Raw genomic sequence first — 49,070 nt, 5'->3', positions numbered from 1 at the left:
AACCTGTTACTGTTTTCGGTTCAGTTAAGAACCGGTCGCTCACTCAAAGCTGACAGGAATATGAATTGCTTCATAAACCTGACTTACTTTAGTGTGAGACTCTTGATACTTTCGCTATCTGATCCGAGGATCAGCTCGCTTCCATCAAGCGCCCACACTTATCGGCTGTTAATTTTTAAAGAGCGTTTCTGCGAGGAACTTCGTGTTTCTCAGCAGCGCTGCGTTTTCAGCAGCAGAGAAGCGAGATTATGAACCGTGTTTCGCATTTCGTCAACAACTTTTTTTACTACATCGTTGCGACTGCGGGGCTCAACTTCCAGGCCAGTGGCGCGCTCCAGACTCCAGCACACCGCCAACCTTGCTTCCCTCTCCCGCGCCGCGTTTCCGTTAGCGCGAAAGAGGCGTGATTGTAGGGAGCTCCCGGCATTCGCGCAAGGGGTTTGAAGCAACTTTTTTACAAAAGCTGCAATTCGGCCGACCGGCCATGCGTCGGCACGAGACCGCTTACGGTGCAAAGAACGGACTAGAATGTGAGGTTCTTCGCCTCTTTCTATATACGTCTTTAATATGCGCCAGCGAATCGCCAAACGCCTCCCCCCCGATGCCGACAAACTGGTCGGTCTGTCGCTTGCGCTCTTCGCCTCGGGCAGCCGCATCGAGGATCGCTTCTGGGAAGCGAAGCTCGACGCGCTGCTCGCCAAGATTGTCCGCAACGGCAACCAGACCACGCTCGACGCAGCACTCGACCATCTTCAGCAGAATCATCCCGACGCCTATGGCGCGCTCGCCGACATGGCCGAGACGCACAGCGAGTCGATGGTGATCGAGCACGACGGCCAACCGTTCGACGCGCTGCTGGTCGCCGTCCCGGTTCTCGCATGGACGCGCTACATGATTCCGTCGGGCCCGCTCAAGGGGGACGTTGCCGACGCGCTGCGAACGCACCTGCAGGCTCACGTCCTGGCGAACGGTACCCTCGTCGGGCTTGCTCCGTTCCTCTACAGCATCGACCAGTTGCCGCGGCACCACGTCGAAACGTACCGGCTGGCCCAGCAGCTCGCGCATGCGGCGATCAGCCAGCACACGCCCAAGCTCAGCTTCGGCGACCTGCCGGAAACCTCGCCGATCCTGGCCGACCCGCGCTTCCTGCTCGCCGTCGTCGCTGCGCCCGCCGGCGCACCGCTGTTCCGCTGGCAGGAAGAAGAAGGCGGCAGCCGGATCGAACGTGGCCAGTGCCTCGAGCAATGGACCGCCCAGGGCGGCCCGAACCTGTCGATCGCCCTGCCCGGCTGCGAGTTCGAGTGCCTGCTTCCGGACGCGTACTATTCGGCCTGCCGGGATGCGGACGAACGCGTGCGTCCGCACACGGTCAGAACCGCCATTCGTTATCTTTTCGACACACTTGGTGCGGCACCGCAAGAGCTGCGCGCGGTGGTCGCCGGCTTCGGCGAACGCCGTATCGACGAGTATCGCGTCGGCTTCACGCGACGCGCCAGCAACGACGTAATCTACGGCGTCGTATGGCCGCTCTACGGCCGTGAAAACGGCGACGTGTCGATCGACAGCGCGACGCTCGAAGGCGAAGCACCGATCGAAGGGCCGCTCGAAGAAATCGTGAGCCTGCTGAAGGAATGCGGTGTAACCGACGTCCGGCGGCACGCGGGCCGCTTCGAGCCCGAATACTGCGACGACTGCGGCGTGCCGCTCTACGCCGATCCGCTCGGCGAAATCGTCCACGCGGAAATGCCGGAAGACGCATCACCCGCCCAGCCGCACTTCCACTGACCCGCAGCACAGCAGGCCCTGACGGCCTGCCCGCCTGAAGCCGCTCACGGTTCCCGCCGGAGCGGCTTTTTACTTGTCCGCCCTCCCGCCGCCCAAAATTTCATACTTTTCCTAAGCCTTTCAGCCAAGCAGACATCGTGTAAGGTCTTTGTCATCATCAGACCCAAGGCATGCCAGACGGCAGATCAATGGCTCACATTATGGAGGTTGAATATGCGGTTCCTGATGCTCAATTCAGACGCCGAACGGCGTGACGGACTGAAGGCCCTGTTGCGACAGATCGACCGTCACGCCAGCATCAACGATGCGCCCGACAGTTTTCAGGCGCGCAGGCTGCTGCGCAACCAGCGTTTCGACCTCCTCGTGATCGACTGGCTCGATGTCGGCCGGCTCAGCGAGCTTCAGGCGCTCTGCAGCGCGTGCTCGCCGACACCCGTCGCCGTCCTGGTCGACGAGACATCGCCGGAAGCCATCCAGCGCTTCTTCAACTATGGTGTTGCCGGCGTGATCCCGCACTCCACGCGACCGCACCTGATCGTGCGTGCACTCGAGATCGTGCTGCTGGGAGGGCACTACATCCCGCCGATCGCGCTCCGTCTGCTGCCTTCCACCGCCGCGGCGCGCTACGATGCCCATTTCCAGACGCTCGCCGGATCGCTTCCCCGCCGCCCGCCGAGCGGTCTCTTGTCGCCGCGGCAAGCGCAGATCATGCGCTTCGTCCACATGGGCAGCACGAACAAGATGATCGCCCGCACGCTCGGCATCAGCGAAGGTACCGTCAAGATCCACCTCGCCAGCATCTTCCAGCAGCTTGGTGCCGCCAATCGCGCCGCCGCGGTCGCGATCTACAACGGCTGGCTGTCGCCCCATCTCGAGGTGCTGCTGGCGAACCGCAGTCGCCCGCGCAAGCCGCCCACCGGCGAACACGGCCCGGTTCCGCTGCGCCCGCAACGGCATGACCGGCCATACCCGTTGCCAGCCTCGATCGATGGCGCACAAGACCTGCCGATCGCCGCCGAGCCGCCAGCGCGGTTCCGGCGCGAACGCTAGGCAAACAGTCTCGATATTGCGACGGTCGGTATGTGCGGATTCCCACCTTTGATGCTCAACGAGTAATATGGACGCATGGGTTTTCTTTTCACACCGCTTCCGCTCTGGGTTGGCATCGGTGGCTGGATCGCCGCCGTGGCCCTGCTCGCGCTCGCGATCTGGAATCGTCCCTTCGTGCGCCTGCAGGACGCCACGCTCCAGCACGTGTGGCTCGCGCTCGTGACCGCCATTGCAGTCCTCTGGGCCTCGAATGCCTGGCTCGAAGATGGCATCGTCATGCATCTGCTTGGCGCGACGCTGCTCGTCACACTGTTCGACTGGACACTCGCACTGATCGCGATGGGCGCCATCACGGCGGTTGCCGCGATCATCTTCGACGCGCCTTGGCAGGGTATTGGCCTGACCTATCTGATCTACGGCGCGCTGCCGGTCGCCGTGTCGGCGTTGCTGCAGCGCGCCGCGCTCGCATGGTTGCCACACAATCTCGCGTCGTTCATCACGGGCCAGGGATTCCTGTCGCCGGCCATCGCGATCATCGCGGTCGCCGCTGCCGCGGCCGGGGTCCAGCTCGCACTCGCGGATGGCGTGCCCGTCGTGATTCCGGCCGGCTATCTGCTGAACACTGCGCTGCTCGCACTCGGCGAAGCGTGGTTCACCGGCATGGCGACGGCACTCATCGCCGTCTATCGCCCCGCATGGGTCACGACCTTCGACGTCCGGCGCTATCGCCTCGGCGGCCCGCGCGCCTGAATGACCTGACCCACTGGCAGCGGCACCGTCATCACGTACCGGCGGTACCTCGTGCAGCGCGGCAGAATGCGACATCTACTGCCGCACAACTTTTTTACGCTAAGATTGAACTCCGGTTCTTCATCGGACATCTATACGTGCCCGATGTCTCATTCGCTCCTCACCAATAACCAGATGGACAGCTCTCCTGCGTCGCTCCGGATTTTCCGGGCGCTCGGCAAGCTGGCAGCCTGTATTGCGGGCCTGTCGCTTGCGCTTCCGACACCGGCCTTCGCCGACCTGCTCGACCAGCGCTCCGAACTGATCAACAAATTCGTCAACGAAATGCATGCCGATCCGCTCGCCGCCGATTGTGCGGCGCACGGCAGCTTCATCGCCAGTACGTCGTCGGCGTTCGACCGCGTCGACTTCGCGCCGAACGCATTCGACAGCGGCAACGCGACGATCACGCCCTGGAACGACTCGTTCGATCAAGGCAAGCAGCGCGTGAAGGTCGACAATATCGTCACGGTCGACGGACTCGGCATCCACAGCGACGGCAGTGACCCGACGCCACTGAAATTCCGATGCGGCTACGTCGGTCAGCAAATGCTCGCGTTCAGCTGGAACGACCCGGTTCCGCCGCTGAAGCCGCGCGTCGAGCGCTCCTCATCCTCGGCGAAGAAATTCAAGGGCAAGTCGCACCGCGGCAAGGTCAAGGCATCGAGCCGCACCGGCAGCAAGAAGGCCGTCGCAACGAAAAAGTCGAGCGGTCAGAAGAAGGTCGTGAAGAAGAAAGCCGCGAAGAAGTCCTGATACGGCGTCGCGACATCGACTGACGCAAAAAAGCCGGGGCATCTCAAGATGCCCCGGCTTTTTTCATACGGCGACGCGACGCTTACGCGAACGTGTCGACGTGCACCAGGATCGCCGCCAGCATCGCTGCGCCAAGCGCCGCACTGCGCTCGCCGTTCCAGCCGACTCGCTCGTCGGGCAGGTTCGCGTTGTCCTTGAACGGCATCTCGAGCGTCAGCGACAGGCAGCCGAACTGGTGGCCGATGTACTTCGACGCGAGCTTGAGCGCGTCCTCCTTGTATTTGCTCGCCGCATAGCCGTGCTCAGTCTGGAAGTCGGGGCTCGCGACCTTGAACGCGTCGATGAATGCGGTCTGCTCCTTGCCCTGCTGCTCGGTAAAGCTCGGCAACATCTCCGACCCGGCAACGAACACATACGGCAGATCCTCGTCGCCGTGAATGTCGAAGAACATGTCGCAGCCGATCGCATGGATCGCATCGCGCACCGCCAGCACCTCGGGGCTGCGCTCGGCATCGGGCGCCATCCACTCGCGGTTCAGGTTCGCGCCTGCCGCATTGGTGCGCAGGTTGCCATGCACGCTGCCGTCCGGATTCATGTTCGGGACGATGTGGAACGTCACGCGATCGTACAGCTTGCGCGCGACCGGATCACCGGCCCAGTCGCCCCAACCGGCCAGCCGCTTGACGAGGCCTTCGACGAACCACTCGGCCATCGACTCGCCGGGATGCTGGCGCGCGATGATCCACACCTTCTTCTTCGGCGTGCCGTCGGTTTCCGGCGTACCGAGCGTCAGCAGCGACAACGGACGGCCTTCGACCGTGCGGCCGAGTTCGACGACGCTCGCCTGCGGCAACTGTTGAACCGCACCGAGAAATGCCGCGTGACGCTCTTCCGAGTACGGTTCGAAATACGCGTAGTAGATGCTGTCAAATTCCGGCGTATGGTCGATCGTCATCGTCTTGCCGTCGAACGTCGTCGGCACGCGGAACCAGTCGACCCGGTCATAGCTCGCCACCGCGCTGTAATTGCGCCAGCCCGACGGATACGCACATTCGGCAGCATTCTCGAACGTCATCACGCAGCGCTCGCCGCGTGCGCCCGTCAAGCGGTAGTAAAACCATTGCGCGAATTCCGACTGGTTGTCGCCACGCACGCGCAGCCGAATCGCATCGGGACTGTCGCACGACACGACGTCGATTGCGCCTGCGTCGAAATTGCTGGTGATCGAAAGGGCCATCTGTCTCTCCTTGGGCGACCGGAACAGGCGGTGTAACGCCTGCCCGGCCTCATGCATGCGCCGGCCGTCTCGTGAACGGCCGACAGGGTCACTCGCCGACTCGCCGGCGATATACGTAAGTCGAATCGTTCGACGCAGCCGCATCGAACGCATAGCCTTCCGTCGCGAAATCCTTCAGCGCCTTCGGGTCGGTAATACGGTTCTCGACGATAAAACGCGCCATCAGGCCGCGCGCCCGCTTCGCATGGAAGCTGATGATCTTGTAGCGGCCGCCCTTCCAGTCCTCGAACACCGGCGTGATGACGGGTGCGGCCAGCAGTTTCGGCTTGACCGACTTGAAGTATTCGGTCGACGCGCAGTTGACCAGCACGCGCGCCGCGCCGCTGCGCGTTTCGAGCTGTTCGTTCAGCGCCCGCGTGATGCGATCGCCCCAGAACGCATACAGATCCTTGCCGCGCGCGTTCACGAAGCGCGTACCCATCTCGAGCCGGTACGGCTGCAGCAGATCGAGCGGACGCAACAGCCCGTACAGGCCCGACAGCACGCGCACGTGCTGCTGCGCATAGTCGAGATCGGCGGACGACAGCGATTTGGCGTCGAATCCTTCATATACATCGCCGTTGAACGCGAGCACGGCCTGCTTCGCGTTGGCCGGCGTAAAAGTCGGCGACCAGTCCGCGTAGCGCTGGAAATTCAGGCGTGCGAGCGGATCGGAGATATCCATCAGCGTCGCGATGTCCTGCGGCGAAAGCTTGCGCAGGCCGTCGATCAGTTCCGACGCGTCGTCGACGAATGCAGGCTTCGTGTAAGACTGGACGTGCGCGGGCGTATCGTAGTCGAGGGATTTGGCTGGAGAGAGAACGATTATCATATAGGCTCGCTGGCACGCCGTGCCTTGCGGTCAGACGAAAACCACCGATTGTAACGAATGACCCGCTCTCTCGCCCCGCATGCCGCACATCGCGTCGTGCTCGACTCGAACGTCTGGATCGACATCCTCGTATTCGACGACCCCGCTACGCGCCCGATCCGGGCCGCGCTCGAACGCGGCACGCTGGCCGCCGTGATCGACGGCCGCTGCCTGACCGAACTCGAGTATGTGCTCGACTATCCGCAGTTCCAGTCGCGCGCTGTCGACAAGGCAGCCGCGCTCGCGACCGTCGCCCGCCTGGCGAGCCTCGTCGAGCCGCCGGCCATCGACGCCGACGCGCCGCCATTGCCGAAGTGCAAGGACCGCGACGACCAGAAGTTTCTTGAACTCGCCCGCGCCGCCCAGGCCGAGTGGCTCGTGTCGAAAGACCGCGCGCTGCTGAAGCTCGCGAAGCGTACCGCACGCGACTTCGGCTTCCGGATCGCGCAGCCCGCACCCTTTGCCGAGGCTTGCGCGCTCGACGCCACGCCGGCCTGACGCACGCACCACCACCCGCTTTCGACCGTATCGATGAACGCTCCTTCAGACATGCCAACGACTCCCGTTTTCCCCTCGCGCCTGCCGAACGTCGGCACGACGATCTTCACGGTCATGAGCGCGCTTGCCGCCGAAAAAGGCGCGGTGAACCTCGGCCAGGGCTTTCCGGATTTCGACTGCGATCCGCGCATCGTCGATGCGGTTGCCGCCGCGATGCGCAACGGGCACAACCAGTATCCGCCGATGGCCGGGGTCGCGCCGCTGCGCGATGCGATCGCGGACAAGATCGCCCAGGTCTATGGCCGGCGCTACGATCCGGCGACCGAAATCACCGTGACGGCCGGCGCGACGCAGGCGCTGCTGACCGCGATCATGTGCACGGTGCATCCGGGTGATGAAGTGATCGTCGTAGAACCGACCTACGACAGCTACCTGCCGTCGATCGAACTCGCGGGCGGCAAGCCCGTGTTCGTCACGCTGGAAGCGCCCGACTACGCGATTCCGTTCGACCGTCTGGCGGCCGCCATCACGCCGAAAACGCGCATGATCCTGATCAACACGCCGCATAACCCGACGGGTACCGTGTGGCGCGAGGCGGACATGCGCAAGCTCGAGGAGATCGTGCGCGGCACCAACGTGCTGATCCTGTCCGACGAGGTCTACGAACACATGGTCTATGACGGCGCGCGCCACGAGAGCGTCGCGCGCTATCCGGAACTCGCCGCGCGCAGCTTCATCGTGTCGAGCTTCGGCAAGACCTATCACGTGACGGGCTGGAAGGTCGGCTATGTCGCAGCGCCTGCCACGCTGACCGCGGAATTCCGCAAGGTCCATCAGTTCAACGTGTTCACGGTGAACACGCCGATGCAGATCGGGCTCGCCGATTACCTGCGCGACCCGGCGCCGTACCTGACGCTTGCCGACTTCTATCAGAAGAAGCGTGACTTCTTCCGGGCCGGCCTCGAGCGCACGCGCTTCAAGCTGCTGCCCTGCACCGGCACGTACTTCCAGTGCGTCGATTATTCGGCGATCAGCGACCTGCCGGAAGCGGAATTCTCGAAGTGGCTCACGTCGGAGATCGGCGTGGCCGCCATCCCGGTGTCGGCGTTCTATCACGAGCCGCACGAATCGGGCGTCGTCCGATTCTGCTTCGCGAAGCAGGAAAGCACGCTCGCGTCCGCGCTCGAACGGCTCGCCCGCCTGTAAGTCCCGCATGGGCGGCGTCGCGCCGCCCCGCCGGCCCCGCGCTTTACGAACGTGCGCCGTTCGTCGCTTCGATATAGGCCTTCCGATCGGCCGCCACGCGCTGTGCAGCAGGCCGCTCGCCGACCTGCTTCGCGTGAGCCTTCCAGTCGATGCCCGCATCGAGCAGGAAGTCACGTCCGAACACGGCCTTCGTCGCCATTCCGATGACCGGCAGATGGATCGATGCGGCGATGTCCGCCAGGCTGAACGACTCGCCGAGCACATACGGCGAAAACTGCGTCATCTGCTTGAACGCATCGATCGCGCGTGGCAGGCGCTTCTCGACATGCGCCTTCATCCCGTCGCTGACCTTGCCGCCGAAAAACGCTTCCGTATAGACCTCGCGCGCCATCCATTCGAGATACAGTTCGAGCGTTTCGACCAGTTCGCGCACCTTCGCAGCCGCGAACGGGCTCGCCGGGAAAATGCCCTTCTTGGGATAGCGTGCCGCCAGGTACTCGACGATCACCTGCGACTCGAACAGCGCGCCTTCCTCCGTTTTCAGGAACGGAATCTTGCCGAGCGGCGAATCGGCGAGCTGGGCCGGATCGCTGATCGGCAAACCGCACACCGACTCCTCGAACGGAATGTCGTGTTCGAGCAGGACGAACTTCACCTTGTTGTAATAGTTGGACAACGGAATACCGCACAGCTGTAGCATCGGAGTCTCCTTCGTTGCTGGAACGCGGCCGCAACGGTGCCGGCCGCATCGGGATTCGTCGCGCTGAAAAGCACGTTCGTGCTAGTCTAAAGCAAGTTTTGCGTCCGTCACGACAACAATACATCTGCTGCGGCGTCGTTCGCATCCGCGCGTGCCATGCGCCCGCCGCCGTAGCCCCGCCATCCGATGGAGACACGCCGCATGAGTGCTGAACTGCTGGCCTCGCGTCCGCCCGAGAGCGAATCGACGCTCGTCCTCACGCTATCCAATCCCGGCGCACGCAACGCGCTGCATCCCGACATGTACGCGGCCGGCATCGAAGCGCTCGCCACCGCCGAACGCGATCCCGGGATTCGCGCAGTCGTGCTCACCGGCGCCGATCGCTTCTTCTGCGCCGGCGGCAACCTGAACCGGCTGCTCGACAACCGTTCGAAGGATCCGTCCTACCAGGCCGACAGCATCGATCAGCTCGCCGCATGGGTAACGGCGATCCACGCTTCGACGAAGCCGGTAATCGCGGCGGTCGAAGGCGCCGCGGCCGGCGCGGGCTTCTCGCTCGCGCTCGCGTGCGACCTGATCGTCGCCGCGCACGATGCGAAGTTCGTGATGTCGTACGCGCGTGTCGGCCTGACGCCCGACGGAGGCGGTTCGTGGTTCATCGCGCGCGCACTGCCGCGTGCGATCGCGGCCGAGATCCTGTTCGAAGGCAAGCCTGTCGCAGCCGAACGTCTGCACACGCTCGGTGTCGTCAACCGGCTCGCCGTGCCCGGCGCGGCACTGACCGACGCGCTCGCGTGGGCCGATGCGCTCGCCGGCATCTCGCCGAACGCACTCACGCGCATCAAGTCGCTGCTCGACGACGCAACGATGCAGCCGCTCGACGCGCATCTCGGCACCGAGCGCGATCATTTCGTCGCATCGCTGCATCATGCGGACGGGCTCGAAGGCATCACCGCATTTCTCGAGAAACGCCAGCCCCGCTACAAACGCTGAGCCGTCGCGCCCGCTTTCGAATGGACGCGTCGCCACCGCATCGACTCGATGCTGCACGGCGACGCCCCCAATCTCGACGACTCGGAACGACACGCAATCGCCCCCGACACCATGCAACTCGACGCGCGCGCACGACTGCGCATACGCATCGGCACGCACGGTTCCGTCGCCAGCAGCCCGCATCGATCCATGCTCTAATGACCGCCTGTCGCGGCGCTGCGGGCGCCGTTTTCGCGCATGCAACAAAGGAGTTCACGATGATCGACGTCTATAGCTGGGCGACCCCGAACGGCCACAAGGTGCACATCATGCTCGAGGAAACGGGCCTCGCCTATCGTGCCCATCCAGTCGATATCGGCGCGGGCGACCAGTTCAAGCCGGACTTCCTGAAGATCAGCCCGAACAACAAGATCCCCGCGATCGTCGATCCGGACGGCCCCGGCGGCCAGCCGATCTCACTGTTTGAGTCGGGCGCGATCCTGATCTACCTCGCGGAGAAGACCGGCAAGTTCCTGCCGACCGATCCGGCCGCGCGCTATGCGACGCTCGAATGGCTGATGTTCCAGATGGGCGGTGTCGGCCCGATGCTCGGGCAGGCGCACCACTTCCGCCTGTATGCGCCGGAGAAGATCGAGTATGCGGTCAACCGCTACACGAACGAAGCGAAGCGGCTGTACAACGTGATGGACAAACGGCTCGGCGAATCCGAGTATCTCGCGGGCGACGAGTACACGATCGCGGACATTGCGACGTTCCCGTGGACGCGCTCGTGGCAGAACCAGGGCATCGTGCTCGACGAATTGCCGAACGTGAAGCGCTGGCACGAGGCGATCGCCGCGCGACCGGCCGTTCAGCGCGGCGTCGAAGTGCTCGCATCGATGCGCAAGGCACTGCAGGACGACAAGGCACGCGAGGTGCTGTTCGGTGCGACGCAATACGCGAAGCACTGACACGCATGTGACGGACGGAGCGGCATCCGTGGATGCCACTCCTCGCTTCAGAAGTAATGCAGCGTGATGAATTCCGCCGCGCAAACCGGCAGTGGCGCGTCGGGACGCTCGACCTGCATCGTCACCGACCACGTCACCTGCACACCGCCTTTTGCGGCCTCGGCGGTTTCCTTTACCGCAAACAGCGCGCGCACACGTGCGCCGACCGGCACCGGCTTCAGGAACCGCACGCGGTTCAGTCCGTAGTTCACGCCCATCTTCTGCTCGAAACGCATCGCGTCGGCCATCAACGCCGGAATCAGCGACAGCGTCAGGAACCCGTGCGCGATCGGGCCGCCGAACGGCGACTCGCGCCGCGCGCGTTCGGGATCGACGTGAATCCATTGACGATCGCCGGTCGCATCGGCAAAGCCATCGACACGACGCTGGTCGATCGCCATCCAGCCGCTCGCGAGCGGCTCTGCGCCGACATGCGCCTGCAGCGCCTGTGCCGATGCGATCAGCGGCAAGGTCACGTCGGTCATGCTTGCTTGCCTCCCGGATGGCGCAGCCCGAAGATCACCTTGGTATGCACGGTGATCACCGTTTCGCCGGCACCGTTCACGCCGACCCACTCCGTCGACACGATGCCGCGGTCGGGCTTGCTCTCCGACACGCGCTTGTCGTGGACCTTCTGATACATCGTGATCGTATCGCCGGCGCGCACCGGCTTGAGCCAGCGGATCGAATCGATACCCGGCGAGCCCATGCTCGTCGAGTCCGACCCGAGCTTCTTGATGAGCAGGCTCATGAACACCGAACACGTATGCCAGCCGCTCGCAACGAGCCCGCCGAAATGCGATGCTTTCCCGGCTTCTTCGTCGAGGTGGAACGGCTGCGGGTCGTAGCGTTGCGCGAACGTCTTGATGTCGTCCGGTTCGAACGTGTAACGGCCCACTTCGGTGGTGCTGCCCACCACCAGGTCTTCGTAACTGATACCCACTGGGTGTCTCCTTGTCTGGCGCGCTCGCGCGTCGCCGTCACGCTGCGTCGGCCTGCGCGAAATCGGGCAGCGCCGCGATGCGGGCAAGATGATGATCGGTGTCGCCGAGCGTCGTCTCGATGATCGTCAGCCGCTTGAACAGGTGCGCAGCGGCGACCTCGTTGGTCACGCCCATGCCGCCGTGCAGTTGAACGGCCTGCTGGCCCACGAAGCGCGCGGCGGCGCCGACGCGCGCTTTCGCGGCCGACACGGCCTTGCGCCGCGCATCGGCATCGCCGCTCGCATAGCGCACGGCTGCCAGGTAGGTCAGCGAACGCGCCTGCTCGGCATGGATCAGCATGTCGACCATCCGGTGCTGCAGCGCCTGGAAACGCGCGATCGGCACGCCGAACTGCTCGCGCGTCTTCGTGTATTCGACCGTCGCGCGATTCAGTTCGTCGAGCGTACCGACCGCTTCCGCACACAGCAGGAACGTCGCGTAATCGGCAACCTGCTCGAGGGCCGCCGCATCGCGCGCACCGCCCGTCAGCAGTCGCGCCGGCGTTTCGTTGAGCTCGATCGTCGCGGCACGCTGTCCGTCGATCGTCCGGTAGTCGACCACCTTCGCATTCGCGGCATCCCGTTCAACGACGAAGAGGCCAATGCCACCGCCGTCGACGCGCGCGGGCACGATCCACGCATCCGCCTGTGCGCCATGCTGAACGACCGACTTCGTGCCGGTCAGCCGGACCGTGCCGCCCTGCTCGCGCGCATGGGTATCGAGTTCGAACAGGTCGTAGCGCGCATGCGGTTCGTGGAACGCGACTGCCACGCGCTTCTGCCCCTGCGCGACTGCCTCCAGCAGCGCGGCGTCCTCACCGGCGCCGGAGCCGGCGATGCGCAAGGCCTCGACGCCCACCGCCGTTGCCCAGTACGGCTCGATCACGAGCGCGCGGCCGAGCTCCTGCATCACGACCAGCATGTCGACCGGGCCACCGCCGAAACCGCCCTGTGCGTCCGGCACGGGCAGCGCGGCCAGCCCCAGCTCGGCGAACGCGCTCCATTGCGTGTCCGACACGCCCGCGTCACTGCGCACGATCGCCTGGCGTGCTTCGAAACCGTACTGCTCGCCGAGATAACGGCGCAGCGCGTCGGCAAACTGCTGCTGCTCATCGGTAAAGCTGAAATCCATGGTTGTCTCCGTTCCCTGATCACAGCCCCAGAATCATCTGCGCGATGATGTTCTTCTGGATCTCGTTCGAACCGCCGTAGATCGACGTCTTCCGGTAATTGAAGTAGTACGCGGCAAGCGGTGCCGCATCGTCGTCGCCCGCAATGCTGTGCTCGCGCTGGCCGTCGAGGAACGGTACGTCGAACGGTGCGGCGAGCGGGCCGATCGCATCGACCATCAGCTCGGTGAGCGCCTGCTGCACTTCCGTGCCCTTGATCTTCAGCATCGACGCCTCGGGGCCCGGCCCCTTGCCGCTCGTCTCTCGGCTGACGACGCGCAGCACCGTCACTTCAAGCGCCATCAGCTCGACCTCGAGCGCCGCGACCTTCGCGGCGAACACGGGATCGGCGAGCAACGGCTTGCCGTTCTTGCGCTGGTTCGACGCCACGCGCTTCAGGAACGCGAGCTCGCGCTTCGACGCGCCGACGCGCGCGATACCGGTGCGCTCATGGCCAAGCAGGTATTTCGCGTAGGTCCAGCCGCGATTCTCGTCGCCGACGAGATTCTCGACCGGCACCTTCACATCCTCGAAGAACACCTCGTTGACCTCGTGGTCCTCGTCGAGCATGACGATCGGGCGCACCGTGATGCCGGGTGTCTTCATGTCGATCAACAGGAACGAGATCCCCTCCTGTTTCTTCGCGGCCGGATCGGTGCGCACGAGGCAGAACATCATGTCGGCGTACTGGCCGAGCGTCGTCCAGGTCTTCTGGCCATTGACGATGTAGTGGTCGCCATGGCGCTCGGCGCGCGTGCGCAACGATGCGAGATCGGATCCCGAACCCGGCTCCGAGTAGCCCTGGCACCACCAGTCCGAGCCATCGAGAATGCGCGGCAGATAATGACGTTTCTGCGCTTCGCTGCCGTATTTCATCAACACCGGCGCGACCATCGATACGCCGAACGGCAGCACGGTCGGCGCGCCGATCCGTGCGCACTCCTCATCCCAGATGTGCCGCTGCGTCGCGTTCCAGCCCGGGCCGCCATATTCGACCGGCCAGGCGGGCGCGGACCAGCCGCGCTGGCCGAGAATCCGGTGCCAGCTCGCGAAATCCTCGCGGTCGAGTCGTTTGTGATCGAGTACTTTGGCGCGCAGTGCGTGAGGCAAGTTGGCCTCAAGCCAGGCGCGAACGTCGACGCGGAACGCGTCGTCCGAGGGGGAATAATCCAGATCCATGCGCAGTGTCTCCTGTCCGCAGCCATCCGGCCCGACGAAGACTCACTGCATACGTTATTGCAGCGGTTCTTTCAGCGCGGCAGGAATCGGCAGCGGCATCACGTCGATGCCTTCTTCGGCCAAGGATTGCGCATCTTCGGGCGTCGTGACGCCACGAATGCTGCGTGCCGGCGCCTCGTTGTAATGGATGCGCCGCGCTTCCTCAGCGAAGCGCTCGCCCACATTCTCGGTTTTCTCCAGCACCTCGCGCAGCGCACGCATCACCTGCGCCTGCAGTGCACGCGGATCGGCCGGCTGCGCCTGCGTCGCGCCCGACAGGTTCAGGCGCGGCGCCGACGGCAGACGGTTGACCTCGGTCGTTCCGCACACCGGGCATTCGACCAGCTTGCGGGACAACTGCGCTTCGAATTCATCGGCGGAAGCGAACCAGCCTTCGAACCGATGACCGTGCGGGCACTGTAAATCGAGGACCTTCATGCTGAATCAGGGCGTGTGACGAGTGTAGCGCAAAAAGCCGTTTTGTGAACGGTCGTGCTAAAAATTGGACGCGCGACGCGGAGGCGTCGCGTCATCGGATTGTAACGCGGCGCCCCACCCGCCGCTGACGCCGCACTCAGGGCGTCAGGACCGGCCCGAGCGGCCACGTGCCGGACAGCACCTTGTCGAGCCACATCGTGCCGATGATCGTCTTCACGTCGGAGATCTGGCCCGTGCGCACCCATTCCTGCAGATCGGCTTGCGTCGCGGTGAAGGTTTCGAGGAATTCGCCTTCATCGAGCTTGCGCTCGCCGGCCGTCAGCCCGCGCGCCAGGTACAGGTCGATGAATTCGGTCGAATAGGAAATGATCGGGTGAATCCGGGCCAGGAATACGTACTCGCGTGCGGTGTAACCCGTTTCCTCGCGCAGTTCGCGCACCGCGCATGCGAGCGCGCCTTCGTTCGGATCCAGCTTGCCGGCCGGGAATTCGGCCATCACCTTGCCGATCGGGTAGCGATACTGGCTTTCCATCAGCACGCGGCCGTCGTCGAACAGCGGGATCACCATCACCGCGCCCGGATGCTGGACGTATTCGCGCGTGGCCTGCTTGCCGTCCGGCAGACGGACGGTATCGCGCTTGAGCTTGAGGAACGCGCCTTCGAAGATCGCCTCGCTTTCGAGGCAGGTTTCGGTCAGTGCGGCGTCGTGATTGGGTAGTTCGGCCATCGGCGGCTCCAAAATTGAGCGCGACGGCCGAAGCCGTCAGCGTCGTTTGACGAGATACTGGAACGTGAAGCCGGGAAACGCGAACACGACGAACAAACTGAACGTGATCGCGTAGAACTGCCAGCCCTGTTCGAAGCGGTTGCCGGCGCGCGACTCGAGCCAGAAGCCGAGCGCGCCAACGATGAAGTACAGCACGATCAGCTCGCCGATCCGTACCCACCCGCTCTTCTTCGACGCACCGAACGGCACGACGGCGAAGAGGCGTTGGTTCAGGAACGGCAGGTTGGCGCAGACGAGCGCCAACAGCACGATAAACCAGCCGGCTGCCGACATTACAGCGGCAACGTGTGACGAATTGCCTGCAGGCAAGCCGTCAGCAGCGGGCTCGGGATCAGGCCGAGCACGACGACCGCGAGGCCGTTCAGCACGAGGATCGTGCGCTTGCAGAAATCGCCCGAGATCGGCGTCACATCCTGCGGTGCATCGAAGTACATCAGCTTCACGATGCGCAGGTAGTAGAACGCGCCGAACAGCGACGTGATCACGGCCAGCACGGCCAGCCACGTGAGGCCCGCGTTGACGGTCGCCTCGAGCACGGCGAGCTTCGCGTAGAAGCCGACGGTCGGCGGGATACCTGCCAGCGAGAACATCATGACCATCATCACGAACGCGAACACCGGGCTGCGCTTGTTGAGGCCCTTGAAGTCGTCGATCGTTTCGGCTTCGAAATCGCGGCGCGCAAGCAGCATCACCACGCCGAACGAGCCGAGCGTCGTGATCAGGTAGACGATCGCGTAGAACATCGCCGAGCTGTATGCATTCGCCGGTGCCGCCGCGTCGCCCTTCACGATACCCGCGAGCAGGCCGAGCAGCACGAAGCCCATGTTCGAGATCGCCGAGTACGCGAGCATCCGCTTGATGTTGCGCTGGACGATACCGGTGATGTTACCGACGATCAGCGACAGCGCAGCGAGGATCACGAGCGCGGTTTGCCAGTTCTGTGCGAGCGGCAGCAGGCCCATCACCAGGAAACGCAGACCCCACGCGAACGCGGCAACCTTCGGGCCGCCGCCGACGAACAGCGTCATCGCGGTCGGTGCGCCTTGATAGACGTCCGGCACCCACATGTGGAACGGCACGGCGCCGAGCTTGAACGCGATACCGGCGACGATGAAGACCACGCCGAACATCAGCACGGCTGCGTCGGTGTTGCCGCCGACCGCCTTGTACACCTCGCCCAGCTCGAGCGAGCCGGTCGCGCCGTAGAGCATCGAGATGCCGTACAGCACGAAGCCCGACGCGAGCGCGCCCAGCACGTAGTACTTCATCGCGGCTTCGCTCGACTGTGCAGCGTCGCGGCGCAGCGCGATGACGGCGTACAGCGACAGCGACATCAGTTCGAGACCGAGGTACAGCGTCAGGAAGTTGTTGCCCGACACCATGACCAGCTGACCGAGCAGCGAGAACATGCCGAGCAGGAACACGTCGCCGCGGAACATGTCGCGATCTTCGAGGTACTTGCGCGAATAGACGAGCGAGACCGCGAAACCGAACGACACGACCGCCTTCATCATGCTCGCGAACGAGTCGACGACGATCATCTTCGAGAAGAAGTAGTACTGCTGCGGGTCGAGTGCCTGCACCGCGAACCACACGCCGGCAACGACCGACGATACGACCGCGATCAGATAAGTCAGACGGCGGCCGGAAGCACCGGTAAAGGTGTCGTTCAGCCATGCGACGACGATGGCGGCCATCACCAGCGCGTCAGGCAACAGGACATTCATAGGAGCGTTCATGATCTTGAGTTCCTCCGCTCGCGATTACTGGGCCAGCGGCAGCTTCGACTGCGCGACATGGGAGAGGAGGTTTTCCACGGAAACGTGCATCACGTCGGTGAAAGGCTTCGGATACAGGCCCATCAGCATCGTGAACGCGGCGAGCACGGCCAGCATCACGAATTCGCGACGGCCGATGTCCTTCAGCTTGGCAACGTGATCGTTCGCAACCGCGCCGAAGTACACGCGCTTGTACATCCACAGCGTGTAAGCAGCACCGAGGATCAGCGTGAATGCCGCACCGAATGCGATCCAGAAGTTGTACTGGACGGCAGCGAGAATCACCATGAACTCGCCGACGAAACCCGACGTGCCCGGCAGGCCGCAGTTGGCCATCGAGAACAGCATCGCGAAGGCCGCGAACTTCGGCATCACGTTGACGACACCACCGTAATCGGCGATCTGGCGCGAGTGCACGCGGTCGTACAGCACGCCGATGCAGAGGAACATCGCGCCCGACACGAAGCCGTGCGAGATCATCTGGATGATCGCGCCTTCGACGCCGAGCTGGTTGAAGATGAAGAAGCCGAGCGTGACGAAGCCCATGTGCGCGATCGACGAATACGCGACCAGCTTCTTCATGTCGGACTGCACCATCGCGACGAGGCCGATGTAGATCACCGCGATCAGCGACAGCGTGATCACGACGGGTGCCAGGAAGTGGCTCGCGTCAGGCGTGATCGGCAGCGAGAAGCGCAGGAAACCGTATGCGCCGAGCTTCAGCATGATCGCAGCCAGCACGACCGAGCCGCCCGTCGGCGCTTCCACGTGCGCATCCGGCAGCCAGGTGTGGACCGGCCACATCGGCACCTTCACTGCGAATGCGAGGAAGAAGGCAATGAACAACAGTATCTGCGGCGTCATCGCGATCTTCGCGTTCTGCCACGTCGCGAGGTCGAACGAATGCGTTTCCGTGTACAGATAGATCAGTGCGACCAGCATCAGCAGCGAGCCGGCCAGCGTGTACAGGAAGAACTTGAATGCTGCATACACGCGGTTCGGGCCGCCCCACACGCCGATGATGATGTACATCGGGATCAGGGTCGCTTCGAAGAACACGTAGAACAGCAGGCCGTCGGCCGCCGAGAAGACGCCGATCATGATCCCGGACAGGATCAGGAACGCCGCGAGGTACTGCGCGACGTTCTCGGTGATCACTTCCCATGCGGCGATCACGACGATCACCGTGATCAGCGCGGTCAGCACGACGAACCACATCGAGATGCCGTCGACGCCGAGGTGATACGCGATGTCGAAGCGTTCGATCCAGGTCGAGTTCTCGACGAACTGCAGCGCAGCCGTGCTCGAATCGAAGCCCGTGATCAACGGGATCGTGACCGCCAGGCCGAGCAGCGAACCGATCAGCGCAATCCAGCGGGCCGTCCCCGGATTTTTATCGTTACCCACCGCGAGCACGAGGAGGCCGAAAACGATCGGCAGCCAGATCGCGGTACTGAGAATCGGAAAAGCGTGCATTAAGTTGTCCCCCGCCTTATTTGCCGCCGAGCGTTACAAACAGGGTCAGGAGCCCCAGCATGCCGATGATCATGGCGAACGCGTAGTGATAGATGTAACCGGATTGGAGGAAGCGGATCACGCTGGCGAACCAGCCAATGAACCGGGCGCTGCCGTTGACGAGGCCGTCGATCACCACGACGTCACCCTCCTTCCACAGGCCGCGGCCGATCGCCACCGAACCGCGGGCGAACACCACTTCGTTGATCTTGTCCATGTAGTACTTGTTGTCCAGCAGCGTGTAGATCGGGCCGAACGCGCGGCGGATCGACGCCGGCAGTTCCGGACGCTTCAGGTACAGGAACCACGCGACAACGACACCGGCGAGTGCGAGCCAGACCGGCAGGCCCGACACCGAGTGCAGACCCATGCCCACCCAGCCGTGGAACTCTTCGGCCATCTCGGCCAGTGCCGGATGGTTTTCGCCGATGAAGATCACCTTGTCGAATGCAACGCCGTGCTGGAAGAAGTCACCGAACAGCATCGGGCTGATCGCGAACGCACCGATGATGACCGACGGGATCGCCAGCAGGACCAGCGGCACCCACACGACCCACGGGGTCTCGTGCGGCTCGTGCGCGTGGTCGTCATGACCGTGGCCATGGCCGTGATCGTCGTGGCCGTGTGCAGCCGCCATGCCCATCGGCGATTCCGGATGCTTCGGCTTGCGGAAGCGCTCTTCACCGTGGAACACCAGGAAGTACATGCGGAACGAGTACAGCGCCGTGACGAACACGCTCGCGACCACCGCGAAGTATGCGAAGCCCGAACCCGGCAGGTGCGACAGCTTCACTGCGTCGATGATCGAGTCCTTCGAGTAGAAGCCCGAGAAGAACGGCGTGCCGATCAGCGCGAGCGAACCGACGAGCGACGTGATCCACGTGATCGGCATGTACTTGCGCAGGCCGCCCATGTTGCGCATGTCCTGGTCGTGGTGCATGCCCATGATGACCGAGCCGGCGCCGAGGAACAGCAGCGCCTTGAAGAACGCGTGCGTCATCAGGTGGAACACGGCAACCGGGTAAGCGGACACGCCGAGCGCGACGGTCATGTAGCCGAGCTGCGACAGCGTCGAGTACGCGACCACGCGCTTGATGTCGTTCTGGACGATGCCGAGGAAGCCCATGAAGAGCGCCGTGATCGCGCCGATCACCGTGATGAACGACAGCGCGGTATCCGACAGTTCGAACAGCGGCGACATGCGCGACACCATGAAGATGCCGGCGGTCACCATCGTCGCCGCGTGAATCAGCGCGGAGATCGGGGTCGGGCCTTCCATCGAGTCCGGCAGCCACACGTGCAGCGGGAACTGTGCCGACTTACCCATCGCGCCGATGAACAGGCAGATACAGGCCACGGTCAGCAGGCCCCAGTCGGTGCCCGGGAAGTGCAGGCTCGCGAGTTCCGCGCGCTTCGCAAACACTTCGCCGTAGTTCATCGAACCCGCGAATGCGAGCAGCAGGCCGATGCCGAGCAGGAAGCCGAAGTCGCCCACGCGGTTCACGAGGAACGCCTTCATGTTCGCGTAGATCGCGCTCTCACGCGTGAAGTAGAAGCCGATCAGCAGGTACGACACCAGACCCACCGCTTCCCAGCCGAAGAACAGCTGCAGGAAGTTGTTGCTCATCACGAGCATCAGCATCGAGAACGTGAACAGCGAGATGTACGAGAAGAAGCGCTGGTAGCCGTCCTCTTCCGCCATGTAGCCGATCGTGTACACGTGCACCATCAGCGAGACGAAGGTCACGACGACCATCATCATCGCGGTCAGCGAATCGACGAGGAAGCCGACTTCGAGCTTCAGCGAACCGACGTTCATCCATTCGTAGACGGTCGCGTTGAAGCTTGCGCCGCCCATCACGTCGAAGAAGACTTTCGCCGACAGGAGGAACGCGATCATTACGCCGAGGATCGTGATCCGGTGTGCGCCCTTGCGCCCGACTGCGTTCCCGAACAGCCCCGCAATCAGCGAGCCGGCCAGCGGAGCGAGCGGAATCGCCAGCAGCAGGTTTTCATTGAGTGTCGTTGACATAACAGCGTTGCCTGAAATTAACCTTTGAGCTGATCGAGATCCTCGACATTGATCGTGTCGAGCTTACGGAACAGGGTCACCAGAATCGCGAGGCCGATCGCGGCTTCCGCTGCGGCGACCGTCAGCACGAAGAACACGAAAATCTGGCCGTGCACATCGCCGAGGTAATGCGAAAACGCGACGAAGTTGGTGTTCACCGCCAGCAGCATCAGTTCGATCGACATCAGGATGATGATGACGTTGCGGCGGTTCAGGAAAATCCCGACGATCGCGATCGCAAAAAGGATCGCGCCGAGTACGAGGTAGTGAGCCAGAGTCAGCATGGTTTTCTTTTCCTCCGCTTAGCCGTTGGTGCTCGAACCGGCTTCGCTCTGCGCCGTTTCCGGCTGCGGCTTTTCCGCTTCCATCTTCACGAGGCGCACGCGGTCGTTGCGGCGCACCTTGACCTGATCCGACACGCGCTGGCGCTTGCTGTCCTTGCCCTTGCGCTCGGTCAGCCCGATTGCGGCAATGATCGCGACCAGCAGCACGAGGCCGGCGATTTCAAACGCGAAGATGTAGTCGGTGTAGATCACCTTGCCGATCAGTCGCGTGTTCGACCACTTGGCCATCTCGCCCGTCGCCATCGCGTGCACCGTCTGCGTGTCGCCGTAGCCGCGCCACAGGATCAGCGCGGTTTCGATCACGATGATCGCGCCGACCACGGTCGCCATCGGGACGAAGCGTTTGAAGTCGCGACGCAGGTAGTCGATGTTGATGTCCAGCATCATCACGACGAACAGGAACAGCACCATCACGGCGCCCACGTAGACCAGCACCAGCAGGATCGCGAGGAACTCCGCTTCCAGCAGCATCCAGATCGCGGCGGCGTTGAAGAACGCCAGCACAAGGAAAAGCGCAGACGCCACCGGGTTGCGCGAAGTGATCACCTTCAGCCCTGATACCACCAGGAGCAGCGCGAAGATGTAGAACAGTACGGTCGTGAATTCCATGATTACCGGTTCATCGTTAGGCCATAGTCAGGCGCGGCTTGCGGGACGCTCTTGCGAGCCGCACCCGTCGCGGCGGCTCGGCCCGTGCTTCGGGCCGGCACTGCAAACACAATCAACGATACGGCGCGTCGGCAGCCTTCGCCGCTGCGATGTCCTTCTCGTAGCGATCGCCCACTGCGAGCAGCATTTCCTTCGTGAAATACAGGTCGCCGCGCTTTTCGCCGTGGTACTCGAGAATCTGCGTCTCGACGATCGAATCGACCGGGCAGCTCTCTTCGCAGAAACCGCAGAAGATGCACTTCGTCAGGTCGATGTCGTAGCGCGTCGTGCGGCGCGTGTTGTCCGCGCGCGTTTCCGATTCGATCGTGATCGCCATCGCGGGGCACACGGCCTCGCACAGCTTGCACGCGATGCAGCGCTCTTCGCCGTTTTCGTAGCGGCGCAGTGCATGCAGCCCGCGGAAACGCGGCGAAATCGGCGTCTTTTCTTCCGGGAACTGCACGGTGACCTTGCGCTTGAACGTGTAACGGCCGGTCAGCGCGAGCCCCTGCAGCAGCTCGGTCAGGAAGAAGGTCTTAAAGAAGTGTTGGATTGCGCTCATGATTTCGTCCGATTACTTCACCCAGATGTTGAGCGGCGACATCATCCAGAAGCCGACCACGACCACCCAGACCACCGTGACGGGCAGGAACACCTTCCAGCCCAAGCGCATGATCTGGTCGTAACGGAAACGCGGGAACGTCGCGCGAACCCAGATGAACACCGACAGCAGCGCGAATATCTTCAGCACCAGCCAGAAGATGCCCGGAATGAACGACAGGAATTCGAACGGTGCATCCCAGCCGCCGAGGAACAGCGTCGCAGTCAGCGCCGAGATCACGATCATGTTGATGTACTCGGCGAGGAAGAACAGCGCGAACGCCATACCCGAGTAATCGATCATGTGACCCGCGACGATTTCCGACTCCCCTTCCACCACGTCGAACGGGTGGCGGTTCGTTTCGGCGATGCCCGAGATGAAGTACACGACGAACGCCGGCAGCAGCGGCAGCCAGTTCCACGACAGGAAGTTCACGCCGTGGCCAGCGAAGAAGCCGTGTTGCTGCGAGCCGACGATTTCCGACATGTTCAGGCTGCCGGCCGTCATCAGCACGAGCACCAGCGCGAAGCCCATCGAGATTTCGTACGAGACCATCTGCGCCGCGGCGCGCATCGCACCGAGAAATGCGTACTTCGAGTTCGACGCCCAGCCGGCGAGAATCACCGCGTACACGCCGATCGACGAGATCGCCATCGCGTACAGCAGGCCCGCGTTGATGTCCGCGAGCACGGCCTTGGCCTGGAACGGGATCACCGCCCACACGGCGAACGCCGGCACGACGGTCATCACCGGCGCGATCAGGTACAGCCAGCGGCTGGCGGCGCTCGGCTGAATGACTTCCTTCAGCAGCAGCTTCAGCACGTCGGCGATCGGCTGCAGCAGGCCGCCAGGGCCGACGCGGTTCGGGCCGAGACGCACGTGCATCCAGCCGATCAGCTTGCGTTCCCACAGAATCAGGTACGCGACGCACAGCAGGATGACGACGGAGACGACGAGGATGCGCACGACTGCCCACACCGTCGGCCACGCGAAGCCGAGAAGCTGGGACCCGCCCGCGTTGATCGTATCGAACAAGCTCATTTACGCCTTCTCCACCACCAGTTCACCGGACAGGCTACCGAGCGCTGCGCCGGCAGGCGTCGCCGCCGACACGCGAACGACGGTCTCCGCAAGATTCGCGTCGCGCACGGCCGGCAACTGCACCGCACGCTCGCCCTGGCGCACGCGCACCGCGTCGCCTTCCTTCAAGCCCAGCTTGTCGAACAGCGCGGCCGGCAGGGCTGCGGCATTCGCCGCCTTCGCTGCGGCCGTCAGGTGCAGTGCACCTGCGCGGCGCACGAGTGCGTCGGCGTGATAGATCGGCACATCGGCCAGGCGCTCGAACCCGCCGTTCGCGGCATTCGCCGCGACGCGCACCGGTGCGACCGACGTCTGGTTCGACAGGCGGCCCGCGACGCCGGCGTCGCCGAGCGCTGCGAGACGCACTTCTTCCGAGGTCTCGTATTCGAAGTTCGGCAGGCCGAGCAGGCTGCCGAGCACGCGCAGCACCTTCCAGCCCGGACGCGTGTCGCCGAGCGGGCGCACGACGCCGTTGAAGCTCTGCACGGTGCCTTCCGCATTCACGTACGTGCCGGCCGTTTCCGTGAACGGCGCGACCGGCAGCAGCACGTCGGCGTAGTCGAGGCCGTGCTTGAACGGCGACATCACGACGACCATCTCAGCCTGGTTCAGTGCCGCAAGCGCCTGCGCCGGATCGGCGGTGTCGAATTCCGGTTCGACGTTCAGCAGCACGTAGCCCTTGCGCGGCTGCGCGAACGCTTCGCGTGCGTTCAGGCCACCTTCGCCCGGCAGTGCGCCGACGACGTGCGCACCGACCGTGTTCGCCGCTTCCGTCAGGAAGCCGAACGTGGCGCCGGTGTTGTCGGCGATCCACTTGGCGACCGCGTGCAGCTTGGCGAATTCCGGATGGCGGACCGCGACGTTGCCGAGCAGCACTGCGCGGCGTTCGCCGTTCGCGAGCGACTGGGCGACAGCCTGTGCAGCCGGCGATGCCGTGACGCCCGCGAGCGTGTCGGGCAGCGCGACGCCGCGCAGTTGCGCGACGGCCGCGGCGATACCGGCCAGCTCGTCGAGCCATGCGGACGGCGCAGCAACGATGCGTTGCGCGGTCGGGATCAGTGCGTCGTCACCGGTTGCGTGCAGGAAGTGCAGCTTCGCGCCGTTCTTCGCGGCCTGACGCAGGCGGGCGGCGAACAGCGGGTGGTCGCGGCGCAGGAACGAACCGACGACGAACGCGGCGTCCACGTTCGACAGGTCGGCGATCGGCATGCCGAGCCACGGCGCGCCCTGGACCGGCGCCGAGAAATCCTGCTGGCGCAGACGGAAGTCGACGTTCGGCGTCTTCAGTTCGTTGGCGAGCTGCTTCACGAGGAACAGCTCTTCAGCGGTGCTGTGCGCGCTCGCGAGCATCGCCAGCGCGTTCGCGCCGTGATCCGCAGCGATGCCCTTCAGGCCCTTCGCGACGTATTCGAGTGCGGTCTGCCAGTCGGTTTCGATCCACTGGCCGCCCTGCTTCAGCATCGGCTTCGTCAGGCGCTCTTCGCTGTTGAGGCCTTCATACGAGAAGCGATCCTTGTCCGAGATCCAGCATTCGTTGACGGATTCGTTCTCGAACGGCAGCACGCGCATCACGCGGTTGTTCTTCACTTGCACGACGAGGTTCGCACCGACGGAATCGTGCGGGCTCACCGACTTGCGGCGCGACAGTTCCCACGTCCGGGCGCTGTAGCGGAACGGCTTGCTGGTCAGCGCGCCGACCGGGCACAGGTCGATCATGTTGCCCGACATTTCGGAATCGACCGTCTTGCCGACGAACGTCGTGATTTCCGAGTGCTCGCCGCGGCCCAGCATGCCGAACTCCATCACGCCGGCGATTTCCTGACCGAAGCGGACGCAGCGCGTGCAGTGGATGCAGCGCGACATTTCTTCCATCGAGATCAGCGGGCCCACGTTCTTGTGGAACACCACGCGCTTCTCTTCCGCGTAGCGCGACGACGACTTGCCGTAACCGACCGCCAGATCCTGCAGCTGGCATTCGCCGCCCTGATCGCAGATCGGGCAGTCGAGCGGGTGGTTGATGAGGAGGAATTCCATCACCGACTGCTGCGCCTTCACGGCCTTGTCGGATTGCGTATGGACGATCATGCCGGCCGACACGGGGGTCGCACAGGCAGGCACGGCCTTCGGCATCTTCTCGACTTCGACGAGACACATCCGGCAGTTGGCCGCAACCGACAGTTTCTTGTGATAGCAGAAGTGAGGAATGTACTTATCCGCCTTGTGCGCAGCCTGGATCACCATGCTGCCTTCGGGCACCTCGACCTTCTTGCCGTCTATTTCAAGTTCAACCATGATGGTGAATGGTCCTTAACCTATTTCCGCCCGTTCGCGCCTTCGCCCGACCGTGCGCTCAAATTCCGCAACCGGGTACGCTTCAGGCTGCCGCTGCGTGCGCGTGGCCGCCGACCATGCAGTGCTTGTGCTCGACGTGGTACGCGAATTCGTCCCAGTAGTGCTTGAGCATCCCGCGTACCGGCATCGCCGCCGCATCGCCGAGTGCACAGATCGTGCGGCCCATGATGTTCTCGGCAACCGAGTTCAGCAGGTCCAGATCTTCCTGGCGCCCTTCGCCGTGCTCGATACGATTCACGACGCGATACAGCCAGCCGGTGCCTTCACGGCACGGCGTGCACTGGCCGCACGATTCCTCGTAGTAGAAGTACGACAGGCGCAGCAGCGAGCGCACCATGCAGCGCGTCTCGTCCATCACGATCACCGCGCCGGAACCGAGCATCGAGCCCGCCTTCGCGATCGAATCGTAGTCGAGATCCGTCTGCATCATGATGTCGCCCGGGATCACCGGTGCCGACGAACCGCCCGGAATCACGGCCTTGATCTTCTTGCCGCCGCGCATCCCGCCGGCGAGCTCCATCAGCGTCGCGAACGGCGTGCCGAGCGGCACTTCGTAGTTGCCCGGACGCTCGACGTCGCCCGACACCGAGAAAATCTTCGTGCCGCCGTTGTTCGGCTTGCCGATCTCGAGGTAATTCTGCGGCCCGATGGACAGCAGGAACGGCACCGCGGCGAACGTTTCGGTGTTGTTGATCGTGGTGGGCTTGCCGTACACGCCGAAGCTCGCCGGGAACGGCGGCTTGAAGCGCGGCTGGCCCTTCTTGCCCTCGAGCGACTCGAGCAGTGCCGTTTCTTCGCCGCAGATGTACGCGCCGTAACCGTGGTGCGCGTGCAGCTGGAACGAGAATTCCGAGCCCATGATGTTGTCGCCGAGGAACCCGGCAGCGCGCGCTTCATCGAGCGCGGCTTCGAAGCGTCGATACACTTCGAAGATTTCGCCGTGGATGTAGTTGTAGCCGACGGTGATGCCCATCGCGTACGCGCCGATGGCCATGCCTTCGATCAGCGCATGCGGGTTCCAGCGCAGGATGTCGCGATCCTTGAACGTGCCCGGTTCGCCTTCGTCCGAGTTGCAGACGAGGTACTTCTGCCCCGGGAACTGGCGCGGCATGAAGCTCCACTTCAGGCCGGTCGGGAAGCCCGCACCGCCCCGGCCACGCAGGCCCGACGCCTTGACGTCGGCGATCACCTGCTCGGGCGAAATCTTTTCTTCGAGAATGCGGCGCAGCTGCTTGTAGCCGCCGCGCGCGACGTAATCTTCGAGATGCCAGTTCTCGCCGTTCAGACCAGCGAGGATCAGCGGTTTGATGTGACGGTCGTGGAGGGACGTCATTTCGAGAGCTCCTCAAGCAGCTGGTCGATCTTCTCGCGGCTCATGAAGCTGCACATTCTGTGGTTGTTCACCAGCAGCACCGGTGCATCGCCGCACGAGCCCATGCATTCGCCTTCCTTCAGCGTGAACTTGCCGTCGGGCGTGGTCTCGCCGAAGCCGATGCCCAGCTTCTGTTTCAGGTAGTCGGCAGTCGCTTCCGCGCCGCCGTACGGGCCAAGCTGGCACGGCAGGTTCGTACAGAGCGTGATCTTGTGCTTGCCGACCGGGTTGAGCTCGTACATCGTGTAGAACGTCGCGACTTCCTGCACGGCAACGGCCGGCATGCCGAGATAGTCCGCAACGAACTGCATCAGTTCGGGCGACAGCCAGCCGTGCTCTTCCTGAGCAACGGCCAACGCCGACATCACGGCGGACTGTTTCTGATCGGCGGGATACTTCGTCAACGCTCGATCGATTTCCTTCAGGCCTTCAGCTGAGATCATTTTCAGACACGACTCTTTCAATTCCTACCGAACGAACAACCTGCCGCACACTGGGGTACATGGACGGCAGACCTGGCGCTCACTGTTGACAGCTTGCGAAGCCGCGCCGGTTCAGCGCGCATCGCGTGTGACTTGCTGCTCGCCGCCCGCTCGCGCGGGCGGCGCTAACCATTAGCGATCGATTTCGCCGAACACGATGTCCTGCGTACCGATGATCGTGACGGCATCGGCGATCATGTGACCGCGTGCCATTTCGTCGAGCGACGCCAGGTGCGCGAAACCCGGTGCGCGAATCTTGAGGCGATACGGCTTGTTGGCACCATCCGACACGAGGTAGATGCCGAACTCACCCTTCGGATGCTCGACCGCCGCGTACGCTTCGCCTTCCGGCACATGGAAACCTTCGGTGAAGAGCTTGAAGTGGTGAATCAAGTCTTCCATGTTGGTCTTCATGCCGACGCGCGACGGCGGGGCAACCTTGTGATTGTCCGTCATCACCGGGCCCTGATTCTTGCGGAGCCACTCAATACACTGTTTCGCGATACGGATCGACTGGCGCATTTCTTCGACGCGCACCAGATAGCGGTCGTAGCAATCGCCGTTCACGCCGACCGGCACATCGAAATCCATGCGATCGTACACTTCGTACGGCTGCTTCTTGCGCAGATCCCAGGCAATGCCCGAGCCGCGCAGCATCGGGCCCGTCAGGCCCATCTGCAGCGCACGTTCCGGGCTGACCACGCCGATCCCGACCAGACGCTGCTTCCAGATCCGGTTGTCGGTGAGCAGCGTTTCGTATTCGTCGACGCACTTCGGGAAGCGCGTGAAGAAGTCGTCGATGAAGTCGAGCACCGAGCCGCTGCGCGCTTCGTTCATCTTCGCGAGCGCCTTCTCGTTACGGATCTTCGACGCCTTGTATTGCGGCATTGCGTCAGGCAGGTCGCGATAGACGCCGCCCGGACGGTAGTACGCCGCGTGCATCCGGGCACCGGACACCGCTTCGTACACGTCCATCAGGTCTTCGCGTTCGCGGAATGCGTACAGGAACACGGCCATCGCGCCGACGTCGAGTGCGTGCGCGCCGATCCACATCAGGTGGTTCAGCACGCGCGTGATCTCGTCGAACAGCACGCGGATGTACTGCGCGCGCTCAGGCACTTCGATGCCGAGCAGCTTTTCGATCGCGAGCACGTAGCCGTGCTCGTTGACCATCATCGACACGTAGTCGAGACGGTCCATGTACGGCACGGACTGGATGAACGTTTTGGATTCCGCGAGCTTTTCGGTCGCGCGGTGCAGCAGGCCGATGTGCGGATCGGCACGCTGGATGACTTCGCCGTCGAGCTCGAGCACGAGGCGCAGCACGCCGTGCGCTGCCGGGTGCTGCGGGCCGAAGTTGAGCGTGTAGTTCTTGATTTCTGCCATGACGCCCCCTTAATGTTTCAGACCGCCATAGCGATCCTCGCGGATCACGCGCGGCGTGATTTCGCGCGGCTCGATCGTCACCGGCTGGTACACGACCCGCTTCTCTTCCGGGTCGTAACGCATTTCGACGTAGCCCGACACCGGGAAGTCCTTGCGGAACGGGTGGCCGATGAAGCCGTAGTCGGTGAGGATGCGGCGCAGGTCGGGGTGGCCTTCGAACACGATGCCGTACAGGTCGAACGCTTCGCGCTCGTACCAGTTCGCGGAGGTCCAGATGTCGACCAGCGATGCCACGATCGGCAGGTCGTCGTCCGGCGCGAATGCGCGCAGGCGCAGGCGCCAGTTGTTCGTGACCGACAGCAGGTGCGACACGGCCGCGAAACGCGGGCCGTCGTAAGCGCCGTCGCCGAAGGTCTGGTAGTCGACGCCGCACAGGTCGATCAGTTGCTCGAAACGGAGCTTCGGATCGTCGCGCAGCATCTTTGCGACTTCGAGGTAATCGCTCGCCTTCACGACGAGCGTCAGTTCACCGATCGCTTCGGTGAGGCTCACCACGCGCGCGCCGAGCGCGGCTTCGAGGTTTGCCTTGAGGGTCTCGATTTTGCTTGCCATATTGAGGGGACGCTCGGGGCTTTATTGACGGGCGATGGTATTGGTGCGACGGATCTTCGCCTGAAGCTGGATCACGCCATAGACCAGCGCCTCGGCTGTGGGCGGACAGCCCGGCACGTAGACGTCGACCGGCACGATCCGGTCGCAGCCGCGGACCACCGAGTACGAGTAGTGGTAGTAGCCACCGCCGTTCGCGCACGACCCCATCGAGATCACCCAGCGCGGCTCGGCCATCTGGTCGTACACGCGACGGAGCGCGGGCGCCATCTTGTTGCAGAGCGTGCCGGCGACGATCATCACGTCCGACTGACGCGGACTCGGGCGAAACACGACGCCGAACCGGTCCAGGTCGTAACGGGCCGCGCCCGCATGCATCATTTCGACGGCGCAACACGCGAGTCCGAACGTCATCGGCCACAGCGAGCCAGTACGCGTCCAGTTGATCAGCTTGTCAGCCGTCGTGGTGACAAACCCTTCCTTCAAGACCCCTTCGATACTCATTTGCTTTCCACTCCAGACGAGCGACCGAGCGTGGCCGCCCATGCAAACCGGCGATTAACCCATCACTCCCAGTCGAGGCCGCCTTTCTTCCAGATATAGGCAAAGCCCAGCAGGAATTCGAGCAGAAAAATCATCATTGCGATGAAACCCGGCCAGCCGATATCCCGGAGCGCGACGCCCCACGGAAACAGGAATGCGGTTTCGAGATCGAAGATGATGAACAGGATGGCGACGAGGTAGTACCGGACGTCGAATTTCATCCGGGCGTCTTCAAAGGCTTCGAAGCCGCACTCGTACGGTGCGTTCTTCTCGACGTCCGGCTTGTTGGGACCAAGGAGCTTGCCGATGCTGACCAGCGCTATACCTAAACCAGTGCCCACTAGGAGGAACAACAAGACGGGGTAATAGGCTGCGAGGTTCAAGGCAATCCTCTATCGGTTGGTTCTGAGCGTCCGGAGAATACCACTTCCGGCGGAAGGAATCATTTCGGAGTGCATGCAATCGCAAGACAACCGCAAGCACACCCCAGAAATGAAAAATGCCAGCCACTAGAAGCGGCTGGCATTGAGTAACTTTGGTGCCGACGGCGAGACTCGAACTCGCACAGCTTTCGCCACTACCCCCTCAAGATAGCGTGTCTACCAATTTCACCACGTCGGCACTGCATGCAACCGGGGTTGTAACTACTTGTTTCCCGCGAATCGCTTCAAGAATTAAATTCTAACCTGACTTCCAGAATTGTTCAACGCACAAACGCAAAAATTTTAACTTTTTATTTCGGGACGTCCTGGCCCGGCGCGCTTGCAGCCGAACCCGCGGCAGCGGATGCCGCGACAGCCGGTGCCGATGCTGCAGGCGCCGATGCCGGTGCGGTCGCAACCCCACCCAGCACGCCTGCCGACGGCGTCGACTTGTACGAACCGAGGTACGTCAGCGTGAGCGTCGCAACGAAGAAGATCGTCGCGAGAATGCCCGTTGTGCGCGACAGGAAGTTCGCCGAGCCCGTTGCACCGAACAGGCTGCCCGACGCGCCGCTGCCGAACGCAGCGCCCATGTCGGCACCCTTGCCGTGCTGCAGCAGCACGAGACCAATCACACCGAGTGCAGACAGCACCTGCACCACAATAATCAGCGTCTTGAATAACAGCATCACACCCACCCGAATGGATCAGGCGACCGGACCGACCGGCCGCCATCATGGTTCAATTCGATCGCAGACCGCTCAGCGCGCGGCCCGGCAGATCGCCAGGAAATCTTCCGCCTTCAGCGACGCGCCGCCGATCAGGCCACCGTCGATGTCCGGCTGCGCGAACAGCTCTTCCGCGTTGTCCGGCTTCACGCTGCCGCCGTACAGCACGGACACGTCCGCCGCGCCCTTTGCCGCGAGACGCGCACGCAGGAACGCGTGCACGTCCTGTGCCTGCGCCGACGTCGCGCTCTTGCCCGTGCCGATCGCCCAGACCGGCTCGTATGCGACGACGATGCGCTCAGCCTCGTCGGCCGTCAGCACGGCCAGCACCGCGTCGAGCTGCGCACCGACCACCTGCTCGGTCGCACCCGACTCGCGCTCGTCGAGCGTCTCGCCGACGCACACGACAGGCGTGAGCCCCGCCGCAAGCGCGCGCTGCGTCTTCGCCGCGACCGTCTCGTTGCGCTCGCCGTGATACGCGCGGCGCTCCGAGTGCCCGACGATCGCATAGCGTGCGCCGAACTCCGCGACCATCGCGGCCGCCACTTCACCGGTGAACGCGCCCTGCTCGTGCGCCGACACGTCCTGCGCACCCCAGGCGACACGGCCACCGTCGAGCTGCGCCTGAACCTGCGCGAGATACGGGAACGGCACGCACACGCCGACCGACGTTTCGGCCGCCACCGCGCCCGCGCCCTGCACCACTTCGTTCAGCAACGCCTGGTTGCCGGCCAGCCGGCCGTGCATCTTCCAGTTGCCGATCACACGCTTAGTTCTCTGTTTCGACATCGTGTCTGTCTCGTCACCGCTTGGTCATTAACGCGCCGGAAACCGGCCGTCAGGTTTGATCTGGCGAAGCAAACCGGCGATTTTACTGCGCGCGGCTTGAACCGGTCAAACCGCGCATGTCAAGCCCGGCCGCATGGGCCGTCAGGCGTTCGTACCCCAATCGAGCACGATCTTGCCGGTGTGCTCGCTGCTTTCCATCAGCGCGTGCGCCTGCGCGGCGTCCGCGGCCGGCAATACGCGATAGATCACCGGCTTGATACGGCCATCGGCGAGCAGCGGCCACACGCGCGACTTCAGTTGCGCGGCGATCTGCGCCTTGAACTCGACCGGACGCGGGCGCAGCGTCGAACCCGTGATCGTCAGCCGGCGACGCAGGATCTCGCCCAGGTTGACGTCGGCCTTCGCGCCGCCGAGCAGCGCGATCAGCACGAGACGGCCGCCATCCGCGAGCGCGGACAGCTCGCGCGGCACGTACGAGCCCGCCACCATGTCGAGGATCACGTCGACGCCGCGATCGTGCGTCAGCGACTTCACGACCTCGACGAAGTCTTCCGTCTTGTAGTTGATCGCGCGTTCGGCGCCGAGCGCCTCGCATGCGCGGCACTTGTCGGCTGTACCGGCCGTCGCGAACACGCGAAAGCCGAGCGCATGCGCGATCTGGATCGCCGTCACGCCGATGCCGCTCGAACCGCCCTGCACGAGCAGCGTTTCCTGCTCGCCGCCCTCGCCCGCGCCGAGCTGCGCACGGTCGAACACGTTGCTCCATACGGTGAAAAACGTTTCGGGCAGCGACGCGGCCTCGATATCGGTCAGTCCGTCGGGCACCGGCAGGCACTGCAGCAGCGGTGCGACCGCATACTCCGCATAGCCACCGCCCGCGAGCAGCGCGCACACGCGGTCGCCCAGCTTCAGGCCGAACGGGTTCTGCGCGGCGTCGGACAGGTCGCCACCAACGATCTCGCCCGCGACCTCGAGGCCAGGCAGATCCGACGCACCCGGCGGCGGCGCATAGGCGCCCTTGCGCTGGAACACGTCAGGCCGGTTCACACCGGAAGCCGCCACCTTGATCAGCACTTCGCCGCGCTTCGGTTCGGGGCGCGGGCGCTCCGCAAGCTTCAGCACGTCGGGGGCACCGAATTCGGTGATTTCGATGGCTTTCATGGTGATGGTCGCTCCAGGATCAGGATCGGAATCGGATGGCGCGCCCGCTTGCGGCACGGGCGCCTGACCGGCGCTGCTGCGCCGCACAACGATGCTACAGAAAAAACGGCCGGCACGCTTTCGCACTGCCGGCCGTTGGTCCGCCTGTCCGCTTACTGCTGCGGCGGCGTGTCCGACTGCGACGCCGCCGCTGCTTCATTCAGCAGCGCCTTCGCCGACAGACGCACACGACCCTTTTCGTCCGTCTGGATGACCTTGACCTTCACTTGCTGGCCTTCCTTCAGGTAGTCGTTGATGTCCTTCACACGCTCGTTGACGATTTCCGAGATGTGCAGCAGGCCATCCTTGCCCGGCAGCAGGTTCACGATCGCGCCGAAATCGAGCAGCTTCAGAACCGTGCCTTCGTACACCTGGCCGACTTCGATTTCTGCCGTGATGTTCTCGATGCGCTTCTTCGCTTCGGCCATGCCGTCGCTGTTCGTGCTCGCGATCGTCACGACGCCGTCGTCGGAGATGTCGATGGTCGTGCCGGTTTCTTCCGTCAGCGCGCGGATCACCGAACCGCCCTTGCCGATCACGTCGCGGATCTTTTCCGGGTTGATCTTGATCGTGATCATGCGCGGCGCGAATTCCGACAGTTGCGTGTTCGCACCCGAGACCGCCGACGTCATCTTGCCGAGGATGTGCATGCGGCCTTCCTTCGCTTGCGCGAGCGCGACCTGCATGATTTCCTTCGTGATGCCCTGGATCTTGATGTCCATCTGCAGTGCCGTCACGCCTTGCTCCGTGCCGGCCACCTTGAAGTCCATGTCGCCGAGGTGATCTTCGTCGCCGAGGATGTCGGTCAGCACCGCGAACTTGTTGCCTTCGAGGATCAGGCCCATCGCGATACCCGCGACGTGTGCCTTCATCGGCACGCCGGCGTCCATCAGCGCGAGGCAGCCGCCGCACACCGATGCCATCGACGACGAACCGTTCGATTCGGTGATTTCCGACACGACGCGGATCGAGTAGCCGAATTCGTCGGCGCTCGGCAGGCACTTGACCAGCGCGCGCTTCGCGAGGCGGCCGTGGCCGATTTCGCGGCGCTTCGGCGAGCCGACGCGGCCCGTTTCGCCGGTCGCGAACGGGGGCATGTTGTAGTGGAGCATGAAGCGCTCGCGGTACTCGCCTTCGAGCGCGTCGATGATCTGCTCGTCACCCTTCGTGCCGAGCGTCGCGACGACCAGCGCCTGCGTCTCGCCACGCGTGAACAGCGCCGAGCCGTGGGTACGCGGCAGCACGCCGGTGCGGATCTCGATCGGGCGCACGGTGCGCGTGTCGCGGCCGTCGATACGCGGCTCGCCGTTCAGGATCTGCGAACGGACGATCTTGGCTTCGATGTCGAACAGCACGTTGCCGACCGTTGCCTTGTCGGCTGCGACCGTACCCGCTGCCAGCGCATCTTCCTCGAGCTTCGCCGAGGTTGCTGCGTAGACTTCCTTCAGCTTCGTCGAACGTGCCTGCTTGTCGCGGAGCTGGTAAGCAGCGAGCAGTTCGTTCTGTGCCAGCTCGGTCACGCGCGCGATCAGCGCTTCGTTCTTCGGTGCCGGCTGCCAGTCCCACTCGGGCTTGCCGCCTTCGCGCACCAGTTCGTGGATCGCGTCGATCGCGACCTGCATTTGCTCGTGACCGAACACCACGGCGCCCAGCATCACGTCTTCCGACAGTTGATCGGCTTCCGATTCAACCATCAGCACCGCACGTTCCGTACCGGCGACGACGAGGTCGAGGCTCGATGCCTTGATCTGGTCACGCGTCGGGTTCAGCACGTACGCGTTGTCGATGTAGGCCACGCGAGCGGCACCGACCGGGCCGTTGAACGGCAGGCCCGACACGGCGAGCGCAGCCGATGCGCCGATCAGCGCGGGGATGTCCGCCGGGATTTCCGGGTTCACGGACAGCACGTGGATCACGACCTGGACTTCGTTGTAGAAGCCTTCCGGGAACAGCGGGCGCAGCGGACGGTCGATCAGGCGCGACGTCAGCGTCTCATGCTCCGACGGACGGCCTTCGCGGCGGAAGAAGCCGCCCGGGATCTTGCCGGCCGAGTAGGTCTTCTCGAGGTAGTCGACGGTCAGCGGGAAGAAATCCTGGCCCGGCTTCGCCGACTTCGCGCCGACGACGGTTGCCAGCACGACGGTGTCTTCGACGTCGACGATCACCGCACCGCTCGCCTGGCGAGCGACTTCACCGGTTTCGAGGCGCACCTTGTGCTGGCCCCACTGGAATTCCTTCACGACCTTGTTGAACATGGACATGGTTGCTCCTTTGAATTCATGCATTTCATTCGCCGCGCCGGCCATCCAGCACGGCGGCGTCCCGACCGAATCACCCGGAGCAAGGTGTGTTTTTTATGCCATTCCAGCGCGGCGCTCATGCAGCGACGCGCTGGAATGACACAAATCCTGCCCCGGTATCAGTCGTTGCGGCAGCCCCGCACGAACGTGCCGGACAGCCTGCGATGCGTGTGACGCTACGCACCGCGCAAAAACAAAATGCCTGTATCAGCGGACTGACACAGGCATCTTGCTGGCGGCAATCGCCTCGATTACTTACGCAGACCCAGCTTCTCGATCAGTGCGCGGTAACGGTCGGCATCCTTGCCCTTGAGGTAGTCGAGCAGCTTGCGGCGGCGGCTCACCATGCGCAGCAGGCCGCGGCGGCTGTGGTGATCCTTCGCGTGGGTCTTGAAGTGACCCGTCAGTTCGACGATACGTGCGGTCAGCAGAGCGACCTGGACTTCGGGCGACCCCGTGTCGTTGGTAGCGCGGGCGAACTGAGCAACAACTTCCGACTTCTTGATATCTGCAACAGACATGTGATTTCCTTTCTAACTGAACAGGCGGACACGGAAGAATGGCCGTGCCGTGACTTACAACCGGCGCGCATTGTAGCACAACTCCGCGCCGTTCTTACCGCCCCCTGTCACGGGCGCGTCATCGAGCACGTGGACGGCATCTCCGTGCGTAGCGCCGGCACCGCGAGCACCGTCCGGAAGCCGTAGCCCGAACCCTCGTTGTCGAAGCGCACGCCCGGCGTGCCGACCTTGTCCATCTCCATCACGTAAAGGGGCTGGATCAACTGGTGATCCTGCGCGCGCATCCGCGACGCGTGGAAGCCATCGTCGAACGACAGGCCTTCGAGCGCGCGCGCAACCGCGACGGGGTCGGCCGACCCCGCGCGGTTCATCGCGGCAGCCAGCATCTCGACCATCAGGCTCATCCGGCGCACCGGATAGTCGTCCTGGGCGGCCGGAAAACGGTTCCGGAACGCGCGGTAGAACGCATCGGATTTCGCGCCGCCTGCGTTCGGGTGCCAGTCCGCCACGGCCACGACCCGCCCGACACCGGCGTCGCCGAGTGCCGCCGGCGCGCCGAGGCTGTTGCCGTAGAACGTATAGAACTTCGCATTGAGCCCCTGCTCGCGCGCCGCCTTCACGAGCAGCGTGAGATCGTTGCCCCAGTTGCCGGTCACGACGGCGTCGGCGCCGCTCGCGCGGATCTTCGCGATGTACGGCGAGAAATCCTTGATCCGGCCGATCGGGTGGAATTCGTCGCCGGCGATCGTCACGTCCGGGCGCCGCGCGGCCAGCGCCTGCCGTGCGAGCGCGCTGACGTCGTGGCCGAAACTGTAGTCCTGGTTCAGCAGGTAGACCTTGCGCAGCGCGCGGTCGCGCGCCATCACGTCCGCGAGCGCGGCCATCCGCATGCCCGCGTGCGCATCGAAGCGGAAATGCCAGAAACTGCAGCGCGCGCCGGTCAGCGCCGGATCGTCGGCTGAATAGTTGAGGAACAGCATCCGGTTGTCCGGATCGCGCGCGTTCAGCTTGTCGAGCGCCACGACGAGCGCGGCCGCGACGGCCGAGCTGTTGCCCTGCGTGACGAACCCGATGTGGCGGTCCGCGGCCGCGCGCAACTGCACGAGCGCCTCCTCGGGGCTGCCCTTGCTGTCGAGCACGACCAGTTCGAGCGGATGCGCACCGTCACGCAGCTTCACGCCGCCGGCCGCGTTGACCTGCTCGACGCCGAAGCGCAGGTTGCGCTCGACTGCCGCACCCGCGTTCGCGAACGGGCCTGACATCCCTTCGATCAACGCGATCCGCACCGGCTCGCCGCCGGCAAACGCGGACGACACCAGCATCCACCCCGCGCTCAACGCGAGCGCGCACCGCTTCCACCCCTGCATCGGCCACCTGCCCTTCAATCTGCCCGAGAAGCGCGGATCATAGGCCGGCGCCCGTGCCGCCCGCAAGCGCGACGGCGCCGGCGATCCGCACCGATTTTTTCCGCACGATGCGCGGCCGTGCGCCGTCCGTGATAAAACGGGAATTGTTTCCGTGTTCGGGAGAATCCCATGCGCATTCGCATTACCGCGCGCGTGCCGGTGCTGCTTGCCAGCGCTGCCGCGCTGCTGGCCGGTTGCGCGCAACCGTGGCAGCAATACCAGGCCGGCCAGGACGAGTCGGCGATCGTCGCGCGCATGGGCCCGCCGCGCGAGATCTACGACCTGCCCGGCGGCGGCAAGCGCCTGATGTGGCCGACCCAGCCGATGGGCGAAGTCACCGTCGCGGCCGACGTCGACGCGGCCCACAAGATCGTCAACGTACGCCAGGTCCTGCAGCCGAGCGAGTTCTATCGCGCGGAGATCGGCAAGTGGACGAAGACCGACGTCCTCGTCAACTTCGGACGCCCCGTCGAGACGTCCTACTTCCCGCTGATGAAGCGCGAGGTGTGGACCTATCGGTATCTCGAGGACAACGTCTGGTACATGATGTACAGCTTCTACTTCGATCCGCAGGGCATCCTGCGCATCACGCAGAAAACGCCCGACCCGCTGCACGACCCCGACCGCCGCAACCTGTTCTGACCGATTACGCATCGGCGCGCAATTTTCAACATGGCCATTCACGAATCATTGCGTGAATGGCCATTTCGTTTTTTCCGCTCTTCTATTTAATTCGGCAAATACGACGGAAATCTTTTCCGATCGATGACAAGCCGATGGCAATACGCTGACATCCCCGTCATGCGGGCCTTTGCGCGGAAACAGGCACACGCCGTGCATGTCATGCGGCGAAATGGTGCACGCAATGCACTACGCCAAATCAATTTGAAACAAATTGTTTCAGCACCCCCGAAGTGCTAGGGCATACCCCTAATATCAGTCGAAACCAAACCTTTCAATTTAGAAAGAATGCCATTGCGTCATTTCTGCCGATATTCGTTTGCCTTTATCACAAAGGAGTCCTCATGAATCGCCCCAAGAGCATGCTGGTTGCCAACATCGCCTGGGCCCGCGAAACGCGCGAATACACGCCCGGCTTCTTCGACGCGCTCGCGCGCGGCCAGAACCCGCGCGTGCTGTGGATCGGCTGCGCCGACAGCCGCGTGCCGGCCGAAACCATCACGCACTGCGCACCCGGCGAGCTGTTCGTCCATCGCAACATCGCGAACCTGTTCCATCCCGACGACGACAATTCCGCCAGCGTGCTCGAGTACGCGGTGCGCGTGCTGCAGGTCGACCACGTGATCGTGTGCGGGCACTACGGATGCGGCGGCGTACGCGCGTCGCTGCTGCCGCCGCCGTCCGACCTGCCGCACGTCGCACGCCGTATCGCACCGCTCTGCGCGCTCGCGCGGCGCCATCGCGACACGCTGGACGGGCTCGACGACACGGCCGCCGCCGACCGCCTCGCCGAACTCAACGTGCTTGAACAGGTGCGGCTGCTGCGCACGTCCCCGATCGTGCAGGGCCGCGAACGGCCGCCGCTCGTGCATGGCTGGATCTTTTCGCTCGCCGACGGCCGCCTGCTGGAGCTCGATTCCGGCTACACGACTCAGCCCGTCGACGTCGAACCGGCGCAGGTCGCGACGGCCGACGCGCTCGGCTGACCCACCCCGCCCCCAACGCCCATGAAATCGCCCCAACCATGAAACTGAACGAGCGCCTGTCCACCCTGCCGCGCGACATCGTCGCCGGCGTCGTCGTTTTCCTCGTCGCGCTGCCGCTGTGCCTCGGCATCGCCAATGCATCCGGCGTCGAACCGTTCGCCGGGCTCGTGTCCGGCATCGTCGGCGGGATCGTCGTCGCACTGCTGAGCGGCTCGTCGCTGTCCGTCAGCGGGCCGGCCGCCGGCCTCGTCGTGATCGTCGTCGAAGGGATCGCCCAACTCGGCAGCTTTTCCGCGTTCCTGCTCGCGGTCCTGCTGTCCGGCGTACTGCAGTTCGGGTTCGGCATGCTGCGCGCCGGCCGCTTCGCCGCCTATGTGCCGTCGCCCGTCATCAAGGGCATGCTCGCCGCAATCGGCCTGCTGCTGATCTTGAAGCAGGTTCCGTTCGCGTTCGGTATCGGCGGCTCGACCGCGCAATCGTTTGCGAGCTGGCCAGGCCTGCCGGTCGCGTGGGCCGCCACGGCCATCGCGCTCGCCTCGCTCGCGCTACTGGTCGCGTGGGACACGCCCGCGCTACGCCGCTTCGCGCTGGTGCGCTCGGTGCCGGCCCCGCTCGCGGTGGTCGTGCTGGGTATCGGCGCCACGCTGGTGCTGAGCGTCGTCGCACCGTCGGTCGCGCCGGGCGCCGCCCATCGCGTGACGCTGCCCGAACTCGGATCGTTCGCGGCCTTCGCGGCGTCGCTCAAGCATGCGGAGCTCGGGCCGAACTTCGCGCAGCTCGTCAATCCGGACGTGTGGCGCGTCGCCATCACGCTTGCGGTCGTCGCGAGCCTCGAAACGCTGCTGAGCCTCGAAGCGGTCGAGCAGATCGACCCGAAGCGCCGGCCGACCCAGCCCGATCGCGAGCTCAAGGCCCAGGGCGTCGGCAATCTCGTCGCGGGCGCGGTCGGCGGGCTGCCGATCACGTCGGTGATCGTGCGCAGCTCGGTCAACGTCAATGCGGGTGCACAGAGCCGGATGTCGGCGATCGTCCACGGGATGCTGCTGCTCGCGAGCGTGTTCGCGCTCACCGGCCTGATCAACCTGATCCCGCTCGCGAGCCTCGCCGCGATCCTGATCCACACCGGCTTCAAGCTCGCGAAACCGGCACTGTTCCGCGCGGTGATGAAACAGGGCCCGGCCGCGTTCGTGCCGTTCGCCGCGACCATCGCCGGCGTACTCGCGGTCGACCTGCTGTTCGGCATCGCGCTCGGCCTCGCATGCAGCGTGCTGGCAGTCGCCGTCGCGAACCTGAAGAGCCCCGTCACGCTCGCGCAGCACGACGACCACTTCCTGCTGTCGTTCCGCAAGGACGTGTCGTTTCTCGGCAAGGTCCAGGTCAAGCACCACCTGCGGCACATTCCCGACCGGGCCGCGGTGATCATCGACGCGACGCGCGCCGACTACATCGATCACGACGTGCTCGAACTGCTCGACGCGTTCGTCGCCGATGCGCCGCGACGCGGCATCGCGGTCGAGTTCCGGCGGCGCAGCCCGGCGCCCCGCACGGCCGCGCGCCGCTGGCTGTTCCGTGCACCGGCCGCCGAATGAGCGGCGCATGAAAAAACGCCCCGGCGGCACAGGGCCGCACGGGGCGTTTCGGCGATGCGTTATGCGCGCTGCGGATTGAGCTTGTCGTCCTTCGAATGCAGCTTGTTCAGTGCGGAGATGTACGCCTTGGCAGACGCAGCGACGATGTCCGGATCGGTGCCGACGCCGTTGACGATCCGCCCGCTCTTCGACAGCCGGACAGTCACCTCGCCCTGCGCCTGCGTCCCGGTCGTGATCGCGTTCACCGAGTACAGCAGCAGCTCGGAACCGCTGCCGACTTCGCTCTCGATCGCATTGAACGTCGCATCGACCGGACCGTTGCCACGGGCCTCGCCGGTCACTTCCTTGCCTTCGACCCCGAACACGACCTTCGCGTGCGGCTGCTCGCCCGTTTCCGAGTGCTGCGACAGCGACACGAACTTGAAGTGCTCCTGCTCGTGCGCGAGCGCCGATTCCTCGGACACGATCGCGATGATGTCCTCGTCGAAGATCTCGGCCTTGCGGTCGGCCAGATCCTTGAAGCGCATGAACGCGGCGTTCAGTTCGCTTTCGCTGTCGAGCGACACGCCGAGCTCCTGCAGGCGCTGCTTGAACGCGTTACGACCCGACAGCTTGCCGAGCACGATCTTGTTCGCGGTCCAGCCCACGTCTTCCGCGCGCATGATCTCGTAGGTGTCGCGCGCCTTCAGCACGCCGTCCTGGTGGATGCCCGATGCGTGCGCGAACGCGTTCGCACCGACCACCGCCTTGTTCGGCTGCACGACGAAACCGGTGATCTGCGACACGAGCTTCGACGTCGGCACGATCTGCGACGTGTCGATGCCGACGTCGAGACCGAAGTAGTCCTTGCGCGTCTTCACGGCCATCACGATTTCTTCGAGCGACGTATTGCCCGCGCGCTCGCCGAGACCGTTGATCGTGCACTCGACCTGACGCGCGCCACCGATCTTCACGCCGGCGAGCGAGTTCGCGACGGCCATCCCGAGGTCGTTATGGCAGTGCACCGAGAAGATCGCCTTGTCCGAATTCGGAATGCGTTCGCGCAGCGTCTTCACGAGGTTGCCGTACAGCTCCGGCACGCCATAGCCGACCGTGTCGGCGATGTTGATCGTCGTCGCGCCTTCGGCGATCACGGCTTCCAGCACGCGGCACAGGAAGTCGAGATCCGAACGGCTGCCGTCTTCCGGCGAGAATTCGACGTTGTCGGTGAACTTGCGCGCGAAGCGCACCGCGAGACGCGCCTGCTCGAACACCTGGTCCGGCGTCATGCGCAGCTTCTTCTCCATGTGCAGCGGCGACGTCGCGATGAACGTGTGGATCCGCGCGCTGTTGGCCGGCTTCAGCGCGTCGGCCGCACGCTGGATGTCCTTGTCGTTGGCGCGCGCCAGCGAGCAGATCGTGCTGTCCTTCACGAGACCGGCGATCGTGTGGATCGCGTCGAAATCGCCGTTCGAGCTGGCCGCGAAGCCGGCCTCGATCACGTCGACCTTCATCCGCTCGAGATGCTTCGCGATGCGGATTTTCTCTTCCTTCGTCATCGACGCACCGGGCGATTGTTCACCGTCACGCAACGTCGTATCGAAAATGATCAGCTTGTCTGTCATGGGGGGCTCCAGGGCTCTTTATACGGAAATCAAACGTAATGAGATCGCGCCACCGCTGGCGACGCTCAACAACAGACGAGGCTTGACGGGGGGCGAGAACGGTCAGCGCGGCAGGCGCGCCAAAGCTAGCGCGCGTAGCGGCGCACCGGCTAGAAGGAGGGAGAGGCGGGGAAATGCGGTCATGCCGAAGACTATAGCGGCATTCCGCTGGGTGCGCAATCGGACGGCACCCGGGGCTTGCGGCGGCCCGATTCGAAACAGGGGCAAAAGAAAACGGCGGCCTGGAGGCCGCCGTTTCCGGGCGAGAAACCCGCGTCAGTGATCGCGCTGCGACGAGCGCGCCGGATTCGCGCGCCCACGCACGGCCTGATAGGCCCAGAACACGTAGCCGGACAGCCCGTACAGCACGAACAGGCAGAACAGCATCAGCGGCGGATCGGACGACACCAGCACGAACGCGACGACGACCAGCAGGATCGCCGCGAACGGCACGCGGTGCCGCACGTCGAGCGCCTTGCCGCTGTAGAACGGCGCGTTCGACACCATCGTCACGCCCGCGTAAATCGTCAGCGCGAACGCGACCCACGGCAGCCAGCCGAGCTTCATCGGCACGCGGTTGTCGGTGGCGAGCCACACGAAGCCGGCGATCAGCGCGGCGGCCGCCGGGCTCGGCAGCCCTTGGAAGAAACGCTTGTCGACGCTGCCGATGTTCGTGTTGAAACGCGCGAGCCGCAGCGCAGCGCCCGAGCAATAGACGAATGCAGCGAGCCAGCCCCAGCGGCCGAGATCCTTCAGCACCCACTCGTACATCACGAGCGCGGGTGCGACGCCGAACGACACCATGTCCGACAGGCTGTCGAACTGCTCGCCGAACGCGCTCTGCGTATGCGTCATGCGCGCGACGCGCCCGTCCATCCCGTCGAGCACCATCGCGACGAAGATCGCGATCGCGGCGATCTCGAAGCGCACGTTCATCGCCTGCACGACCGCGAAGAAGCCGCAGAACAGCGCGGCGGTCGTGAACGCGTTCGGCAGCAGATAGATGCCGCGCGTCTTCAGGAACCGCTGGCGTGCAGCACGGCGGCTCTCGATGGGCACCGGATCGGGCGCCATCACCTTGTTGCGGCGGAACGGGCGTGGCGTCTGGCCGTTGCGCGGCCGACGCGGTTTGAATGCGGCCATCGTGCGCCCCGCCGCTTACTGTTCGAGCTCGGCGAGGATCGTCGACGACGCGTAGACCTTCTCGCCGATCGACACCTTCGCGCGGCTGCCGAGCGGCAGGTACACGTCGACGCGCGAACCGAAGCGGATGAAACCGTAGCGCTGGCCGCGCGACAGCGGTTCGCCGGCGCGCACGTAGCAGAGGATCCGGCGTGCAACGAGGCCCGCGATCTGCACGGCGGTCACGGTCTTGCCGCTCGCCGTCTGGATCACGACCGCATTGCGTTCGTTTTCCGTCGACGCCTTGTCGATCGCCGCGTTCAGGAACGCGCCCGGGAAGTACTCGACCTTGGAGATCGCGCCATCGACCGGCGAACGCTGCGAATGGACGTTGAAGACATTCATGAACACGCTGATCTTCAGCGCTTCGCGGTTCGCGTACGGGTCCTGCGCGGTCTCCACCGCCACGATGCGGCCGTCTGCCGGGCACAGCACCGCATTCGGCTGCGCCGGGATCGGGCGCTGCGGATCGCGGAAGAACTGGACGACGAAGACGAGCAGCAGCCAGAACGGCCACGCGAAGCCGAAGCCCCCGACGGCATGGATCAACAGCGCGATGACGGCTGCAATCGCGATGAACGGCCAGCCTTCGCGCGCGATGATCGGATGAGGATAGTTCATGGATTCGTTCTGTGTTCGGTGAATTGCAAAGCCCGTAGGATAGCAAAAGCCGCCCGGGGCACTGCTGCCTTCGGGCGGCTTTTTGGTACCGGCCCTCTATTCGAGGGGCCGGAACAGCTCGCGGAGCTTAGTTCTTCGTCTGGTCGACGAGCTTGTTCTTCGCGATCCACGGCATCATTGCGCGCAGCTTCGAACCGACCTGCTCGATCTGGTGCTCGGCCGTCAGGCGGCGGCGCGACTGCAGCGTCGGTGCGCCTGCCTTGTTCTCGAGAATGAAGCTCTTCGCGTACTCGCCCGTCTGGATGTCGGTCAGGCACTGCTTCATCGCCTTCTTCGTCTCTTCCGTGACGATGCGCGGGCCCGTCACGTACTCGCCGTACTCGGCGTTGTTCGAGATCGAGTAGTTCATGTTCGCGATGCCGCCTTCGTAGATCAGGTCGACGATCAGCTTCAGTTCGTGCAGGCACTCGAAGTACGCCATTTCCGGCGCGTAGCCTGCTTCGACCAGCGTCTCGAAGCCAGCCTTGATCAGCTCGACGGTACCGCCGCACAGCACGGCCTGCTCGCCGAACAGGTCGGTTTCGGTTTCTTCACGGAAGTTGGTTTCGATGATGCCTGCACGGCCGCCGCCGTTCGCTGCCGCGTACGACAGCGCGATGTCGCGTGCCGCGCCCGACTTGTTCTGCGCAACCGCGATCAGGTGCGGCACGCCGCCACCTTGCGAGTACGTGCCGCGAACCGTGTGGCCCGGTGCCTTCGGCGCGATCATGATCACGTCGAGGTCGGCACGCGGGATCACCGCGCCGTAGTGGACGTTGAAGCCGTGCGCGAATGCCAGCGCCGCGCCCTGCTTGATGTTCGCGTGGACTTCCTTCGCGTACACGTCGGCGATCTGCTCGTCCGGCAGCAGCATCATCACGACGTCGGCGCCCTTCACCGCTTCCGCGACTTCCTTGACCGACAGGCCGGCGTTTTCGGCCTTGCTCCACGACGCGCCGCCCTTGCGCAGGCCGACCGTCACGTTCACGCCGCTGTCCTTCAGGTTCAGCGCGTGTGCATGGCCTTGCGAGCCGTAGCCGATGATCGTGACTTGCTTGCCCTTGATGAGGGAGAGGTCAGCGTCTTTGTCGTAGAAAACGTTCATGATGGTTCCTTCGCTAATTCAAAAATTCAACAATTCGTTCGGATGGAGTACTGCGGGCCGGGACATGACGGCGCACCCGGCGTGCCTGTCTGGCATCACACCTTCAGGATGCGCTCGCCGCGTCCGATGCCGGAGCTGCCGGTGCGCACGGTCTCTAGGATCGCGCCCGCGTCCAGCCCCTGGATGAATGCGTCGAGCTTGTCGCTCGCGCCCGTCAATTCGATCGTGTAGGTCTTTTCGGTCACGTCGATGATGCGGCCGCGGAAAATGTCCGCCATCCGCTTCATTTCTTCGCGCTCCTTGCCCACTGCACGTACCTTGATCAGCATCAGCTCGCGTTCGATGTGTGCACCGTCGGTCAGGTCCACCACTTTCACCACCTCGATCAGGCGGTTCAGATGCTTCGTGATCTGTTCGATCACGTCGTCGGAGCCAATGGAAACGATGGTGAGCCGCGACAGCGATTGGTCTTCGGTCGGCGCCACCGTCAAGGTTTCGATGTTGTAGCCGCGTGCGGAAAACAGACCGACGACGCGCGACAGCGCGCCCGGTTCGTTCTCCAGCAGGACGGAAATGATGTGTCTCATGTTCGCTTCTTCCAGAATGTGTCCGTGTCGATTCACCCGCGCCGCGCGCCGCCGCATGCCGCTCCACCCTTCGTGAAGGCGGGCCGCAGGGGCCGGGCGCGCGTCGCGCCGTTACAGATCTTCCGATCCGAGCAGCATCTCGGTGATGCCCTTGCCGGCCTGTACCATCGGCCAGACGTTTTCGGTCGGATCGGTCTGGAAGTCGAGAAACACGGTGCGGTCCTTCAGGCGCAGCGCTTCCTTCAGCGCCGGCTCCACATCCGAGGTCTTTTCGATCCGCATGCCGACGTGGCCGTATGCCTCGGCGAGCTTCACGAAATCAGGCAGCGCATCCATGTACGAATGCGAATAGCGCTTGCTGTATTCGATCTGCTGCCACTGGCGGACCATGCCGAGATAGCGGTTGTTCAGCGAAATGATCTTCACGGGCGTGTCGTACTGCAGGCAGGTCGACAGTTCCTGGATGCACATCTGGATCGAGCCTTCGCCCGTGATGCACAGCACGTCGTCGTCCGGGTGCGCCATCTTGACGCCCATCGCTGCCGGCAGGCCGAAGCCCATCGTGCCGAGGCCGCCGGAGTTGATCCAGCGACGCGGCTTGTTGAAGCGGTAGAACTGCGCCGCCCACATCTGGTGCTGGCCGACGTCCGAGCACACGAACGCATTGCCGTCCGTCAGCTCCCACGCCTTCTCCACCACGTACTGCGGCTTGATGATCTCGCTTTCGCGGTCGTATTTCAGGCAGTCCTTCGAGCGCCAGCCCTCGATGTCCTTCCACCATTGCGCGAGCGCCTCGGTGTCGGGGCCATGCTCGGCCGTCTGCAGCTGCTCGATCAGCTCCTTCAGCACTTCCTTCACGTCGCCGACGATCGGGATGTCGACCTTCACACGCTTCGAGATCGACGACGGGTCGATGTCGATGTGGATGATCTTGCGCGGACGCGACGCGAAGTGCGCCGGATCGCCGATCACGCGGTCGTCGAAGCGGGCACCGATCGCGATCAGCACGTCGCAGTGCTGCATCGCCATGTTCGCTTCGTAGGTGCCGTGCATGCCGAGCATGCCGAGGAATTTCTTGTCCGACGCGCGATAGCCGCCGAGGCCCATCAGCGTGTTCGTGACCGGGTAGCCGAGCAGGTCCGCGAACTGGTTCAGTTCACGCGACGCGTCGGCGAGGATGATGCCGCCACCCGTGTAGATGTACGGACGCTTCGCCGTCAGCAGCAGCGACACGGCCTTGCGGATCTGGCCCGAATGGCCCTTCGTGACGGGATTGTACGAACGCAGCGACACGCTCTTGACGGGCTCGTACTGGCACGGCGTCTTCGAGATGTCTTTCGGAATGTCGATCAGCACCGGGCCCGGACGGCCGGTGCGGGCGATATAGAACGCCTTCTTGACGGTTTCCGCGAGGTCGCGCACGTCCTTCACGAGGAAGTTGTGCTTCACGCACGGACGCGTGATGCCGACGGTGTCGCACTCCTGGAAGGCATCCTGGCCGATCGCGGCCGTGGGCACCTGGCCGCTGATCACGACCATCGGGATCGAATCCATGTACGCCGTGGCGATGCCGGTCACCGCATTGGTGACACCGGGGCCCGACGTCACGAGACAGACGCCGACATTGCCGGTGGAACGCGCATACGCATCGGCTGCGTGCACGGCCGCCTGTTCGTGGCGCACCAGCACGTGCTGAATCTTGTCCTGCTTGTAAAGCTCGTCGTAGATGTAGAGTACCGAGCCGCCGGGGTAGCCCCAGATGAATTCGACGTTTTCATCGGCCAGTGCCTTCATGAGCACGGTACCGCCGATGGAGTCGCTATCGGGAGGGGAAAGGGGTTCCGACGTGGAGAATTCCGCGCTGGGCATGTTCATTTTGACCTTTCGAATTTTCGGCAAAAAATTGATCGGGTGCTCTCTGCCGGGCTTGTGGCTCGGGTTCAAGCGGCGCGTCCAGTTTGAAGGGCAGGCTTCTTGGGCCAGCCTCAAATGAGACCATCACTTCATGTTGCGAATCATTGACGATAGCGGGTCGCGATTGGGTCGTCAAGCAAAATATCCCGCAGCGCATCATGGGTACCGCCCGGCACCCGTCGCCGCGGCTCGCGCGCAACGTGCGGCGCCCAACCCGGTGCCAAGCGGCCCGAAAATTTGATAGCATCCGCGGGTTTTACGAAATTTTTCGACCTTTTACACCACGCAGCGGTCCGCAGCGCATACCTTCACGGAATGGCATCAGACAAGGAACTCGCCGACTTTCTGGCGGGCGTCGAAAGGCGCGCGTTCAAGCAGGCTGCGTACGCCGTGCGTGACGACGATGCGTCGCTCGACATCGTGCAGGACGCGATGATCAAGCTTGCGGAGAAGTACGGCGACCGGCCGGCGGCCGAATTGCCGCTGCTTTTTCAGCGGATCCTGCAAAACGCGATCCACGACTGGTTCCGCCGTCAGAAAGTCCGCAACACGTGGGTCACGCTCTTCTCGTCGCTGAACAACACCGACGACGACGACTTCGACCCCCTCGAAACACTCGAATCCGCGAACGACAACGTGGGCGTCGAGAGCAGCGAGCACCGCCTCGAACGAGAGCAGGTTCTGGCCCTGATCGACGAAGAAATCCAGAAACTTCCGGCGCGTCAACGGGAAGCGTTCCTGATGCGTTATTGGGAAGATATGGATGTCGCCGAGACTGCCGCCGCAATGGGGTGCTCCGAGGGCAGCGTGAAGACGCACTGCTCACGAGCCACCCATACGCTGGCGCACGCGCTCAAGGCCAAAGGAATCACGCTATGAGCTCCGCTCCCGCAAATCGAGAACACGAATTCGCGCTGAAGGTGCGCCGCGCGCTGGACGAGCGCGCGGCCGACCTGCCTGCCGCGACCACCGACCGTCTGGCCGTCGCCCGCCGGGCTGCGCTCGCGCGCAAGAAGCCCGAACCCGCGACCGTGCCGGTGTTCGTGCCGGCCTTCGCCGGCGCGGCCGG

49 protein-coding genes and 1 tRNA gene are annotated in these 49,070 nt (G+C 64.0%); 13 read left to right on the top strand and 37 right to left on the bottom strand.

Annotation, left to right across the window (positions count from 1 at the left end):
- Positions 1–567: 567 nt before the first annotated feature.
- From G3N61_RS20015 to G3N61_RS20000, 4 genes are all read left to right on the top strand, one after another.
- Positions 568–1,785: a DUF2863 family protein gene (locus tag G3N61_RS20015; protein ID WP_043188777.1), complete on the top strand. Its 1,218-nt coding sequence runs from the start codon at positions 568–570 to the stop codon at positions 1,783–1,785.
- Positions 1,786–1,998: 213 nt separating this feature from the next.
- Positions 1,999–2,835 carry a response regulator transcription factor gene (locus G3N61_RS20010; RefSeq protein WP_043188780.1) on the top strand — a complete coding sequence of 279 codons (837 nt, stop codon included), beginning with the start codon at positions 1,999–2,001 and terminating at the stop codon, positions 2,833–2,835.
- Between the two features lie 75 nt (positions 2,836–2,910).
- The gene (locus G3N61_RS20005; protein ID WP_043188781.1) at positions 2,911–3,585 is read left to right on the top strand and encodes an energy-coupling factor ABC transporter permease; all 675 of its coding nucleotides are present in this window, start codon (positions 2,911–2,913) and stop codon (positions 3,583–3,585) included.
- A gap of 144 nt (positions 3,586–3,729) precedes the next feature.
- Positions 3,730–4,380, top strand: a complete 651-nt coding sequence (locus tag G3N61_RS20000) for a hypothetical protein (RefSeq protein ID WP_205823396.1) — start codon at positions 3,730–3,732, stop codon at positions 4,378–4,380.
- Between the two features lie 82 nt (positions 4,381–4,462).
- Here G3N61_RS20000 and G3N61_RS19995 read toward each other — a convergent pair whose 3' ends face one another.
- Positions 4,463–5,617, bottom strand: coding sequence for a M14-type cytosolic carboxypeptidase (locus G3N61_RS19995; RefSeq protein WP_205823395.1), 1,155 nt, complete (start codon positions 5,615–5,617; stop codon positions 4,463–4,465).
- A gap of 88 nt (positions 5,618–5,705) precedes the next feature.
- Entirely contained in the window at positions 5,706–6,488 is a 783-nt protein-coding gene (yaaA, locus tag G3N61_RS19990; RefSeq protein ID WP_205823394.1) for a peroxide stress protein YaaA, read from the bottom strand.
- Between the two features lie 57 nt (positions 6,489–6,545).
- Here yaaA and G3N61_RS19985 point away from each other — a divergent pair, with 57 nt between their 5' ends.
- Both G3N61_RS19985 and G3N61_RS19980 read left to right on the top strand, forming a co-directional pair.
- On the top strand, positions 6,546–7,025 hold the full coding sequence (locus G3N61_RS19985; RefSeq protein WP_089450945.1) for a putative toxin-antitoxin system toxin component, PIN family: 480 nt from the start codon (positions 6,546–6,548) through the stop codon (positions 7,023–7,025).
- A gap of 33 nt (positions 7,026–7,058) precedes the next feature.
- Positions 7,059–8,231, top strand: coding sequence for a pyridoxal phosphate-dependent aminotransferase (locus G3N61_RS19980; RefSeq protein ID WP_205823393.1), 1,173 nt, complete (start codon positions 7,059–7,061; stop codon positions 8,229–8,231).
- A gap of 43 nt (positions 8,232–8,274) precedes the next feature.
- Here the strand turns inward: G3N61_RS19980 and G3N61_RS19975 are convergent, their stop codons facing one another.
- Positions 8,275–8,931 carry a glutathione S-transferase gene (locus tag G3N61_RS19975; RefSeq protein ID WP_205823392.1) on the bottom strand — a complete coding sequence of 219 codons (657 nt, stop codon included), beginning with the start codon at positions 8,929–8,931 and terminating at the stop codon, positions 8,275–8,277.
- Between the two features lie 201 nt (positions 8,932–9,132).
- Between G3N61_RS19975 and G3N61_RS19970 the strand changes: the two genes are divergently transcribed.
- Entirely contained in the window at positions 9,133–9,924 is a 792-nt protein-coding gene (locus G3N61_RS19970) for an enoyl-CoA hydratase (RefSeq protein WP_043188799.1), read from the top strand.
- 257 nt (positions 9,925–10,181) lie between these two features.
- Positions 10,182–10,874: a glutathione binding-like protein gene (locus G3N61_RS19965; RefSeq protein ID WP_043188800.1), complete on the top strand. Its 693-nt coding sequence runs from the start codon at positions 10,182–10,184 to the stop codon at positions 10,872–10,874.
- Positions 10,875–10,921: 47 nt separating this feature from the next.
- On the opposite strand, the gene G3N61_RS19960 is transcribed toward G3N61_RS19965, so the two are convergent.
- The 28 genes from G3N61_RS19960 to G3N61_RS19825 form a co-directional block, all read right to left on the bottom strand.
- A complete protein-coding gene (locus G3N61_RS19960) occupies positions 10,922–11,398 on the bottom strand; it encodes a MaoC family dehydratase (RefSeq protein ID WP_205823391.1) in 477 nt (158 codons plus the stop codon).
- Complete coding sequence (locus G3N61_RS19955) at positions 11,395–11,856, bottom strand: MaoC family dehydratase (protein WP_043188805.1); 462 nt, start codon at positions 11,854–11,856, stop codon at positions 11,395–11,397. Before G3N61_RS19955 ends, G3N61_RS19960 begins: the two co-directional genes overlap by 4 nt.
- Positions 11,857–11,893: 37 nt before the next feature.
- Positions 11,894–13,027, bottom strand: a complete 1,134-nt coding sequence (locus G3N61_RS19950) for an acyl-CoA dehydrogenase (protein WP_205823390.1) — start codon at positions 13,025–13,027, stop codon at positions 11,894–11,896.
- Positions 13,028–13,046: 19 nt separating this feature from the next.
- Positions 13,047–14,243: an acyl-CoA dehydrogenase family protein gene (locus G3N61_RS19945; RefSeq protein ID WP_043188810.1), complete on the bottom strand. Its 1,197-nt coding sequence runs from the start codon at positions 14,241–14,243 to the stop codon at positions 13,047–13,049.
- Positions 14,244–14,297: 54 nt separating this feature from the next.
- Positions 14,298–14,720 carry a DUF1178 family protein gene (locus G3N61_RS19940; RefSeq protein ID WP_043188814.1) on the bottom strand — a complete coding sequence of 141 codons (423 nt, stop codon included), beginning with the start codon at positions 14,718–14,720 and terminating at the stop codon, positions 14,298–14,300.
- Positions 14,721–14,856: 136 nt separating this feature from the next.
- The gene (locus G3N61_RS19935) at positions 14,857–15,447 is read right to left on the bottom strand and encodes an NUDIX hydrolase (RefSeq protein WP_089450952.1); all 591 of its coding nucleotides are present in this window, start codon (positions 15,445–15,447) and stop codon (positions 14,857–14,859) included.
- A gap of 36 nt (positions 15,448–15,483) precedes the next feature.
- Positions 15,484–15,780: a DUF2818 family protein gene (locus G3N61_RS19930; RefSeq protein ID WP_205823389.1), complete on the bottom strand. Its 297-nt coding sequence runs from the start codon at positions 15,778–15,780 to the stop codon at positions 15,484–15,486.
- On the bottom strand, positions 15,780–17,234 hold the full coding sequence (nuoN, locus tag G3N61_RS19925) for an NADH-quinone oxidoreductase subunit NuoN (RefSeq protein ID WP_179258716.1): 1,455 nt from the start codon (positions 17,232–17,234) through the stop codon (positions 15,780–15,782). Before nuoN ends, G3N61_RS19930 begins: the two co-directional genes overlap by 1 nt.
- Positions 17,235–17,270: 36 nt before the next feature.
- Positions 17,271–18,761: an NADH-quinone oxidoreductase subunit M gene (locus tag G3N61_RS19920; protein WP_043188824.1), complete on the bottom strand. Its 1,491-nt coding sequence runs from the start codon at positions 18,759–18,761 to the stop codon at positions 17,271–17,273.
- Positions 18,762–18,777: 16 nt separating this feature from the next.
- Positions 18,778–20,832 (bottom strand): NADH-quinone oxidoreductase subunit L, encoded by a 2,055-nt coding sequence (gene nuoL, locus G3N61_RS19915; protein WP_043188827.1) that lies wholly within the window; start codon positions 20,830–20,832, stop codon positions 18,778–18,780.
- 17 nt (positions 20,833–20,849) lie between these two features.
- The gene (gene nuoK / locus G3N61_RS19910; RefSeq protein ID WP_006478272.1) at positions 20,850–21,155 is read right to left on the bottom strand and encodes an NADH-quinone oxidoreductase subunit NuoK; all 306 of its coding nucleotides are present in this window, start codon (positions 21,153–21,155) and stop codon (positions 20,850–20,852) included.
- An 18-nt stretch (positions 21,156–21,173) separates the two neighbouring features.
- Positions 21,174–21,824 carry an NADH-quinone oxidoreductase subunit J gene (locus G3N61_RS19905; protein ID WP_043188829.1) on the bottom strand — a complete coding sequence of 217 codons (651 nt, stop codon included), beginning with the start codon at positions 21,822–21,824 and terminating at the stop codon, positions 21,174–21,176.
- A gap of 112 nt (positions 21,825–21,936) precedes the next feature.
- Positions 21,937–22,425 carry an NADH-quinone oxidoreductase subunit NuoI gene (gene nuoI, locus G3N61_RS19900; RefSeq protein ID WP_011352695.1) on the bottom strand — a complete coding sequence of 163 codons (489 nt, stop codon included), beginning with the start codon at positions 22,423–22,425 and terminating at the stop codon, positions 21,937–21,939.
- A 12-nt stretch (positions 22,426–22,437) separates the two neighbouring features.
- On the bottom strand, positions 22,438–23,505 hold the full coding sequence (gene nuoH / locus G3N61_RS19895; protein WP_043188836.1) for an NADH-quinone oxidoreductase subunit NuoH: 1,068 nt from the start codon (positions 23,503–23,505) through the stop codon (positions 22,438–22,440).
- Positions 23,506–25,836 (bottom strand): NADH-quinone oxidoreductase subunit NuoG, encoded by a 2,331-nt coding sequence (nuoG, locus tag G3N61_RS19890; RefSeq protein ID WP_089450954.1) that lies wholly within the window; start codon positions 25,834–25,836, stop codon positions 23,506–23,508. It lies immediately after the preceding gene.
- An 82-nt stretch (positions 25,837–25,918) separates the two neighbouring features.
- Complete coding sequence (gene nuoF, locus G3N61_RS19885; RefSeq protein ID WP_043188842.1) at positions 25,919–27,229, bottom strand: NADH-quinone oxidoreductase subunit NuoF; 1,311 nt, start codon at positions 27,227–27,229, stop codon at positions 25,919–25,921.
- On the bottom strand, positions 27,226–27,711 hold the full coding sequence (gene nuoE, locus G3N61_RS19880; RefSeq protein WP_205823388.1) for an NADH-quinone oxidoreductase subunit NuoE: 486 nt from the start codon (positions 27,709–27,711) through the stop codon (positions 27,226–27,228). The genes nuoF and nuoE overlap by 4 nt, the downstream gene beginning before the upstream one ends.
- A 171-nt stretch (positions 27,712–27,882) precedes the next feature.
- On the bottom strand, positions 27,883–29,136 hold the full coding sequence (locus G3N61_RS19875) for an NADH-quinone oxidoreductase subunit D (protein WP_043188847.1): 1,254 nt from the start codon (positions 29,134–29,136) through the stop codon (positions 27,883–27,885).
- Between the two features lie 9 nt (positions 29,137–29,145).
- Positions 29,146–29,748: an NADH-quinone oxidoreductase subunit C gene (locus G3N61_RS19870; protein ID WP_043188849.1), complete on the bottom strand. Its 603-nt coding sequence runs from the start codon at positions 29,746–29,748 to the stop codon at positions 29,146–29,148.
- A gap of 21 nt (positions 29,749–29,769) precedes the next feature.
- A complete protein-coding gene (locus G3N61_RS19865; RefSeq protein ID WP_006398799.1) occupies positions 29,770–30,249 on the bottom strand; it encodes an NADH-quinone oxidoreductase subunit B in 480 nt (159 codons plus the stop codon).
- Between the two features lie 62 nt (positions 30,250–30,311).
- The gene (locus G3N61_RS19860; protein ID WP_006398798.1) at positions 30,312–30,671 is read right to left on the bottom strand and encodes an NADH-quinone oxidoreductase subunit A; all 360 of its coding nucleotides are present in this window, start codon (positions 30,669–30,671) and stop codon (positions 30,312–30,314) included.
- A gap of 153 nt (positions 30,672–30,824) precedes the next feature.
- Positions 30,825–30,909: transfer RNA gene (locus G3N61_RS19855), tRNA-Leu, on the bottom strand.
- Positions 30,910–31,021: 112 nt separating this feature from the next.
- Complete coding sequence (gene secG, locus G3N61_RS19850) at positions 31,022–31,399, bottom strand: preprotein translocase subunit SecG (protein WP_174951394.1); 378 nt, start codon at positions 31,397–31,399, stop codon at positions 31,022–31,024.
- 72 nt (positions 31,400–31,471) lie between these two features.
- Positions 31,472–32,227: a triose-phosphate isomerase gene (tpiA, locus tag G3N61_RS19845; protein ID WP_205823387.1), complete on the bottom strand. Its 756-nt coding sequence runs from the start codon at positions 32,225–32,227 to the stop codon at positions 31,472–31,474.
- Between the two features lie 141 nt (positions 32,228–32,368).
- Positions 32,369–33,388, bottom strand: a complete 1,020-nt coding sequence (locus G3N61_RS19840) for an NAD(P)H-quinone oxidoreductase (RefSeq protein WP_043188856.1) — start codon at positions 33,386–33,388, stop codon at positions 32,369–32,371.
- Positions 33,389–33,540: 152 nt separating this feature from the next.
- Positions 33,541–35,688, bottom strand: coding sequence for a polyribonucleotide nucleotidyltransferase (gene pnp, locus G3N61_RS19835; RefSeq protein ID WP_043188858.1), 2,148 nt, complete (start codon positions 35,686–35,688; stop codon positions 33,541–33,543).
- Positions 35,689–35,978: 290 nt separating this feature from the next.
- Entirely contained in the window at positions 35,979–36,248 is a 270-nt protein-coding gene (rpsO, locus tag G3N61_RS19830) for a 30S ribosomal protein S15 (RefSeq protein ID WP_043188860.1), read from the bottom strand.
- Between the two features lie 107 nt (positions 36,249–36,355).
- Positions 36,356–37,615, bottom strand: a complete 1,260-nt coding sequence (locus G3N61_RS19825; protein WP_089450958.1) for a branched-chain amino acid ABC transporter substrate-binding protein — start codon at positions 37,613–37,615, stop codon at positions 36,356–36,358.
- Between the two features lie 168 nt (positions 37,616–37,783).
- Between G3N61_RS19825 and G3N61_RS19820 the strand changes: the two genes are divergently transcribed.
- The 3 genes from G3N61_RS19820 to G3N61_RS19810 all read left to right on the top strand — a co-directional run bounded on the left by G3N61_RS19820 (position 37,784) and on the right by G3N61_RS19810 (position 40,910).
- A complete protein-coding gene (locus G3N61_RS19820) occupies positions 37,784–38,296 on the top strand; it encodes a hypothetical protein (protein ID WP_043188863.1) in 513 nt (170 codons plus the stop codon).
- A gap of 383 nt (positions 38,297–38,679) precedes the next feature.
- Positions 38,680–39,321, top strand: coding sequence for a carbonic anhydrase (locus tag G3N61_RS19815; RefSeq protein ID WP_205823386.1), 642 nt, complete (start codon positions 38,680–38,682; stop codon positions 39,319–39,321).
- A gap of 38 nt (positions 39,322–39,359) precedes the next feature.
- Positions 39,360–40,910 carry a SulP family inorganic anion transporter gene (locus G3N61_RS19810; protein WP_205823385.1) on the top strand — a complete coding sequence of 517 codons (1,551 nt, stop codon included), beginning with the start codon at positions 39,360–39,362 and terminating at the stop codon, positions 40,908–40,910.
- Positions 40,911–40,969: 59 nt separating this feature from the next.
- Here G3N61_RS19810 and G3N61_RS19805 read toward each other — a convergent pair whose 3' ends face one another.
- From G3N61_RS19805 to G3N61_RS19780, 6 genes are all read right to left on the bottom strand, one after another.
- On the bottom strand, positions 40,970–42,514 hold the full coding sequence (locus G3N61_RS19805) for a 2-isopropylmalate synthase (protein ID WP_043188868.1): 1,545 nt from the start codon (positions 42,512–42,514) through the stop codon (positions 40,970–40,972).
- 315 nt (positions 42,515–42,829) lie between these two features.
- Positions 42,830–43,696, bottom strand: a complete 867-nt coding sequence (gene pssA / locus G3N61_RS19800; protein ID WP_043188870.1) for a CDP-diacylglycerol--serine O-phosphatidyltransferase — start codon at positions 43,694–43,696, stop codon at positions 42,830–42,832.
- Positions 43,697–43,711: 15 nt separating this feature from the next.
- A complete protein-coding gene (locus tag G3N61_RS19795) occupies positions 43,712–44,356 on the bottom strand; it encodes a phosphatidylserine decarboxylase (RefSeq protein ID WP_011352710.1) in 645 nt (214 codons plus the stop codon).
- Positions 44,357–44,483: 127 nt separating this feature from the next.
- The gene (ilvC, locus tag G3N61_RS19790) at positions 44,484–45,500 is read right to left on the bottom strand and encodes a ketol-acid reductoisomerase (RefSeq protein WP_043188872.1); all 1,017 of its coding nucleotides are present in this window, start codon (positions 45,498–45,500) and stop codon (positions 44,484–44,486) included.
- A gap of 95 nt (positions 45,501–45,595) precedes the next feature.
- Positions 45,596–46,087 (bottom strand): acetolactate synthase small subunit, encoded by a 492-nt coding sequence (gene ilvN / locus G3N61_RS19785; RefSeq protein ID WP_011352712.1) that lies wholly within the window; start codon positions 46,085–46,087, stop codon positions 45,596–45,598.
- A gap of 111 nt (positions 46,088–46,198) precedes the next feature.
- Positions 46,199–47,962, bottom strand: a complete 1,764-nt coding sequence (locus tag G3N61_RS19780; protein WP_043188873.1) for an acetolactate synthase 3 catalytic subunit — start codon at positions 47,960–47,962, stop codon at positions 46,199–46,201.
- Positions 47,963–48,316: 354 nt separating this feature from the next.
- On the opposite strand from G3N61_RS19780, the gene G3N61_RS19775 reads away from it, so the two are divergent.
- Both G3N61_RS19775 and G3N61_RS19770 read left to right on the top strand, forming a co-directional pair.
- Entirely contained in the window at positions 48,317–48,880 is a 564-nt protein-coding gene (locus tag G3N61_RS19775; RefSeq protein WP_043188875.1) for an RNA polymerase sigma factor, read from the top strand.
- The coding region (locus G3N61_RS19770) for a DUF3619 family protein (protein WP_205823384.1) at positions 48,877–49,070 on the top strand (194 nt) is incomplete at its 3' end. The genes G3N61_RS19775 and G3N61_RS19770, both read left to right, overlap by 4 nt.

The sequence above is a fragment of the Burkholderia sp. Ac-20349 genome, from assembly GCF_017104865.1.
Classification (GTDB): Bacteria; Pseudomonadota; Gammaproteobacteria; order Burkholderiales; family Burkholderiaceae; genus Burkholderia; species Burkholderia aenigmatica.
Note: the sequence above shows the minus strand (reverse complement) of the source record. Positions and strands in the feature narration are given on the sequence as shown.

What these genes read in the sequence shown, in the direction of transcription:
- G3N61_RS19815 (WP_205823386.1), top strand. Translation starts at nt 38,680, where the DNA reads ATGAATCGCCCCAAGAGCATGCTGGTTGCCAACATCGCCTGGGCCCGC.
- nuoL (WP_043188827.1), bottom strand. Translation starts at nt 20,832, where the DNA reads ATGTCAACGACACTCAATGAAAACCTGCTGCTGGCGATTCCGCTCGCT.
- G3N61_RS19840 (WP_043188856.1), bottom strand. Translation starts at nt 33,388, where the DNA reads ATGAAAGCCATCGAAATCACCGAATTCGGTGCCCCCGACGTGCTGAAG.
- nuoH (WP_043188836.1), bottom strand. Translation starts at nt 23,505, where the DNA reads ATGAGCTTGTTCGATACGATCAACGCGGGCGGGTCCCAGCTTCTCGGC.
- nuoN (WP_179258716.1), bottom strand. Translation starts at nt 17,234, where the DNA reads ATGAATGTCCTGTTGCCTGACGCGCTGGTGATGGCCGCCATCGTCGTC.
- nuoG (WP_089450954.1), bottom strand. Translation starts at nt 25,836, where the DNA reads ATGGTTGAACTTGAAATAGACGGCAAGAAGGTCGAGGTGCCCGAAGGC.
- G3N61_RS20000 (WP_205823396.1), top strand. Translation starts at nt 3,730, where the DNA reads ATGTCTCATTCGCTCCTCACCAATAACCAGATGGACAGCTCTCCTGCG.
- G3N61_RS19875 (WP_043188847.1), bottom strand. Translation starts at nt 29,136, where the DNA reads ATGGCAGAAATCAAGAACTACACGCTCAACTTCGGCCCGCAGCACCCG.
- pssA (WP_043188870.1), bottom strand. Translation starts at nt 43,696, where the DNA reads ATGGCCGCATTCAAACCGCGTCGGCCGCGCAACGGCCAGACGCCACGC.
- G3N61_RS19825 (WP_089450958.1), bottom strand. Translation starts at nt 37,615, where the DNA reads ATGCAGGGGTGGAAGCGGTGCGCGCTCGCGTTGAGCGCGGGGTGGATG.
- G3N61_RS19995 (WP_205823395.1), bottom strand. Translation starts at nt 5,617, where the DNA reads ATGGCCCTTTCGATCACCAGCAATTTCGACGCAGGCGCAATCGACGTC.
- nuoI (WP_011352695.1), bottom strand. Translation starts at nt 22,425, where the DNA reads ATGAGCGCAATCCAACACTTCTTTAAGACCTTCTTCCTGACCGAGCTG.
- G3N61_RS19780 (WP_043188873.1), bottom strand. Translation starts at nt 47,962, where the DNA reads ATGAACATGCCCAGCGCGGAATTCTCCACGTCGGAACCCCTTTCCCCT.
- ilvC (WP_043188872.1), bottom strand. Translation starts at nt 45,500, where the DNA reads ATGAACGTTTTCTACGACAAAGACGCTGACCTCTCCCTCATCAAGGGC.
- secG (WP_174951394.1), bottom strand. Translation starts at nt 31,399, where the DNA reads ATGCTGTTATTCAAGACGCTGATTATTGTGGTGCAGGTGCTGTCTGCA.
- G3N61_RS19980 (WP_205823393.1), top strand. Translation starts at nt 7,059, where the DNA reads ATGAACGCTCCTTCAGACATGCCAACGACTCCCGTTTTCCCCTCGCGC.
- G3N61_RS20015 (WP_043188777.1), top strand. Translation starts at nt 568, where the DNA reads ATGCGCCAGCGAATCGCCAAACGCCTCCCCCCCGATGCCGACAAACTG.
- G3N61_RS19775 (WP_043188875.1), top strand. Translation starts at nt 48,317, where the DNA reads ATGGCATCAGACAAGGAACTCGCCGACTTTCTGGCGGGCGTCGAAAGG.
- G3N61_RS19905 (WP_043188829.1), bottom strand. Translation starts at nt 21,824, where the DNA reads ATGGAATTCACGACCGTACTGTTCTACATCTTCGCGCTGCTCCTGGTG.
- nuoF (WP_043188842.1), bottom strand. Translation starts at nt 27,229, where the DNA reads ATGACGTCCCTCCACGACCGTCACATCAAACCGCTGATCCTCGCTGGT.
- rpsO (WP_043188860.1), bottom strand. Translation starts at nt 36,248, where the DNA reads ATGTCTGTTGCAGATATCAAGAAGTCGGAAGTTGTTGCTCAGTTCGCC.
- ilvN (WP_011352712.1), bottom strand. Translation starts at nt 46,087, where the DNA reads ATGAGACACATCATTTCCGTCCTGCTGGAGAACGAACCGGGCGCGCTG.
- G3N61_RS19970 (WP_043188799.1), top strand. Translation starts at nt 9,133, where the DNA reads ATGAGTGCTGAACTGCTGGCCTCGCGTCCGCCCGAGAGCGAATCGACG.
- G3N61_RS20010 (WP_043188780.1), top strand. Translation starts at nt 1,999, where the DNA reads ATGCGGTTCCTGATGCTCAATTCAGACGCCGAACGGCGTGACGGACTG.
- nuoK (WP_006478272.1), bottom strand. Translation starts at nt 21,155, where the DNA reads ATGCTGACTCTGGCTCACTACCTCGTACTCGGCGCGATCCTTTTTGCG.
- G3N61_RS19975 (WP_205823392.1), bottom strand. Translation starts at nt 8,931, where the DNA reads ATGCTACAGCTGTGCGGTATTCCGTTGTCCAACTATTACAACAAGGTG.
- G3N61_RS19870 (WP_043188849.1), bottom strand. Translation starts at nt 29,748, where the DNA reads ATGGCAAGCAAAATCGAGACCCTCAAGGCAAACCTCGAAGCCGCGCTC.
- tpiA (WP_205823387.1), bottom strand. Translation starts at nt 32,227, where the DNA reads ATGTCGAAACAGAGAACTAAGCGTGTGATCGGCAACTGGAAGATGCAC.
- pnp (WP_043188858.1), bottom strand. Translation starts at nt 35,688, where the DNA reads ATGTCCATGTTCAACAAGGTCGTGAAGGAATTCCAGTGGGGCCAGCAC.
- G3N61_RS20005 (WP_043188781.1), top strand. Translation starts at nt 2,911, where the DNA reads ATGGGTTTTCTTTTCACACCGCTTCCGCTCTGGGTTGGCATCGGTGGC.
- G3N61_RS19810 (WP_205823385.1), top strand. Translation starts at nt 39,360, where the DNA reads ATGAAACTGAACGAGCGCCTGTCCACCCTGCCGCGCGACATCGTCGCC.
- G3N61_RS19930 (WP_205823389.1), bottom strand. Translation starts at nt 15,780, where the DNA reads ATGTCGGCAGCCGGCTGGTTTATCGTGCTGTTGGCGCTCGTCTGCGCC.
- G3N61_RS19960 (WP_205823391.1), bottom strand. Translation starts at nt 11,398, where the DNA reads ATGACCGACGTGACCTTGCCGCTGATCGCATCGGCACAGGCGCTGCAG.
- yaaA (WP_205823394.1), bottom strand. Translation starts at nt 6,488, where the DNA reads ATGATAATCGTTCTCTCTCCAGCCAAATCCCTCGACTACGATACGCCC.
- G3N61_RS19805 (WP_043188868.1), bottom strand. Translation starts at nt 42,514, where the DNA reads ATGACAGACAAGCTGATCATTTTCGATACGACGTTGCGTGACGGTGAA.
- G3N61_RS19820 (WP_043188863.1), top strand. Translation starts at nt 37,784, where the DNA reads ATGCGCATTCGCATTACCGCGCGCGTGCCGGTGCTGCTTGCCAGCGCT.
- nuoE (WP_205823388.1), bottom strand. Translation starts at nt 27,711, where the DNA reads ATGATCTCAGCTGAAGGCCTGAAGGAAATCGATCGAGCGTTGACGAAG.
- G3N61_RS19945 (WP_043188810.1), bottom strand. Translation starts at nt 14,243, where the DNA reads ATGGATCTGGATTATTCCCCCTCGGACGACGCGTTCCGCGTCGACGTT.
- G3N61_RS19950 (WP_205823390.1), bottom strand. Translation starts at nt 13,027, where the DNA reads ATGGATTTCAGCTTTACCGATGAGCAGCAGCAGTTTGCCGACGCGCTG.
- G3N61_RS19940 (WP_043188814.1), bottom strand. Translation starts at nt 14,720, where the DNA reads ATGAAGGTCCTCGATTTACAGTGCCCGCACGGTCATCGGTTCGAAGGC.
- G3N61_RS19965 (WP_043188800.1), top strand. Translation starts at nt 10,182, where the DNA reads ATGATCGACGTCTATAGCTGGGCGACCCCGAACGGCCACAAGGTGCAC.
- G3N61_RS19935 (WP_089450952.1), bottom strand. Translation starts at nt 15,447, where the DNA reads ATGGCCGAACTACCCAATCACGACGCCGCACTGACCGAAACCTGCCTC.
- G3N61_RS19920 (WP_043188824.1), bottom strand. Translation starts at nt 18,761, where the DNA reads ATGCACGCTTTTCCGATTCTCAGTACCGCGATCTGGCTGCCGATCGTT.
- G3N61_RS19865 (WP_006398799.1), bottom strand. Translation starts at nt 30,249, where the DNA reads ATGAGTATCGAAGGGGTCTTGAAGGAAGGGTTTGTCACCACGACGGCT.
- G3N61_RS19985 (WP_089450945.1), top strand. Translation starts at nt 6,546, where the DNA reads ATGACCCGCTCTCTCGCCCCGCATGCCGCACATCGCGTCGTGCTCGAC.
- G3N61_RS19795 (WP_011352710.1), bottom strand. Translation starts at nt 44,356, where the DNA reads ATGAACTATCCTCATCCGATCATCGCGCGCGAAGGCTGGCCGTTCATC.